At 69.4% G+C, this 55,226-nt stretch carries 54 protein-coding genes (1 of these 54 running past the window's edge); 34 read left to right on the top strand and 20 right to left on the bottom strand.

The features are described from left to right. Together AC07N1_RS14230 and AC07N1_RS14225 are read left to right on the top strand one after the other, a co-directional pair. A protein-coding gene (locus AC07N1_RS14230; RefSeq protein ID WP_494672404.1) for a glutathione S-transferase N-terminal domain-containing protein crosses the window boundary here: on the top strand, positions 1-130 show its end. Its footprint begins 596 nt before the window's first position; only the last 130 of its 726 coding nucleotides appear in the window; its start codon lies off the left edge, out of view; the stop codon is at positions 128-130. 174 nt (positions 131-304) lie between these two features. After that, positions 305-583, top strand: a complete 279-nt coding sequence (locus AC07N1_RS14225) for a sel1 repeat family protein (RefSeq protein WP_494672403.1) — start codon at positions 305-307, stop codon at positions 581-583. Between the two features lie 64 nt (positions 584-647). On the opposite strand, the gene AC07N1_RS14220 is transcribed toward AC07N1_RS14225, so the two are convergent. Beyond that, positions 648-1,388, bottom strand: a complete 741-nt coding sequence (locus tag AC07N1_RS14220; protein WP_494672402.1) for a polysaccharide biosynthesis/export family protein — start codon at positions 1,386-1,388, stop codon at positions 648-650. 86 nt (positions 1,389-1,474) lie between these two features. On the opposite strand from AC07N1_RS14220, the gene AC07N1_RS14215 reads away from it, so the two are divergent. The 3 genes from AC07N1_RS14215 (at position 1,475) to AC07N1_RS14205 (ending at position 5,173) form a co-directional block, all read left to right on the top strand. Next, on the top strand, positions 1,475-2,977 hold the full coding sequence (locus AC07N1_RS14215; protein ID WP_494672401.1) for a GumC family protein: 1,503 nt from the start codon (positions 1,475-1,477) through the stop codon (positions 2,975-2,977). A gap of 235 nt (positions 2,978-3,212) precedes the next feature. Continuing rightward, positions 3,213-3,914 carry a P-loop NTPase family protein gene (locus tag AC07N1_RS14210; RefSeq protein WP_494672400.1) on the top strand — a complete coding sequence of 234 codons (702 nt, stop codon included), beginning with the start codon at positions 3,213-3,215 and terminating at the stop codon, positions 3,912-3,914. Next, positions 3,911-5,173: an O-antigen ligase family protein gene (locus AC07N1_RS14205; RefSeq protein ID WP_494672399.1), complete on the top strand. Its 1,263-nt coding sequence runs from the start codon at positions 3,911-3,913 to the stop codon at positions 5,171-5,173. Before AC07N1_RS14210 ends, AC07N1_RS14205 begins: the two co-directional genes overlap by 4 nt. A 211-nt stretch (positions 5,174-5,384) precedes the next feature. Here AC07N1_RS14205 and AC07N1_RS14200 read toward each other — a convergent pair whose 3' ends face one another. From AC07N1_RS14200 to crtY, 3 genes are read right to left on the bottom strand one after another with little or no spacing between them, the layout of a single operon-like run. After that, positions 5,385-6,329, bottom strand: coding sequence for a phytoene/squalene synthase family protein (locus AC07N1_RS14200; protein ID WP_494672398.1), 945 nt, complete (start codon positions 6,327-6,329; stop codon positions 5,385-5,387). Then, positions 6,326-7,849 carry a phytoene desaturase gene (locus AC07N1_RS14195; protein WP_494672397.1) on the bottom strand — a complete coding sequence of 508 codons (1,524 nt, stop codon included), beginning with the start codon at positions 7,847-7,849 and terminating at the stop codon, positions 6,326-6,328. The genes AC07N1_RS14200 and AC07N1_RS14195 overlap by 4 nt, the downstream gene beginning before the upstream one ends. Next, a complete protein-coding gene (gene crtY, locus AC07N1_RS14190; protein WP_494672396.1) occupies positions 7,846-9,030 on the bottom strand; it encodes a lycopene beta-cyclase CrtY in 1,185 nt (394 codons plus the stop codon). The genes AC07N1_RS14195 and crtY overlap by 4 nt, the downstream gene beginning before the upstream one ends. 115 nt (positions 9,031-9,145) lie before the next feature. Between crtY and folD the strand changes: the two genes are divergently transcribed. Further along, positions 9,146-10,024 (top strand): bifunctional methylenetetrahydrofolate dehydrogenase/methenyltetrahydrofolate cyclohydrolase FolD, encoded by an 879-nt coding sequence (folD, locus tag AC07N1_RS14185; protein ID WP_494672395.1) that lies wholly within the window; start codon positions 9,146-9,148, stop codon positions 10,022-10,024. A gap of 242 nt (positions 10,025-10,266) precedes the next feature. Here the strand turns inward: folD and AC07N1_RS14180 are convergent, their stop codons facing one another. From AC07N1_RS14180 to AC07N1_RS14160, 5 genes are all read right to left on the bottom strand, one after another. Continuing rightward, on the bottom strand, positions 10,267-11,847 hold the full coding sequence (locus AC07N1_RS14180) for a glycosyltransferase family protein (protein ID WP_494672394.1): 1,581 nt from the start codon (positions 11,845-11,847) through the stop codon (positions 10,267-10,269). Further along, on the bottom strand, positions 11,742-12,947 hold the full coding sequence (locus AC07N1_RS14175; RefSeq protein WP_494672393.1) for a glycosyltransferase: 1,206 nt from the start codon (positions 12,945-12,947) through the stop codon (positions 11,742-11,744). The genes AC07N1_RS14180 and AC07N1_RS14175 overlap by 106 nt, the downstream gene beginning before the upstream one ends. 126 nt (positions 12,948-13,073) lie before the next feature. Further along, complete coding sequence (locus tag AC07N1_RS14170) at positions 13,074-13,550, bottom strand: Hpt domain-containing protein (RefSeq protein ID WP_110121973.1); 477 nt, start codon at positions 13,548-13,550, stop codon at positions 13,074-13,076. A 90-nt stretch (positions 13,551-13,640) separates the two neighbouring features. Further along, the gene (locus AC07N1_RS14165) at positions 13,641-14,420 is read right to left on the bottom strand and encodes an NAD kinase (protein ID WP_494672392.1); all 780 of its coding nucleotides are present in this window, start codon (positions 14,418-14,420) and stop codon (positions 13,641-13,643) included. Between the two features lie 58 nt (positions 14,421-14,478). Continuing rightward, positions 14,479-15,600: a DUF2336 domain-containing protein gene (locus tag AC07N1_RS14160; RefSeq protein WP_494672391.1), complete on the bottom strand. Its 1,122-nt coding sequence runs from the start codon at positions 15,598-15,600 to the stop codon at positions 14,479-14,481. Between the two features lie 143 nt (positions 15,601-15,743). On the opposite strand from AC07N1_RS14160, the gene glpK reads away from it, so the two are divergent. From glpK to AC07N1_RS14135, 5 genes are all read left to right on the top strand, one after another. After that, complete coding sequence (gene glpK / locus AC07N1_RS14155) at positions 15,744-17,237, top strand: glycerol kinase GlpK (RefSeq protein WP_494672390.1); 1,494 nt, start codon at positions 15,744-15,746, stop codon at positions 17,235-17,237. Between the two features lie 178 nt (positions 17,238-17,415). Further along, complete coding sequence (locus AC07N1_RS14150; RefSeq protein WP_494672389.1) at positions 17,416-18,378, top strand: SMP-30/gluconolactonase/LRE family protein; 963 nt, start codon at positions 17,416-17,418, stop codon at positions 18,376-18,378. Further along, positions 18,285-19,505, top strand: a complete 1,221-nt coding sequence (locus AC07N1_RS14145; protein ID WP_494672459.1) for a Gfo/Idh/MocA family protein — start codon at positions 18,285-18,287, stop codon at positions 19,503-19,505. Before AC07N1_RS14150 ends, AC07N1_RS14145 begins: the two co-directional genes overlap by 94 nt. Next, entirely contained in the window at positions 19,505-20,347 is an 843-nt protein-coding gene (locus AC07N1_RS14140; RefSeq protein WP_494672388.1) for an alpha/beta hydrolase, read from the top strand. The genes AC07N1_RS14145 and AC07N1_RS14140 overlap by 1 nt, the downstream gene beginning before the upstream one ends. 120 nt (positions 20,348-20,467) lie before the next feature. Then, positions 20,468-21,481, top strand: a complete 1,014-nt coding sequence (locus AC07N1_RS14135; protein ID WP_494672387.1) for a hypothetical protein — start codon at positions 20,468-20,470, stop codon at positions 21,479-21,481. Here AC07N1_RS14135 and AC07N1_RS14130 read toward each other — a convergent pair. Both AC07N1_RS14130 and AC07N1_RS14125 read right to left on the bottom strand, forming a co-directional pair. Then, positions 21,478-22,152, bottom strand: a complete 675-nt coding sequence (locus tag AC07N1_RS14130; RefSeq protein ID WP_494672386.1) for a uracil-DNA glycosylase — start codon at positions 22,150-22,152, stop codon at positions 21,478-21,480. The genes AC07N1_RS14135 and AC07N1_RS14130 overlap by 4 nt on opposite strands. Positions 22,153-22,163: 11 nt before the next feature. Beyond that, positions 22,164-22,766, bottom strand: coding sequence for a LabA-like NYN domain-containing protein (locus tag AC07N1_RS14125; RefSeq protein WP_494672385.1), 603 nt, complete (start codon positions 22,764-22,766; stop codon positions 22,164-22,166). A gap of 49 nt (positions 22,767-22,815) precedes the next feature. Here AC07N1_RS14125 and folK point away from each other — a divergent pair, with 49 nt between their 5' ends. After that, positions 22,816-23,304 carry a 2-amino-4-hydroxy-6-hydroxymethyldihydropteridine diphosphokinase gene (gene folK, locus AC07N1_RS14120; RefSeq protein WP_494672384.1) on the top strand — a complete coding sequence of 163 codons (489 nt, stop codon included), beginning with the start codon at positions 22,816-22,818 and terminating at the stop codon, positions 23,302-23,304. Between the two features lie 106 nt (positions 23,305-23,410). Here folK and AC07N1_RS14115 read toward each other — a convergent pair whose 3' ends face one another. Further along, on the bottom strand, positions 23,411-24,025 hold the full coding sequence (locus AC07N1_RS14115; protein ID WP_494672383.1) for a sulfotransferase family 2 domain-containing protein: 615 nt from the start codon (positions 24,023-24,025) through the stop codon (positions 23,411-23,413). Between the two features lie 229 nt (positions 24,026-24,254). Here AC07N1_RS14115 and rpoZ point away from each other — a divergent pair, with 229 nt between their 5' ends. Both rpoZ and AC07N1_RS14105 read left to right on the top strand, forming a co-directional pair. After that, positions 24,255-24,614, top strand: a complete 360-nt coding sequence (gene rpoZ / locus AC07N1_RS14110) for a DNA-directed RNA polymerase subunit omega (RefSeq protein WP_058350513.1) — start codon at positions 24,255-24,257, stop codon at positions 24,612-24,614. Between the two features lie 182 nt (positions 24,615-24,796). Then, entirely contained in the window at positions 24,797-26,962 is a 2,166-nt protein-coding gene (locus AC07N1_RS14105) for a RelA/SpoT family protein (RefSeq protein ID WP_494672458.1), read from the top strand. A 21-nt stretch (positions 26,963-26,983) separates the two neighbouring features. Here the strand turns inward: AC07N1_RS14105 and AC07N1_RS14100 are convergent, their stop codons facing one another. After that, positions 26,984-27,439 (bottom strand): carboxymuconolactone decarboxylase family protein, encoded by a 456-nt coding sequence (locus tag AC07N1_RS14100; protein ID WP_494672382.1) that lies wholly within the window; start codon positions 27,437-27,439, stop codon positions 26,984-26,986. Between the two features lie 78 nt (positions 27,440-27,517). Next, positions 27,518-27,928, bottom strand: coding sequence for an NUDIX domain-containing protein (locus AC07N1_RS14095; protein WP_494672457.1), 411 nt, complete (start codon positions 27,926-27,928; stop codon positions 27,518-27,520). Positions 27,929-28,000: 72 nt separating this feature from the next. Here AC07N1_RS14095 and AC07N1_RS14090 point away from each other — a divergent pair, with 72 nt between their 5' ends. From AC07N1_RS14090 to AC07N1_RS14065, 6 genes are all read left to right on the top strand, one after another. After that, complete coding sequence (locus AC07N1_RS14090) at positions 28,001-28,246, top strand: type II toxin-antitoxin system ParD family antitoxin (RefSeq protein WP_494672381.1); 246 nt, start codon at positions 28,001-28,003, stop codon at positions 28,244-28,246. Continuing rightward, on the top strand, positions 28,243-28,548 hold the full coding sequence (locus AC07N1_RS14085) for a type II toxin-antitoxin system RelE/ParE family toxin (protein ID WP_494672380.1): 306 nt from the start codon (positions 28,243-28,245) through the stop codon (positions 28,546-28,548). The genes AC07N1_RS14090 and AC07N1_RS14085 overlap by 4 nt, the downstream gene beginning before the upstream one ends. Positions 28,549-28,578: 30 nt before the next feature. Further along, positions 28,579-29,163 (top strand): orotate phosphoribosyltransferase, encoded by a 585-nt coding sequence (pyrE, locus tag AC07N1_RS14080; RefSeq protein WP_492856071.1) that lies wholly within the window; start codon positions 28,579-28,581, stop codon positions 29,161-29,163. Between the two features lie 5 nt (positions 29,164-29,168). Beyond that, positions 29,169-29,945 (top strand): pyridoxine 5'-phosphate synthase, encoded by a 777-nt coding sequence (locus tag AC07N1_RS14075; protein WP_494672379.1) that lies wholly within the window; start codon positions 29,169-29,171, stop codon positions 29,943-29,945. A 57-nt stretch (positions 29,946-30,002) separates the two neighbouring features. Next, positions 30,003-30,404 carry a holo-ACP synthase gene (gene acpS / locus AC07N1_RS14070; RefSeq protein ID WP_110121957.1) on the top strand — a complete coding sequence of 134 codons (402 nt, stop codon included), beginning with the start codon at positions 30,003-30,005 and terminating at the stop codon, positions 30,402-30,404. Between the two features lie 70 nt (positions 30,405-30,474). Continuing rightward, positions 30,475-30,618: a hypothetical protein gene (locus AC07N1_RS14065; protein WP_199228619.1), complete on the top strand. Its 144-nt coding sequence runs from the start codon at positions 30,475-30,477 to the stop codon at positions 30,616-30,618. A 140-nt stretch (positions 30,619-30,758) separates the two neighbouring features. Here AC07N1_RS14065 and AC07N1_RS14060 read toward each other — a convergent pair whose 3' ends face one another. Next, on the bottom strand, positions 30,759-32,099 hold the full coding sequence (locus AC07N1_RS14060; RefSeq protein WP_494672378.1) for a S41 family peptidase: 1,341 nt from the start codon (positions 32,097-32,099) through the stop codon (positions 30,759-30,761). 207 nt (positions 32,100-32,306) lie between these two features. Between AC07N1_RS14060 and lepB the strand changes: the two genes are divergently transcribed. The 5 genes from lepB (at position 32,307) to recO (ending at position 36,552) form a co-directional block, all read left to right on the top strand. Continuing rightward, positions 32,307-33,164 carry a signal peptidase I gene (gene lepB, locus AC07N1_RS14055; protein WP_487288205.1) on the top strand — a complete coding sequence of 286 codons (858 nt, stop codon included), beginning with the start codon at positions 32,307-32,309 and terminating at the stop codon, positions 33,162-33,164. Between the two features lie 4 nt (positions 33,165-33,168). Next, complete coding sequence (gene rnc / locus AC07N1_RS14050; RefSeq protein ID WP_494672377.1) at positions 33,169-33,876, top strand: ribonuclease III; 708 nt, start codon at positions 33,169-33,171, stop codon at positions 33,874-33,876. A gap of 146 nt (positions 33,877-34,022) precedes the next feature. After that, positions 34,023-34,973, top strand: coding sequence for a GTPase Era (era, locus tag AC07N1_RS14045; protein ID WP_494672376.1), 951 nt, complete (start codon positions 34,023-34,025; stop codon positions 34,971-34,973). After that, entirely contained in the window at positions 34,966-35,820 is an 855-nt protein-coding gene (locus AC07N1_RS14040; protein ID WP_494672375.1) for an arylamine N-acetyltransferase family protein, read from the top strand. The genes era and AC07N1_RS14040 overlap by 8 nt, the downstream gene beginning before the upstream one ends. Continuing rightward, positions 35,821-36,552: a DNA repair protein RecO gene (gene recO / locus AC07N1_RS14035; protein WP_494672374.1), complete on the top strand. Its 732-nt coding sequence runs from the start codon at positions 35,821-35,823 to the stop codon at positions 36,550-36,552. Positions 36,553-36,746: 194 nt separating this feature from the next. Here the strand turns inward: recO and AC07N1_RS14030 are convergent, their stop codons facing one another. Further along, positions 36,747-37,517: a siderophore-interacting protein gene (locus AC07N1_RS14030; protein ID WP_494672373.1), complete on the bottom strand. Its 771-nt coding sequence runs from the start codon at positions 37,515-37,517 to the stop codon at positions 36,747-36,749. A 131-nt stretch (positions 37,518-37,648) separates the two neighbouring features. Next, on the bottom strand, positions 37,649-40,402 hold the full coding sequence (locus AC07N1_RS14025; protein WP_494672372.1) for a TonB-dependent receptor plug domain-containing protein: 2,754 nt from the start codon (positions 40,400-40,402) through the stop codon (positions 37,649-37,651). 202 nt (positions 40,403-40,604) lie between these two features. Between AC07N1_RS14025 and AC07N1_RS14020 the strand changes: the two genes are divergently transcribed. The 9 genes from AC07N1_RS14020 to AC07N1_RS13980 all read left to right on the top strand — a co-directional run bounded on the left by AC07N1_RS14020 (position 40,605) and on the right by AC07N1_RS13980 (position 49,244). Further along, positions 40,605-41,276 carry a response regulator gene (locus AC07N1_RS14020; protein ID WP_110121948.1) on the top strand — a complete coding sequence of 224 codons (672 nt, stop codon included), beginning with the start codon at positions 40,605-40,607 and terminating at the stop codon, positions 41,274-41,276. Next, positions 41,273-42,751 carry an ATP-binding protein gene (locus tag AC07N1_RS14015; RefSeq protein ID WP_494672371.1) on the top strand — a complete coding sequence of 493 codons (1,479 nt, stop codon included), beginning with the start codon at positions 41,273-41,275 and terminating at the stop codon, positions 42,749-42,751. The genes AC07N1_RS14020 and AC07N1_RS14015 overlap by 4 nt, the downstream gene beginning before the upstream one ends. Before the next feature lie 83 nt (positions 42,752-42,834). Further along, positions 42,835-43,047 carry a hypothetical protein gene (locus AC07N1_RS14010; protein ID WP_494672370.1) on the top strand — a complete coding sequence of 71 codons (213 nt, stop codon included), beginning with the start codon at positions 42,835-42,837 and terminating at the stop codon, positions 43,045-43,047. Positions 43,048-43,123: 76 nt separating this feature from the next. Continuing rightward, on the top strand, positions 43,124-45,403 hold the full coding sequence (gene parC, locus AC07N1_RS14005) for a DNA topoisomerase IV subunit A (protein WP_494672369.1): 2,280 nt from the start codon (positions 43,124-43,126) through the stop codon (positions 45,401-45,403). Between the two features lie 87 nt (positions 45,404-45,490). Continuing rightward, positions 45,491-46,909, top strand: a complete 1,419-nt coding sequence (locus AC07N1_RS14000; protein WP_494672368.1) for a serine hydrolase domain-containing protein — start codon at positions 45,491-45,493, stop codon at positions 46,907-46,909. A gap of 95 nt (positions 46,910-47,004) precedes the next feature. Next, positions 47,005-47,256, top strand: a complete 252-nt coding sequence (locus tag AC07N1_RS13995) for a DUF3297 family protein (RefSeq protein WP_198577380.1) — start codon at positions 47,005-47,007, stop codon at positions 47,254-47,256. Positions 47,257-47,287: 31 nt separating this feature from the next. Next, positions 47,288-47,527: a hypothetical protein gene (locus AC07N1_RS13990; RefSeq protein WP_494672456.1), complete on the top strand. Its 240-nt coding sequence runs from the start codon at positions 47,288-47,290 to the stop codon at positions 47,525-47,527. Between the two features lie 82 nt (positions 47,528-47,609). Then, complete coding sequence (locus tag AC07N1_RS13985) at positions 47,610-48,500, top strand: hypothetical protein (protein ID WP_494672367.1); 891 nt, start codon at positions 47,610-47,612, stop codon at positions 48,498-48,500. A gap of 213 nt (positions 48,501-48,713) precedes the next feature. Further along, positions 48,714-49,244, top strand: a complete 531-nt coding sequence (locus tag AC07N1_RS13980) for a MarR family winged helix-turn-helix transcriptional regulator (protein WP_494672366.1) — start codon at positions 48,714-48,716, stop codon at positions 49,242-49,244. Here AC07N1_RS13980 and AC07N1_RS13975 read toward each other — a convergent pair. From AC07N1_RS13975 to AC07N1_RS13965, 3 genes are all read right to left on the bottom strand, one after another. Continuing rightward, the gene (locus tag AC07N1_RS13975; protein ID WP_494672365.1) at positions 49,193-50,230 is read right to left on the bottom strand and encodes a P1 family peptidase; all 1,038 of its coding nucleotides are present in this window, start codon (positions 50,228-50,230) and stop codon (positions 49,193-49,195) included. The two genes, AC07N1_RS13980 and AC07N1_RS13975, sit on opposite strands and share 52 nt — an antisense overlap. A gap of 147 nt (positions 50,231-50,377) precedes the next feature. Further along, on the bottom strand, positions 50,378-51,358 hold the full coding sequence (locus AC07N1_RS13970; RefSeq protein WP_494672364.1) for a sensor histidine kinase: 981 nt from the start codon (positions 51,356-51,358) through the stop codon (positions 50,378-50,380). A gap of 175 nt (positions 51,359-51,533) precedes the next feature. After that, entirely contained in the window at positions 51,534-54,815 is a 3,282-nt protein-coding gene (locus AC07N1_RS13965) for a TonB-dependent receptor (RefSeq protein ID WP_494672363.1), read from the bottom strand. Positions 54,816-55,226 lie beyond the last annotated feature (411 nt).

Genomic DNA, 55,226 nt, shown 5'->3' with positions numbered 1-55,226 from the left:
GGTCGGCGAGCGCGAGGCCGTGCAGCGCGGCTTCAAGCTGGGGGCGGAGCTTCGCGCCGGAGGCCTGCAAGCGTCTGGAAAAGCTGCGGAACAGGCCCGCAGTGTTCTGTTTGGCCAGCGGGCGCGTTAACCAACCATATACCGGAGTTTATCAGGCGTAACTTCAATGAACGAGGCGTGTATTCGCGCCTCGATTCATGATCTCTGCGCGCTTAACTATATGTTCAGTGAGCGAGGTTTTCTCTGTGTTCATGGCCGAGCTGAACCACTGGGGTGAGCTCGGGAGGACTGGGGAATTGAAGTCATGATGATGAGCATCGAACCGCCCGCCGCCGTTGTGGGCCTGCCGCTGCCGAGCGCCGAGTCGACCGGCGACGAACTGTTCCGCATGGGCATGCTGTATTCGACCGGCCAGGGCGGCGCTCCGCTGGACTACGTCTCGGCGCACATGCTGTTCAACCTGGCCGCCATGCGCGGTTCGGTCGAGGCCAAGGTCTATCGCAAGGAGCTGTCGCAGGAGATGGCCAGCGAAGAAGTCGCCGAAGCTCAACGCCAGGCGCGCGAATGGCTGGCTCACGGCTGAACCACGGTTCAGCCGTTCTACCTCTCGGGCCGGACGCCTCTGGATCCGGCCGTGATTTTCTAGATTAGTTGCTGAAGCCGTTGATCGCGTAGCTGAAGCTGATCGGCAGCAGGTCGCGCAGATACTGCTGCATGAAGAGACCTGCCTCGGACGCACCGCTCCGGGGCACGTAGACGATGTCGAAGCGGCGAAGCGGCACCAGGTCCACGCCGCGCGGATCGGTCAGGCCCTGCAACAGGTTGGCCGTACGCATCATGGCCCGGCCGTCGGGGCCCCGCCGGATGATGATCACCTGGCTGCGCTTGGACGAGCTCTTGAAGCCGCCGGCCTGGATGACGGCCCGCAGGGCGTCGCCGTCGCCGGCCATGTCGTAGACGCCGGGATTGCCGACCTCGCCGCCGACGAACACCTTGAGCGGCGCCGTGCTCTTGACCGAAACCTGCACCTGCGGACGCAGCAGCTGACGGCCATAGGCCTGGGTCAGCGAGGTCTCCAGTTCCTCGATCGTGCGGTCGGCGGCCATGACCGGACCGACCAGCGGCAAAGCGACGCGGCCGTCCGGCTGAATCACGGCCGACTTATTAAGCTCCGTGGCCGAAGGTACGCTCACCTCGATCTCGTCGCCCGGATAGAACCGGTAGGCGGGCTCGGCCTCGCTCCAATCGGCGTAACCGATATTGGGAAATTGGCCGGTGGGACGCGCGGCGGGCGTGATCGGCTCGCCGTCGATGTGGCCGCAAGCCGATAGGCCGCCGCTCGCGAGCGTCAGGGCCAAGGCGGTGGAGAGAGCGATGCGCCGATCCATGCGACGGTTCTTACCAAACATAGGTAACCAAACCTTAAGCCCGGAAGCCCCAGGGTTCGATTGAAGATTGGACCCATTGGATTCGCATGTCGACGAGCGCCTGGACCAGCGTGCCGCACGACCCGCCGTCGCGACGCGACTGGGCGGCCCGGGCCCGCTATGCGCCGACGGACTTCATCACGCTGCTGTGGCGTGAGCGCTGGCTGATGCTCGGCGTGTTCCTGGTGATCCTGTTCCTGGGGGCGGCCTTCGCCTTCACCCTGAAGAAGACCTACACCGCCAGCTCCAGCCTGTTCGTGCGCCTGGGCCAGGAATACGTCTACGAGCCGCGCGCCGGCGACGCCGCCCGCGGCGCGGTGCCCGACGTCGACCAGGTGATCCAGTCGGAAAGCGAGATCCTGGGCAGCGGCGAGCTGCGCGAGCGGGTGATCCGCAAGGTGGGTTTCGCCACCGTGTTCCCGGACGCCGCCGCCAAGTACGCCGCGGCCAATCCCGAGCAGAAGCGCAAGATGATCGCCCAGGGGCGCGACAGCGTCGGCCGCAGCCTGAAGATCGAGACCGCGCCCGACAACTCGATCATCCGGCTGGCCTACCAGCACCAGGATCCCGAGACGGCCGAGAAGGTGCTCAACACCCTGCTGGAAGAGTACCTGATCTATCGCCGCAGCCTGCTGATCAACGACGACGACAAGGTGCTGTCGCGCCAGCGCGACAGCTTCCAGCAACGCCTGGCCGAGACCGACACGGCCTACCAGGCCTTCCTGCAAAGCAACGACATCGGCGACTTCACCGCCCAGAAGACGGCCCTGACCCAGCTTCAGGCCCAGGTCGAGGCCCAGAAGTACTCGATCGAGGCCCAGCTCCAGGATCGCGAGGGCCGCCTGGCCTCGGTGCAGTCGGAGCTGTCGCGCACGCCTTCGGAAGCCGTGCTCTATCGCGACCAGGACATGTCGGCCTCGACCAAGCTGGCCCAGCTGAAGCTCGATCGCGAGGGCCTGCTGTCGCGCTACCTGCCGACCGCCCAGCCCGTGCGCGACATCGACGCCCAGATCGCCCAGCTGGAGCAGGGCGTGGCCAGCGGCCGCACCAACGGCGAAGGCGCGCGTCGCAGCGGCCCCAACCCGATCTGGCAGACCCTGGCCTCGACCCGCAACGACCTGACCGCCGAGGTCGCGGCCCTGAAGCAGTCGCAGGGCGCCTACGCCCTTCAGGTCCAGGAAGTGAACCAGCGCCTGCTGCGCCTGGCGCAGCTGGAGCCGGAGTTCAACCAGCTGACCCGCGACCGCGACGTGCTGTCGTCCAACGTCCGCGACTTCACGGTCAAGGAACAGCAGGACGAGGCCCAGCGGCAGATGTCGGCCGAGAGCAGCGACAACATCCGTATCGTCCAGCGCGCGGTGGCGCCGTCGGAGGGCAAGAGCCTGAAGAAGCCGGTGCTGGTGCTGGCCATCCTGTTCGCCGCCTTCACCGCCGCCTGCGCGGGCCTGGTGCGGATGCTGCTGCGCCCGGGTCTTCAGACCCCGGCCTCGGCCTCGCGCACCCTGGGCCTGCCGGTGCTGGCCACGGCCGGCGTCAAGCGAGCGGCTTGAGCGTTCGTCATTCGACTTCTGAGACGAAAACCTCGTCCTTCGACAGGCTCAGGATGAGGTTTTTTTACTGAGCGAGCCTGGGAAATGGTCCTCATCCTGAGCTCGTCGAAGGACGAGGACCACGCACTCGGCTTGAATGTTCGATCCCATGGGGCATGGGCGATTTGGTCGCCTTTCGCGCGAACATGGTTAGGCATTAGTTTCTACGGTCTTCAACGCGCGGCGATTCGGACGAATGGTGGACTTGAACGTCGAGATGGCTGAACTGTGGGGGTCGCTCGGCGCCCCTGCGGCTGGCCGTGCGCACGTCGTCCAGTTCGTCTCGGCCAGGCGGGGCGAGGGGACCTCGACGGCCGCCCGCGAGTTCGCCCGCTTCGCCGCCAAGCGCGCTGGCCGCCGCACCTGGCTGATCGACCTGGATCTGGCCACCTCGCCGCAATACCAGGCCATCGCCGCCGATCCGGAGCGCTACGGTCCGCTGGGCTCGGGCGCGGCCGCCAGCCCCGACGGCTCGATGTTCTTCACCGTGCAGCCGCCGGCGCCGAAGCCCGACGGCGGGGTGTGGCCGGACGCCAAGTACGTGGCCGCCCACAGCGTCGGCGGGCCGCGCTTCTGGGTGACCCGCTTCAAGCGCGAGGCCCTGCGCGGCCGCCAGAAGGCCCACATCCTGCCCGGCGTCGAATACTGGGCGGGCTTGCGCCGCCACGCCGAGATCATCGTCGTCGACTGCCCGTCGGCCGACCGCTCGCAGGCGGCCCTGACCATCGCCCAGCACATGGACCAGACCGTGCTCGTCGTCAGCGCCCAGGAGGCCGACGTGCGGCCGCCCGGCCTGCTGCGCGACGCCCTGGCCTCGGCGGGCGGCCGCTGCGCCGGGGTGTTCTTCAACCAGGCCTCGGTGACCCCGCCGAGCTTCCTGCGGGCCATACTGCCGTGACTTCGTCCTACGGCGGGCCGGTCAGCGTCGCGCCGCCGAGGCTCCTCTTTCCCCAGATCGCCATCTTCGTCGGCTCGGTGCTGCTGCTGCTGCTGTTCAGCGGCGGCTGGGAGCTGCCGCTGGTGGGCGAGAACGCCGACGAGGCCGGCTCGGCCATCCTGCGCGTGGCCTATCTGCCCGCCTACGCCGCCGGTTTCGCCCTGATCGCCCTGGATCCGCGCAATAGCCTGCGGGCGGCGGCGCGCCAGCCGTTCCTGTTCGCCCTGATCGGCATCGTCTGCCTGTCGGTGCTGTGGTCGATCGCCCCCGACGTCACCACCCGCCGGGCCTTCGCCGTGACCTGCACCACCCTGTGCGGCGTCGCCCTGGCCGGACGTTTCCGCTGGCGGGAGCTGGCCGAGGTGATGGCCGCGACCTTCGCGGTGCTGATCGTCGCCTCCTACGTCGTCTGCATCGCCGTGCCGCGCATCGGGGTGATGACCGAGCTCTTCCCCGGCGCCTGGCGCGGCCTGTGGCGCGAGAAGAACGGCCTGGGCGGGATGATGGCCTTCGGCTTCTGCATCCTGTCGGCGGCCGCCCTGCTGAACCCGCCGCGGGCCAAGCTCTGGTGGGGCTTCGCGGCCCTGGCCGTGGGGCTGGTGCTGATGTCGACCTCCAAGACCTCGCTGGTGTCGCTGATGCTGGGCGTGGCGGCCCTGGGCTTCGTGCTGATCGCCCGGCGCGGGCCGGCGGCGGGGGCGGCGGCGACCTGGACGGCGGTGACCGGCGTCGTCTTGCTGGCGGCCTTCCTGCTGCTGGCCTCGGACGTGTTCTTCGCCATCCTGGGCAAGGACGCCACCCTGACCGGCCGCACCAAGATCTGGAGCGCGGCCATGGTCGAGATCCAGGACCGGCCCTGGCTGGGCTACGGCTATCATGCCGTCTGGGGCGACAAGAGCGGTTGGGGGCCGTTCGCCTGGATCAGCAAGAACGCCGGCTTCCAGGCCCAGCACGCGCACAATTCCTGGCTGGAGCAGTGGCTGGGCATGGGCCTGTTCGGCCTGGCCGCCTGGGGGCTGTTCTACATCCAGACCATGGCCCTGGCGCTGCTGGCAGTGTTCCGCGACCGGGGGGCCTTGCTCGCCTTCCCGTTCCTCGTCGTCTACAGCCTGGTGGCCCTGACCGAGAGCATCGCGGTGGCCTACAACGACTTCCGCTGGGTGCTGTTCGTGGCCCTGGCGGCCAAGCTGGCGTTCCCGGATCGGGAGCTGGAGCGGTAGGGGGATCTCTTCGCGCTGCTGTGGCCTTTTCTACTCCCCTCATTCTCCCGTCATTCCCGCCCTTGTGGCGGGAAACCCTGGGTCCGTTCGCACGTGAGGCGCCTGCGGACTGCTCGGCAGTCCGCCCCTGCTGCCCTTGCGGCTGACAGAGGGTTTGCCGCCACAAGGGCGGGAATGACGGGAAGTAGGAAAAGGGGGCGTGGAGAGCTGCCTAGATCTTCGACCACATCGCCGGCCGCTGCGGCGGGGCGCCCAGCCGGTCCAGCGTGGCCGAGCGCAGCGCCACGACGCCGCCCTCCAGCGCTCGCCAGGCCTTCATCCGTCCACTGACGACCACGCGCTCGTCCCAGGCCGCGCCGCCGGCGGCGACCACGTCGAGGCCGATCTGGCGGTAGACGCCGCGCGCGGCGGCGATGGCCCAGGCCGAGCGGACGGGCAGGTCGCGCAGGCCCCAGCGGGCGGAGGCGTAGTAGGGCTCCGCTGCGTCCACCAGACGGCGGGCGAGGGCGGCGACGTCGTCCCGGCGGGCCGGGTCGGTCAGTTGCTCCACCGGCAGGCCCAGCTCGGCCAGCCAGGCGCGGGGCACATAGACCCGGTCGTTGCGGGCGTCCTCGACGATGTCGCGGGCGATGTTGGTCAGCTGGAAGCCCAGGCCCAGGTCCTGGGCGCGGCGCAGCGTCGGCAGGTCGTCGGCCGGCACGCCCATGACGATGGCCATCATCGCGCCGACCACGCCGGCCACGCCCCAGCAATAGGCCAGCAGGTCTTCCAGCGTCTCGTAGCTGCGGCCCTCGACGTCCATGGCGAAGCCGTCGATCAGGTCCAGCGCGTAGCGTTCGGGGATGCCGCGCCCCAGGGCCACGGCCTGGAAGGCGGCGAACACCGGATCGGTCGGCGTCTGGCCGGCCAAGGCGGCGCGGGTCTGGGCGTAGAGGGCCTGCAGCCGCGCCGGAGCGTCGGCCACCGGGCTCATGCCGTGGCCCAGGGTCTGGCCGTCGATGACGTCGTCGCAGTGCCGGCACCAGGCGTAGAGCATCTCGGCGTCGGCGCGGGTTTCGGCGTCGAACAGGGCCGCGGCGGCGGCGAAGCTCTTGCTGCCCTTCTGGATCGCCTCGCGGCTCTGGGCCTCGATGTCCTGGGCTTCGAGCGCGCTCATTCGGCGGCCGGGGCCAGGGTGGCGAAGTCGTCGATCATCAGGCCAGCCGTGGCCTTGGCGCTGCCGACCACGCCGGGGATGCCCGCGCCCGGATGGGTGCCGGCGCCGACGAAATAGAGGTTGGGGATCACGTCGTCGCGGTTGTGGGTGCGGAAGAAGGCGCTCTGGGTCAGGATCGGCTCCAGCGAAAAGGCCGCGCCCTTCCAGGCGTTGAGGTCCTTGACGAAATCGTCCGGCGTGATGAAGCGGCTGGTCACCAGATCCGCCGAAAGCCCCGGAATGTAGTGCTTTTCCAGATAGGCCAGGATGCGGTCGCGGTACTTGGGCCCCTCGACCGACCAGTCGATGTCGGCGGTCTGCAGGTTGGGCACGGGCGACAGGGCGTAGAAGGTCGAGCAGCCTTCCGGGGCCATGGCCGGGTCGCTGGCGGTCGGGTGGTGCAGGTAGAGCGAGAAGTCCTCGGCCAGGGCGTTCTTGCCGTAGATCTCGCCGATCAGCTCGCGATAGCGGTTGCCGAAGCAGATGGTGTGGTGGCGGATCTCGGGGTGCTGGGTCTTGAGGCCGAAATAGACCACGAACAGCGACGGGCTCCAGCGCTTGGCTTCCAGCGCTTTGCCGACCTTCTTGCCGCGCGGGTCCTCGCGCAGCAGGTGGCGGTAGGTGTGCATGACGTCGGCGTTGGAGGCGACGGTGTCGAAGGCCTCGAAGCCTTCCTTGGTGATCACGCCGGTGACGCGGCCTTCGCGCACGGCGATGCGCTCGACCGGCCGCGACAGGTGCAGCTTGCCGCCGAGGTCCTGGAACAGCTGGGCGAGAGCCCGGATCAGGGCGTGGGTGCCGCCGCGCGGGAACCAGACGCCGCCGCGACGCTCCAGCGCGTGGATCAGGGCGTAGATCGACGAGGTGGCGAAGGGGCTGCCGCCGACCAGCAGGCTGTGGAACGAAAGGGCCTGGCGGACGTGCTCGTCCTTCACGAAGCCGGCGACCTTGTCGTAGACGCTGCGCCAGGCCTGCAGCTTCATCAGCGATGGGGCGGCGGCGATCATCGAGCCGAAGTCGAGGAACGGCACGGCGCCCAGCTCGACATAGCCCTTCTGGTACAGCTCTTCCGAATAGTCGTGGAAGCGGCGATAGCCCTCGACGTCGGCCGGGTTGCGGGCGGCGATCTGGCGATCGAGGCCTTCCTGGTCGTTGACGTAGTCGAAGACGTCGCCGTCTTCCCACAGCAGGCGATAGAACGGATCGACCGGCAGCAGCTCGACATAGTCCTCGATCCGCTTGCCGGAGAGCTCGAACAGCTCCTTGAGGCAGTCGGGGTCGGTGACGACGGTGGGGCCGGCGTCGAAGGTGAAGCCTTCCTGCTCCCAGACATAGGCCCGGCCGCCGGGCTTCTCGCGGCCCTCGAACAGGGTGACGTCGAAGCCCTGCGACTGGAGGCGCACCGCCAGGGACAGGCCGCCGAAGCCGGCGCCGATCAAGGCCGCCTTCGGACGGGGCGGGAGCGAGGCGTGGGCGTTCATGCGTCTTGTCCTCCGAACACGGAACTTTCGCGGATGCACTTCATGGCGGCCGGGATCGGCACCGGCGGCTTGCCGATCAGAATCCGCGCCTGATCGCGCCAGGTCAGTCTCGCGGCATAGAAGCGCTGAATCAGCGGCGCCGATAGCCGGTAGAAGCGCTCCAGCACCCGATAGCGCTCTTCGGGCGCGCAGGCGCGGAACAGCATGCGGTTCAAGAGGCGCAGGAAGCGGCGCTTGCGCCAGGCGGTCTTGGACTGGTTTTCGACGCAGGCGCGGACGCTGGCGCTGGTGATGCGGGGCAGGGCGGCGATCTTGTCGGCCAGTCGCGCGGCGTCGGGCAGGGAATAGCCGGTGGTCGGCTGGAAGAGGGCCGCGCGCAGGCCGACCTCGGCCACCTGCGGCCGGGCTTCCGCCCAATAGGCGTCGATGTCGCCGCCCAGGGCGATGGGCAGGACGCCATGCTCCTCGCGCTCGACCGCCTCGATGCTCCAGCCCTGGGCCTTGGCGTAGTCGGCGATGGCCTCGGACAGGGCGATGCGGTCCAGCGCCGGGCCGTCGCTGTAGCGGGTGTCCTCGACCAGCAGCCGGCGGGCGTCGAGCGGCAGGACGTAGACGAAGCGGTAGCCGTCGGTCTGCGGCACCGTGGCGTCCATGATGATCGGGGCGGTCAGGCCGTGGGGCGCGGAAAGGCGCAGGTCCTGGCCGACGAACTTCTGCCAGCCCAGGGCCAGGCGCTTGCTGCGCCGCGCGCCGCGCCCGTCGATCACCGCCCCGGCGACGATGCGGCGGCCGTCGGCCAGCGTCACCTGATGCGGATTGACGTCGACCACGGCGATGCCGGTCCAGGCGTCGGGGCCGAGGGCGCGCGTGACCACCTCGTGCAGGCGCCTGGAGGTGATGGCGAGATAGGGCGTGGTCAGGCGGCGGCTATGGGCGGGAAAGCGCACCTCGTAGCCATTCCAGCGATGGGCGATCAGCGGCCGCAGCCAGCCGCCGATGGCCGCGTCGACGTCGGTCTCGAAGTGGCACCAGGTGTGCTGGCCGCCGATGGTCGCGCCGCGCTCGAGCAGCAGCACGCGCAGGCCCGGCCGCAGCGCCTTGAGGCGCAGGGCGATCAGGCTGTTGGCCAGTCCGCCGCCCACCAGGACGACGTCGGCGCGCGACGCAGGAGCGGATTCCATTGTTCTGGCTCTAGCACGAATGGATGACGTCCAGGCCAGAGCCTTCGCGCAAAGAGCCGCCGGGTTGCACGCCAGCGGTCGAGACGATAGGGAGCGCGCACAGGAGCGCCCCCAAATGACCCAAGCCGCCATCATCGACGGGAAGGCCTTCGCCGCCCGCCTGCGCGAGACCATCGCCGCCGACGTCGCGACCCTGAAGGCCGAGCACGGGCTGACCCCCGGCCTGGCCGTGGTGCTGGTGGGCGAGGACCCGGCCAGCCAGGTCTATGTGCGCAGCAAGGGCGAGCAGACCCTGGAAGCGGGCATGCATTCCGAAACCCACCGCCTGCCGGCCGAGACCTCGCAGGCCGAGCTGCTGGCCCTGGTCGAGCGGCTCAACTCCGACCCGGCCGTGCACGGCGTGCTGGTGCAGTTCCCGGTGCCCGACCACATCAGCCAGGCCGCCGTGGTCGCCGCCATCTCGCCCGACAAGGACGTCGACGGCCTGACCGTGGCCAACGCCGGGCGCCTGGCCAGCGGCCTGCCCGCCCTGACGCCCTGCACCCCGACCGGCTGCATGATGCTGCTGCGCGACCAGCTGGGCGAGCTGTCGGGCAAGCGCGCCGTGGTCGTCGGCCGTTCGAACCTGATGGGCAAGCCGATGGCCCAGCTGCTGCTGGCCGCCGACTGCACCGTCACCATCGCCCACTCGCGCACCAGGGACCTGCCGACCGTCGTCCGCGAAGCCGACATCGTCGTGGCCGCCGTCGGCCGCCCGCAGATGGTCAAGGCCGACTGGATCAAGCCCGGCGCCGTGGTCATCGACGTCGGCATCAACCGCATCCCCAAGGATGACGGCAAGACCCGCCTGGTGGGCGACGTGGCCTTTGACGAGGTCAAGGAAGTAGCCTCGGCGATCACGCCGGTGCCGGGCGGCGTCGGGCCGATGACGATCGCCTGCCTGCTGGCCAACACCGTGCTGGCGGCCAAGCGACTGAACGGGATCGCGGAGTAAGTCTTTCAGGCCCTCTCCCTGTGGGAGAGGGCGCATACTGAATTGGAAGCAGGTCTCGTCCCTAAAGATCTGCCTTCCTGGGCCTTGTGCCCAGGATCCATCGTTCAGCTTTCTTTGAGTTTGGCGTGCGGCCTCGGACTTTCGGCTCCGCCAGGACTTCGAAATCATAGCCTGCCGCCGGCATGGATCCTGGGCACAAGGCCCAGGAAGGCATCTATCAATTCGATAGCGGCCCCAGCCCTTCAGGGGGAGGGTTTGCGCCGATACACCACCAGACACGACTTGCTGAGCTTCACCGTCTTCACCGGCCGGTAGTGCAGCGCCAGCTCCGCGTCGACGATCCTCACGACGGCGAAGTTGAAGTCCTTGGCGCGGGGCGTGCGGTCGACGATCACGCCGGGCCGGGTCGCCAGGATGCGGCGCACCTCGGTTTCCTGGTCCATGCCGACGGCGCCGTGCTCGCGCAGCAGGTTCAGGTGGCCGGCGAACGGCCAGCGCGAGGGCAGCGGCGCGCCGGTCAGGTGATAGAGGATGCTGTCGCCGTTCCAGACCCACAGGCCTTGCGACAGGCCCGGCCGGATGGCGGCCAGCAGTTCGCTCATCTCGTGCGCGTCGCCGCGCTTGGCCTTGCCCTTCAAGAAGGCGACGCCGTCGGCCGTGACGCCCAGGGCGATGAAGGCCGCGGCGATCGCCAGGCCCAGGCGGCGCCGACGGGTGGCGAACAGCGGGGCCATGGCCACGGCAAGCGGCGCCAGCAGCGGCAGGGCATAGTGATCGAAATAGGTGCCGAAGATCAGGTAGCCGCCCAGCGCCGCCGCCAGCCAGCCGATCGCGAAGCCGAAGGCCGTCCGGCCGCCGGGGCGCGTGCGCCAGCCGCCGATCCAGGCGGCGAGGCCGACCGCCAGGAGCGGCGGGACCAGCAGGCGGGCGGCCTTGAGCAGGCGCGGGGCCAGTTCGGCGTCGCTGGCCTCGGCCCGGGCGCCGATCGACAGGAAGTTGGCGTAGACGAAGGCCTGGGCCTCGCCTCGCCAGGCGTAGAACGCCAGGGCCAGCAGGGTCGGGGCCAGGGCCAGGGCGATCCATAGCGCGGCGTCGGCCGCCAGGCGGGTCCATGAGCGTGAGGCCCGCCACGAGACGCCCAGCAGCAGCACGCCGAAGGCGAAGCCCTCGAACACCACGGTGTATTTCAGCTGCAGGCCAAGGCCGATCAGCAGCATGGCCAGGCAGCCGAGCTGGCGGATCCTGCGCGGGTCGGCGTTCAGCGCCCGATAGGCCGCCAGGGCCGCGCCGGCGACCAGCAGGTTGTAGAACACCGGCGCCTGGCCGCCCCAGCCGCCGGCCAGCGGCAGCATCAGCAGGTAGACCAGGCCCGCCGCCGTCGCCGCGACGATCCCGGCCGCCGGGGCGGCGAGGCGGGCGATCAGCAGGGCGGTTCCCGCCGCGAACAGGGTGGCGACCACCTGGTACTGCACGATCCCGTCGCCGCCGAGCAGGCGGATGGCGGCGTATAGAGTAAACAGGCCGACCGGCTTGCGGTCCCAGATTTCCACATAGGGCAGGGCCCCGTGCAGCATGCGGTCGCCAACCAGCAGGTAGAAGTTCTCGTCGACATGGATCAGCGGATTGCCGAACTGCCAGGCGCGGATCGCGAAGGCGGCGGCGAGCAGCAGGCCGCCGGCCAGGATCCAGGCGCGGCGGCAGGGGGCGGGCGAAGCGGTCAGGCGCGGCTCTCCCCGGCCAGGGGTGAAGCGTTCCGGGCTTCGGCCTCGGGGCTTTCGGGAACGTCGCGCCAGGTGACCCGACGCGAGGCGTGATAGTTCCACAGCGCGCCCAGCACCGCCCCGCCGGCCCCGGCCAGCGCCCAGGACGCGCCGATGGCGTTGAGGCCCGCACCGGCCAGGTCGTTGATCAGCGCCCCGCCCAGGCAGGCGGCGTAGAAGCTGAGCAGGCCGCGCCACAGGGCCGCGCCGTGCAGGCGCTTGTCGCGGAAGGTCAGGACGTTGTTGAGCCCGAAGTTCCAGGTCATGGCCACGAGTATGGCCAGGGTCTGGCCGCTCCAGAAGGCCATGTCCGCGGCCTGCGTCGCGCCCAGCACGCCCAGGTGGACGACGAGGCCGCTGGCCCCGACCGCCAGGAACTGGAAGAGCCGCGCCGACAGCACGCCGTTGGTGCGCTTCTCGGCCAGCAGGCCGATCAGGTCGAAGGCCACCCGCAGGTCGAGCTTGGACTCGCCGCCGGCGCGCGGCAGCAGGGCGGTGGGGATCTGGGCGACGGACGGACGGCGCGAGCCCGAGGCGGCCACGTCGACCAGGATCTTGAAGCCGATGCCCGACAGGCGCGGCCGCACGGCCTCGTACCAGTTGCGGCTCATCAGGAAGCAGCCGCTCATCGGGTCGGCCAGGCGCAGGCCCAGCAGCATGCCGGCCAGGTTCACCCCGCCGCGGCTCAGCGCGTGGCGGGCGCCCGACAGGCCCGAGCCCGCGCCGTCGAGATAGCGGCTGGCGACCACGAGGTCGGGCTTTTCCTGCAGCATCTTCAGCAGCATGGCGGCGATCAGGCGCGGATCGTGCTGTCCGTCGCCGTCCATCACCGCCAGGGTCTGGCCGCGGGCGGCGTCCCAGCCGGCGATGGCGGCCGAGGCCAGGCCCCCGACGCCCTCGCGCTTGAGCAGGCGGATGGCCGGGCGGCGCAGGGCCACGTCCAGCACGGCCCGGGCGGTGCGGTCGTCGGCGGAATCGTCGACGACGATGATCTCATGGAAGACGTCGACAAGGTCGGCGCTCAGCGCTTCCAGCACGCCGCCGATGGCCTCGTGTTCGTCGAGGGTGCAGATGACCACCGACACCTGCGGCCGGTTCCAGTCGGCGGCGGCGGGCGAGGGAGCGCGGCGCGCGGGACGGATGGTGGTGGTGTGCGGACCCATGGGAACGACGCTCCGTTGGAAGGAGCGACAGGTTCCCGAATAACTCGGCCGGCAGTTTGTTGTGTTGGTATCGGGCGTCAGTCGAGCTTGTTACAGCCTTGACGCAAATGAGGATTCTGGCCGGTGTTATCCGGCCAGATATTCCGCCACGCGGCCTTCCAGTTCGACCGCCAGGGCGCGGCCGACGGGGTGCTCGTCGGTCTTGATCTCGTCGCGCACGCAGGCCTTGATCGCGTCGATGTGGGCGTCGACCAGGAACATCGGCGCCTGCAGGCGGGTGGCCGGATCGTCGATCAGCTTGCACAGCGAGGCCGCCAGGCGGGTGATCAGCGGGAATTCGTAGGTGGCGCCCAGGCCCTTCAGGTCGTGTGCGCGCAGATAGAGGGTCTCGACCGTCTGGGCGGTGAGGCCGTCGGCCCGGACGCCCTGGCGGGCGGCTTCGAGCTTGGTGATCTCGTCGTTCAGCCATTGGGCGAAGTTGCCCGACAGGCTCTTCAAGGCCGCTTCGGCCTTGGCGATGGCGGCCATGTCGATGCCGCCGCGTCCGCCCACCTTGAGCTTCAGCATGTTCGGCACCTGGATAACCTCAGCGGGCTTATTCATCGGGTCGCCTCCCCGTCGGCGTTACTTCGGGAACGGTCACATGCCAGGCGTTAAGAATGAGTGAGACCGTGGTTTCACTCACACGAAAGCTTACGCAGAGAACTGTTCGGTCAGCACACGCTCCTCGAGACTGCGGCCCGCGTCGAACAGCATCGACAGGGTCGAACCTCGGTCCTCGGAGATATGCACTTCGACGACGTCGCGGACTTCATAGTTGTCGGCCACGGCGCTGACCGGCCTCTTATCGCATTCCAGGACCTCGAACGTCACCCTCGCGTTCTGCGGCAAAAGCGCGCCCCGCCACCGTCTGGGTCGAAAAGCGCTGATCGGGGTCAGGGCCAGCACCTGGGCGCCGATCGGGATGATCGGTCCGTGGGCCGACAGGTTGTAGGCGGTCGAGCCGGCGGGGGTGGCCACCAGGGCCCCGTCGCAGACCAGTTCGCCCATCCGCACCTTGCCGTCGATCGAGATGCGCAGCTTGGCGGTCTGGCGGGTCTGGCGCAGCAGCGAGACCTCGTTGATGGCCAAGGCGCGGTGCTGGCGGCGCCGGGAATCGATGGCGACCATGGCAAGCGGATGGATGACGGCGCGCTCGGCGGCGTTGATCCGCGAGAGCAGGTCGTCCTCGCTGTACTCGTTCATCAGGAAGCCGACCGAGCCGCGGTTCATGCCGTAGATCGGCTTCTGGTTCAGGATCGTCTCGTGCAGCATTTCCAGCATGAAGCCGTCGCCGCCCAGGGCCACGACGATCTGGGCGTCCTCGCCGGCGTCGCCATAGCGGGCGGCCAGGCGCTCGCGAGCCTCCTGGGCTTCGGGGCGGTCGCTGGCCTGGAAGGTCAGGCGAGTCGAGTAAGGCTGGGCTTGGAACATGCCGGCCCAAGTGGCGGGATCGCCCGGCGCTTGTCAAACAACGCCGGGAAAGACCTCGTCAGGCGGCGCTGACGGCCTGGCGGAAGGCCATGGCGGCGATGTCCGGACGGAACGGGCCGAAGGCGCCGCTCGCCTTGCGGGCCGCTTCCGCGCCGCCGCCGGGACGGCCGCCGTTCAGCTGGCGCACGTGCTCCAGGATGGTCGGAAACACGCTGCGGTCGATGCCGACGGCCGAGCAGGCGAGCGCCAGCAGTTCGGGACGGTTGCTGTCGATGGCGCGGCGAACCTGGCGCACGTCGAAGCGGCCCAGTCGCGCCATGGCGAAGACGAAGAGGGGCAGGCGGCCCTCGCGCAGCACCCGCAGAAGGTAGCCGGGGCGCAGCTGGCCGGCGGAGTCGAGCTTTTCGACCAGGGCCGCTTCCATCTCCTCACGGTCGGCCTCGTCCTCGACGGACAGGGCGCCGACGGCGGTGGGCTGCAGGCCAAGGTGGGCGGCGTGGGTGGCTTCGTCGACGGCGGCGCGCAGCTTGACCGGGTCCAGCTCGAAGCGCTCGGCCAGGGAGTCGCGCAGGGCGCGGCCGACCCACAGATAGAGCTGCTCGGCCAGCAGGGGCGACAGGCCCGGATGGCGCACCAGGGGCGAGCGCAGGGCCACCACGTCCTTGGCGTGGCCGACCAGGCGGCCGATGGCGTCCTGGCTGAGCTGGGCGGTGGTGTTGCCGGCCAGGGCGGTCAGCACCGCCGGCTCGGCCTGCGAAAGGATGGCCTCGACCACCGGGGCGCGCAGGCCGGGGCGGCGGGCGACCTCGATCTGGTGCTCCAGCGTGGCCTGGACCAGCAGGCGGATCAGGTCGTGGTCCTGCAGCACCGGGCTGCGGGCGATGATCGGGCGGGCGATCTCGATCTCGTCGAGGGCCAGGATGTTGACCAGGGCCGACGGCGCCCAGGCCGCGTCGGCCAGGCGCTCGGCCAGACGCTGGCGGATGTCGCGCTCGGCCTCGACCACCAGGGTCATGAAGATCGAATCGAGCAGGATCTGGATTTCGGGCGCGGCCGGCTTGCCCTGGGCCTCGCCGGTCTCGCAAAGATCGATCACCCCGGAGAGCAGCCGCTCGCGATCTTCCGGCTCGCGGCTGCGGGCCAGGGCTAGAAGTTCGGCGGTCTGTACGGCTTGGCTCACGACCCTCCTCGGGCGCCAAACGAGACTATGGGCACCTTGGTGTTTCCAGATGAAAACATGCTTAAACAGGTCAAGCCACGGAACCGAGAGAATAGCGGCGCTCTGTCGCAGGTGAAGCGGGCGTCTTGAAAGAGGAAACGCGTATGGGGCGAGCACTGATCCTGGCGCTGGACCAGGGCACCACGAGCACGCGGGCGATCCTGTTCGACGCCGAAGGGGCCGCCGTGGCCGAGGCCGGGCGTCCGCTGCGCCAGAGCTACCCCAAGGACGGCTGGGTCGAGCACGACGCCGACGAGATCGCCGCCGCTTGCGTGGGCGTGATCCGCGAGGCGGTCGAGAAGTCGGGCGCTGACCTCGACGAGGTCGTGGCGTTGGGAATCACCAACCAGCGCGAGACGGTGGTGGTCTGGGACAAGACCACCGGCCGGCCGATCCATCCGGCCATCGTCTGGCAGGACCGCCGCACCGCCGAGGCCTGCGAAAAGCTGCGCAAGTACGGCAAGGAGGCCGAGGTCGCGGCCGTCACCGGCCTGCTGCTCGATCCCTATTTCTCGGCCACCAAGATCGCCTGGCTGCTCGACAACGTGCGCGGCGCGCGGGCCAGGGCCGAGGCGGGCGAGTTGCTGGCCGGCACCATGGATACGTGGGTGATCTGGAAGCTGACCGGCGGCGCGCGCCACGTGACCGACGCCACCAACGCCTCGCGCACCCTGCTGTTCGACATCCAGACCCAGGACTGGTCGCAGCCGATGCTCGATCTGTTCGGCGTGCCGCGCTCGCTGCTGCCGGATGTGCTGGACTGCGCGGCCGACTTCGGCGAGGTCGGCGCCCAGGTGCTGGGCCGGCCGCTGCCGATCCGCGGCGTTGCCGGCGACCAGCAGGCGGCGCTGATGGGACAGGGCTGCATCCGACCCGGCGAGATGAAGGCCACCTACGGCACAGGCTGCTTCATGCTGATCAACACCGGGACGACGCGGCCGGTCTCGGCCTCGCGGCTGCTGACCACGGTGGCGGCGCGGGTGAACGGCCAGGCGACCTACGCCTTGGAAGGCTCGATCTTCGTGGCCGGCGCGGCGATCCAGTGGCTGGGCGAGGGGCTGGGGATCACCGGCGGTCCGCGCTCGGCCGAGGCCCTGGCCCGCTCGGCCAAGGCCGATCACGGGGTGGTCGTGGTGCCGGCCTTCACCGGCCTGGGCGCGCCCTGGTGGGACGCCAAGGCGCGCGGCGCGATCTTCGGCCTGACCCGCGACGCCGGTCTGCCCGAGATCGCTTCGGCCACCTACGACGCCTGCGCCTTGCAGAGCCGCGACCTGATCGAGGCCATGCGCGCCGACGCGCCCGACGCCTTCCTCGGCGAGGCCCAGCTGCGCATCGACGGCGGCATGTCCAAGAGCGCCTGGTTCAGCCAGCGCCTGGCCGACCTGACCGGCCTGCCGGTGGCGCGGGCCAGCTACCAGGAGACCACGGCGCTGGGCGCGGCCCTGTTCGCGGGGCTGGGGGCGGGGGTCTACGATTCGCTGGAGACGGCCGCCAAGGCCCGTCCCGCCGCCGAGGATCTGAAGCCGGCCATGGCCGTCCATGCTCGCGAGGCGGCCTATGCCCGCTGGCTGGACTGCGTGCCGCGGGTCCGCTCCTGATCCTTCAATTCTCGCGACGCGTCGTGAAAGGCGTCTCGCCAACCTGGGCGGGCATTGCTATGACATCGCTGTCAAAAGCAATAACCGCACAAGGGAGGCCTCACGCATGACCGCGACGCGCCGCACCGTCACGCTGGCTCTCGGAGCCGGCGCCGCACTCGCCGCCGGAGGCCTTTCCATGTCCGCCCAAGCCGCCGCCCCGACCGTGGGCGCCATTCGTCGCCTGTCGCCCGCGCTGGACGCGGTAATCGCGCCCGACGCCAAGATCGAGATCCTGGCCGACGGTTTCGTCTGGTCGGAGGGGCCGGTCTGGGTGAAGGACGGCCAGTATCTGGTCTTCTCCGACGTGCCGGCCAACATCATGTACCGGTGGAGCGAGAAGGACGGCAAAAACGTCTTCCTGTCGCCCTCGGGCTATGACGGCCCGCCGACCAAGATCTTCCGCGAGCCGGGCTCGAACGGCATGGCGCTGGACGCACACGGCGACCTCTTGGTTTGCAATCACGGCTATCGGGCGATCACGAAACTGGACCTGAAGACCAAGGCCAAGAGCGTCGTCGTCGATCGTTACCAGGGCAAGCGCTTCAACAGCCCCAACGACCTAGCCGTGGACAAGAGCGGCGCGATCTACTTCACCGACCCGCCCTACGGCCTGGAGGGCCTCGACGCCTCGCCGGCCAAGGAGCTGGCCTTCAACGGCGTCTACCTGCTGCGCGCCGACGGTTCGCTGGCGGTGGTCGACGACAAGCTGACCTTCCCCAACGGCGTGGCGCTGAGCCCCGACGAGAAGCGCCTCTATGTGGCGGTCTCCGATCCGGCGGGGCCGGTGATCATGGCCTACGACCTGGGCGCCGACGGCCTGCCGACCGCGCGCAAGGTGTTCTTCGACGCCGCCGCCCTGCACAAGGCCGGCGGTCCGGGCCTGCCCGACGGCATGTGCCTGGACACCGAAGGCCGCCTCTACGCCACGGGACCTGGCGGCGTGCTGGTGATCACCCCGGCCGGCGAGCTGATCGGCGTCATCGAGACCGGCGGCCCGATCGCCAACTGCGCCTTCGGCGAGGACGGGCGGACCCTGTTCCTGACCGCCGACAAGACCCTGGCGCGCGTGCGGCTGAAGACGACCGGCCTGGTCTGGTAGCGAAAGAAGGGAAGGGCGAGGTGATGAACAAGCGCACGTTCCTGCAGGCGGGCCTGGCCGTCGGCGCCATGGCCGCCACGGCGCCGGCCGCCGCCCTGGCCCAGGCCAAGGCCGAGGGCCGCAAGCTGGGCTATGCGGTGCTGGGCCTGGGCTACTACGCCACCCAGATCATCATGCCGCGTTTCGCCGAGTGCGAGCACTCCAGGCTGGTCGCCCTGGTCAGCGGCTCGCCGGAGAAGCTGGCCAAATACGGCGCCCAGTACGGCATCCCGGAAAGCGGCCGCTATTCCTACGAGACCTTCGACCGCATCGCCGACAATCCGGCGGTCGACATCGTCTATGTGATCACCCCCAACAGCCTGCACCGGCCCTTCACCGAGCGGGCGGCCAGGGCCGGCAAGCACGTGATGTGCGAAAAGCCGATGGCGACCTCGGCCGCCGACTGCGAGGCGATGATCGCCGCCTGCAAGGCCGCCGGCCGCAAGCTGATGATCGGCTATCGCAGCCGCTTCGAGCCGCACAATCTGGACGCCATCGCGCTTTCGCGCGGCGGAGCGCTGGGGCCGGTGCGGACCATCGTCGCCGACCACGGCTGGACGGCCAGCGATCCGACCATGTGGCGGGTCAAGAAGGCGCTGTCGGGCGGCGGCAGCCTGATGGACATCGGCATCTACAGCCTCAACGCCGCCCGCTACCTGACCGGCGAGGAGCCGATCGCGGTCAACGCCATGGAGTCGACCGACCGCTCCAACCCGGTGTTCGCCGAGGTCGAGGACACCATCAACTTCCAGCTCCTGTTCCCGTCGGGGGCGACGGCCAACTGCGTCTCGACCTACAGCGCCAACTGCAACCGCTATCGGGTGTCGGGGCCCAAGGGCTGGGTCGAGATCGATCCGGCCACCAGCTACGAGGGTCAGACCATGCGGGCCAATCTCGACGGCCAGGCCAGGCCCCGCACGCCGCCGGTGGTGAAGAAGAGCCAGTTCGCCGGCCAGCTGGATCACCTGTCGGAATGCATCCTCACCGGCCGCGATCCGATCGTGCCGGGCGAGGAGGGGCTGAAGGACCTGCGGATCATCGAGGCCATCTACAAGGCGGCCCGCGAAGGCCGGACGGTGAAGCTGTGATGCGCCGCCTGATCCTCGCCGCGACGATCGCTGTGGCTATGCCCGCCCTGGCCTGCGCCCAGCAGCGCGTGGCTCTGTGGCCCAACGGCGCGCCGGGCTTCGAGGCCCGCAAGGCCATCCCCGAGCAGGCGGCCGAATATTGGGCGAAATCGATCAACGACCCGTCGCTGACGGCGTATCTGCCGCCGGCCGACAGGGCCACGGGCGCGGCGGTGATCGTGCTGCCGGGCGGCGGCCACAAGATGCTGGTCATCCACCCGGAAGGGACCGACGTCGCCAAGGTGCTGAACCCCATGGGCGTGGCGGTGTTCGTGCTGAAGTACCGTCTCAGCCAGGAAGAGGGCTCGCCCTACACCATCGACCACGCCCGCCAGGACGCGGTGCGGGCCGTGCGGCTGGTGCGCTCGCGCGCCGCCGAGTTCGGGGTGGACCCCAGGAAGATCGGCCTGATGGGCTTTTCGGGCGGCGGCGAGGTCGTGGACCTGGCCGTCTACGGCGGGGCGGCCAAGGACCCGAAGGTCGATGCGATCGACGCCGTCAGCGGCCGGCCGGACTTCCAGGTGCTGATCTATCCCGGTCCGACCGGCATCCCCGACAAGATCCCGGCCGACGCGCCGCCGGCCTTCATCCTGGCGGCTGACGACGACGAGTGCTGCTCGGCCCCGCCGGTGGAGCTGCTCTCGAAGTTCCGCGCCGCCAAGGTGCCGGTCGAGTTTCACCTGTTCCAGAGCGGCGGCCACGCCTTCAACATGGGTTTCCGCACCGACAAGGCGGCCATCAAGGTCTGGCCCGAGCGCCTGCGGGACTGGCTGGCCGACAACGGCTGGACGACGAAGCGCTAGGCGCGGGGACTGTGCGGATCATCACGGCGTCTTAGGATCTTCGACGATAACTCCGGTTGCGTGATGTCGAGTCACCCGCTTGGTGCGAGGTGCGCGACAGAGGGTGAGGAGTGCGTCCCCATGGTCCTTTCGCTAGCCAACCGCGTCCTGCAGCAGCCCGGTGATCTTTCGGAGCTGGGCCGGATGGTGCTCGGCGTGATCCCGTCCGCTCCCGCGTGGCTGGCCTGGGCGATCAGCGACACCAAGACGCGCTTCGCCTTTCCGGACGAGACGGAACTGCTGGCCCAGATTCCGCTCGGCCTGCATGGTGCCGGCCTGGTCCTGTTTCCGGGCCTGCGTCTGCTGGTCAGTCCGGTCAAGCTGATGACCCTGGGCCTTGCCGACCTTCGCGTCGTCGTCGAGGCGGAGCAGGCGCCCAAGGGGGCGGCCCTAACCAGGGCGCGAAAGGTGCTGGCCAAGCACGGCCTGCTGACCCAGGTCGATCTCGCCCCGGGCTCCGAGCTGCTGGCGACGCTGGGCGTCGCCGACGCGCCGGTGTTCCAGGTCATGGACTATCCCGCCCGCGCCGCCGTGCACGCGCTGGTCGAGGTGCTGGGCGGGGTGGACGAGGGATTGACCAAGGAGGCCGCGGCTTTCGCGGTGGCGGTGTCCAGTTCTCCCGTCGAGTTCGCCGATCTGGTCGAGACCTACGTCGCCCTGGCGGCTGGACGGGAAGGCGAAACGCCAGTGGTGCGCGGCCGCCACGTCGAGGCGGTTCTGCAGGCGCTCACCCCGCAGCTGTTCGGCTGCCTCTCCGCGCCGAAGCTCGCCGGTCTCGCCGCGCCGTCTGAGGTCAGCCGTGCGATCGCCGACTGGAGCCGGGCGGGCAACACCCTGGGCTTCACCCGGCTGTCGCGCGCGGTTCGGGAAGTCGCGGTGTCGGGTGGGCTCCAGGAAGGCGCGGCCGTCGGCGAGGCGGTGCGCCGCTGCGTCGAAGCGGCCTCGGCCGTGCTGGCGTCGACCCCGGTCAATCGCGGCTACATGTTGCAGGACGGCGCCGTCCGCTTCCCGCTCGAGCAGGGCGGCTGGGCGATCGAGGTCCGCCTGGGCCTCGACGGCCTGATCACCCTCGATCGCGTGAGGCGCAAGGCCTAGTCGGCCGCGTCCACATAGGCCCTCACCCGCGCGAACAGCTCCTCGAACATCGGCGTCGTCAGGCGTCCGGTGTTCGTGTTGAGCCGCGAGCAGTGATAGCTGTTGAAGATGCGGTAGGGGCCGGCCTGGAACTCCGAGCCGTGGCCGGGAATGCCGGCCGAGGCCTTCAGGCCCAGGGTCTTCAGCACATTGCGGCGCGAGACGTCGCCCAGGGTGACGATGGCCTTGAGGTTGGGGAACATGTCCAGCCGCGCCTTCAGGAAGGGACGGCAGGTGTTCTCTTCTGAGGTCTCGGGCTTGTTGCCGGGCGGGGCGCAGCGGACGGCGTTGGTCACCGCGCTGCCGACCAGCTTCAGCGAGTCGTCGATGCGCGCTTCGAACTTGCCGGTGGCGAAGCCGTACTTGATCAGGGTCTCGTAGAGCAGCGTGCCCGCATAGTCGCCGGTGAACGGACGGCCGGTGCGATTGGCGCCCTTGCGGCCGGGGGCCAGACCCACGACCAGCAGGCGCGCGTCCTTGTCGCCGAACGACGGGGCCGGGCCGTTGAAATAGTCCGGATAGAGCGCCTCGTTCTCGCGGCGATAGGCCACCAGGCGCGGGCACAGCGGGCAGTCGCGGGGCGGCTCGGCCGGGGAGGGGACGACCTCGCCGACGATGTTGGAGTGCTGCATGGGCTTAAGTCTCAGTATTCGTCGTCGGCTTCGCGTTCGGCCGGGGTGCGGGCGTCGGCGGTGGTGTAGCGCTGTTGCGGCGCGCGTTGCGGGCGGCCGATGATGTTGCCCAGGTCGTTGAGGTCGACAAAGTTGTCGGCCTGGCGGCGCAGGTCGTCGCTGGTCATCGGCGGCTGGCTCTTCATCGTCGAGACCACGGTGACCCGGCGGCCCTTGCGCTGCACGGCCTCGACCAGGGCGCGGAAGTCGCCGTCGCCCGAGAACAGCACCAGGTGGTCGACCGTGTCGGCCATCTGCAGCATGTCGACCGCGATCTCGATGTCCATGTCGCCGCGCCAGCGCTTGCGGCCCTGGCTGTCGGTGTATTCGCGGGCCGGCTTGGTCACCAGGGTGAAGCCGTTGTAGTCGAGCCAGTCGACCAGCGGGCGGATCGGCGAATAGTCGTCGTTCTCGGCGATGGCGGTGTAGTAGTAGGCCCGCACCAGCAGGCCGCGCTTCTTGAACTCGTCGAGGAGCTTTCGGTAGTCGATGTCGAAGCCCAGCGCCTTGGCGGCGGAATAGAGATTGGCCCCGTCGATGAACAGCGCCAACCGCTCGGTCGGATAGAAGGTCACGGGTAAATCCTTGAAATATCGGCTTGATCGAAATGGTCTGGACGCGGCCGTGGTCGTCGCCCTCGGCTGCAATCTGCCTGGAGCCTATACGAGTCGCGAGGCCTTGTTGGAAGCGGCCGTTTCGGCTCTGGCCAGCGAGGGCATGGCGGTGGTCGCCCGTTCGGGCTGGTGGACCTCGGCCGCCTGGCCCGATCCGACCGGGCCGGCCTATCTGAACGGCGTCGTGCTGGTGGAGACGGCCCTGGCGCCCGCGCAGGCCCTGGCGGCGCTGCACCGCATCGAGGCCGAGTTCGGCCGCGCCCGCGCCGAGCGCAACGCCGCCCGCACGCTGGACCTTGATTTGATCGCCCATGGGCGAACGGTGATGGAGGGCGATCTGCTCCTGCCGCATCCGCGCGCCCACGAGCGATTGTTCGTCATGGGACCGTTGGCGGAGGTGGCGCCTGAGTGGCGTCATCCTGTGCTGGGGCGGACGGCGGGTGAGCTGGCGGCCGAGGCGAGCGTGGGGACTGACGCTCGGCCATCCCCCAAACCGTAAAATCCCCGCGAAAGCGGGGACCCAGGTGTTTTATCGTCGAGCGCCGCGCGTTTCAGAAAAAGCCTGGGTCCCCGCTTTCGCGGGGATTTTACGAGAAGAGAGCGGTTCACCACGCATAGCCGTGTAGCCGGATCTCGCGCGCGAAGATCTTCTCGATCCGCACCGCCTGGCGCAGGCTCAGCACCTCGCGATACGACCGCCGATCCGGACGCCAGCCGCTCTTGGCCTTGACCGGCAGGCGGCCCGACCACGGCACGCCCAGTTGCTCGAACGTCTCGCCCAGTTCGCGGTCGAGGTGCTCATAGCGCAGCACCCGGTCGACCAGCGGTTTGCCGGACAGCCGGCTGGCGTAGAGCGGCAGGTTCAGGGCGTAGTCTCCGGCGGCCAGGTAGCGGTCCAGGCACAGCTCGCGGTCGCCGCCGTGGGAGGCCGAGTTCCGCTTCATGAAGTAGTGCGACAGCGTCTTGTCCCACGGGTTTCGCTCCACGCAGAAGGTGAAGTAGTCGCGCCAGAAGTCGGGAACCCTGGCGGCGACCTGGGCGGCCGACATGTGGTTGGCGAAGCCCTGGGCGTTGCGCGGCTGATGGCCGGGTTCGGGCGGATGGACGGGGGTGACGACGTCTTCCGGGCCGCACAGGTCCGACAGATAGGCCTCGATGCTGGTGCCGGCGGTCTTGCGGGTCTTGATGAAGATGAAGCGGTGGCGGTGCGAAATGATCATGGCGACAGGGTCGGCGAACGCTGTTGCGGCCGATTTTCGGGATTCTGGACCTTGTCGCGAGCCTGTATCGAAGCGACTTCCCGATCGTGACCGTTGTTGCGACTGGACTTTGCGCCGGGGAGGGGGCATACACGCCGCCTCGCGAAAGCTGGGTTACAGCCGAAGCGGCGTTGCGTGACGCCGCACGGAGCCCTATTTTGCAAGAGCCAACGCTCAGCCCGAGGAATTCATGGCCCGCGTCACCGTCGAAGATTGCGTCGAGAAGGTTCCGAACCGCTTCGCGCTCGTCCTGCTGTCGGCGCACCGCGCCCGCGGCATCTCGGCCGGTGCGGCCCTGATGGTCGATCGCGACAACGACAAGAATCCGGTCGTCGCCCTGCGCGAGATCGCTGACGACGTGATCGATCACGAGGGGCTCAAGGAGCACCTGATCACCACGCTGCAACGTGTCGACGAGCACTCGGAAGCCGAGGAAGAGGCCGAAACCCTCGCCCTGCTGGCCGATCCGACCCACATGCAGATGAGCGAACTGGAACTCGTTCGCGCGCTGCAAAGCGACCGCGACGGCGGTCAGGAGGAGCGGTACTGAGCCCCGACGGCGCAGACCCTCTGATTCTCGAAGCGGCGCCCGCCGCCGCTCCGTCCGAACGCGCGCCCGAAGCTGTCTCGTCAGAGGCGGAGTCGGGCGCGTCTTCGTCTGAGCCCGCCGTCGAGCCGACGGTCGAGGCCCCGCCGGCGCCCAAGCCGCGCAAGTTCCTTCGCCAGTACGAGCTGATCGAGCGGGTCCACGCCTACGACCCGACGGCCGACGAGGCCCTGCTCAACCGCGCCTACGTCTTCGCCATGCGGATGCACGGCAGCCAGACGCGCGCCAGCGGCGACCCCTACTACGCCCACCCGATCGAGGTGGCGGGCATCCTCACCGAATACCGGCTCGACACCGCGACCATCGTCACGGCGTTGCTGCACGACGTGATCGAGGACACGCCGGTCACCAAGGAGGAGATCGGCAAGCTGTTCGGCGAGGAGATCGCCGAGCTGGTCGAGGGCGTTACCAAGCTTTCCAAGCTGGAACTCCAGGCCGAGCACACCCGCCAGGCCGAGAACCTGCGCAAGTTCATCCTGGCCATCTCCCGGGACGTCCGCGTCCTGCTGGTCAAGCTGGCCGACCGTCTGCACAACATGCGGACGCTGCACTTCATCAAGAACCAGGCCAAGCGCGAGCGCATCGCCCGCGAGACGCGCGACATCTACGCGCCCCTGGCCCGCAACATCGGCTGTCACCGGATCTGTACGGAACTGGAGGAGCTTTCCTTCCAGCACACCAACCCGGTCGCCCGCGACGCCATCGTCCGCCGGCTGGAAAAGCTGCGCGAAGAGCAGGGCGGGGCCGTGACCCTGGTTAGCCAGGAGATCCAGGCACGCCTGGAATCGGCCAACCTGCCGGCCCGCGTCTTCGGTCGCGAGAAGGCTCCGTACTCGATCTGGCGCAAGCTGCAGCGCAAATCGATCGGCTTCTCGCAGATGTCCGACATCTACGCCTTCCGCGTGATCGTCGACAGCGAGGAGGACTGCTACCGCGCACTCGGCGTCGTCCACCGCGCCTGGTCCAGCGTGCCCGACCGCTTCAAGGACTTCATCTCGACGCCCAAGCGCAACAACTACCGCTCGCTGCACACGACGGTGGTCGGACCGCGCGGCATGCGCATCGAGATGCAGATCCGCACCGAGTCGATGGACCGGGTGAACGAAGAGGGCGTGGCCGCCCACTTCCGCTACAAGGACGCCTCCTACGGCCTCGACCTGGAAGGCATGGAGGCCGCCGGCGGCCGCGATCCGCTGGCCAACCTGCGCCAGCTGGTCCAGGTGCTGGAGCACGGCGGCGACAGCGAGGAACTGGTCGAGCACGCCAAGCTCGAGATGTTCCTCGACCAGGTGTTCGTCTTCACCCCCAAGGGCAAGCTGGTCAGCCTGCCGCGGGGCGCGATGCCGCTGGACTTCGCCTACGCCGTCCACACCAGCGTCGGCGACACCTGCATCGGCGTGAAGATCAACGGCGAGCTGAAGCCCCTGCGCACCATCCTGACCAACGGCGACGTGGTCGAGGTGATCCGCGGCTCCAAGCCCGTGGTGCCGCCGGACTGGCGCTCGCTGACGGTGACCGGCCGGGCGCGTTCGGCCATCCGCCGCCATATCCGCCAGACCGAGAAGGAAGAGTTCCTGCGCTTGGGCCGGGCCTCGGTGGAGCAGATCTTCGAGCGCGCCGGCAAGAGCCTGAAGGACGTGTCGCTGCGGCCGATCCTCGAACGGTTCGTGCTGGAGAGCGAAGAGAGCCTGTTCGACGCCGTCGGCCGCGGCCGCGTGACGCCCAGCCAGGTGCTGGAGACGGCGTTTCCAGGCATGAAGGACGCCGAGCGCGAGGCCGCCACGGCCCGTCGCAAGATCGAGGGCGGCAAGGGCGCGAGGCTCTATGTGCGCGGCGGCGGGCTGACCCCCGGCGTCTCGCTGCACTTCGCCCACTGCTGCAGCCCGGTGCCGGGCGACCGCATCGTCGGCATCCTGCGCGAGGACGGCGCCAAGGAGCAGGATGGGGGCCTGGACGTCCACACCATCGACTGCCCGAAGCTGGCCGAGTTCGAGGACCGCGAGGACCTCTGGCGCGATCTGAACTGGACGCCTGAGGCCGAGCGCGACACCGTCTCGCTGGCCCGCCTGCACGCCACCATCGGCAATGCGCCGGGCGTTCTGGGCCAAGTCTGCACGATCATCGGCGAGGCGGGCGGCAACATCGTCAACCTGCGCATGCACCACCGGCAGAGCGACTTCTTCGACACCGACATCGACGTCGAGGTGCGCGACGCCAAGCACCTGACCAACATCTCGGCGGCGCTGCGCACCTGCCCGTCGGTCGAGACGGTGGACCGGACGCGGGGGTAAACCCGCGTCCGTCGCCGCGCGTCAGGCGGCCGCCTTCACCGGCTGCTCGATCCAGAGACCAAAGCCCACGGCCAGGCGGTTCCAGCCGTTGATGACGTTGATCATCAGGGTCAGCTTGACCTGTTCCTCATCGCTGAACTGGGCCGCGAGGTCGGCGTGGGCGGCCTCCTGCGTGTGGCCTTCCGACAGGCGGGTAAGGGCCTCGGTCCAGGCCAGGGCGGCGCGTTCGCGGGGCGTGTAGCAGGGGGCCTCGCGCCAGGCCGACAGCAGGTAGATCCGCTGTTCGGTCTCGCCCTGGGCGCGGGCTTCGAGCGTGTGCATGTTGATGCAGTTGGCGCAGGCGTTGATCTGCGAGGCGCGGATCTTGACCAGTTCGACCAGGCTGGGCTCCAGGCTGGCGGCGATGGCGGTCGAGGCGGCGAACCAAGACTTCATCACGGCGGGAGCGGCGGCGAAGGGATCGAGCTTGGCGGTCATGGCGGGTCTCCTTTGAGAGGGTTGCGCCGTCATGACGAGGCGAGGTCCACGCGTGTGACGCGGCCCCGCGAAATAATTTCAGTGCGAGCCCCGCAGCGCAGCCACCGCGTCCCGCGTCGCCTGGGTCAGGGGCGAGGGCAGGGCGTCGAGGTCGAACCAGCCCCAGTCGGCGATGGCCTCGGGCTCCTGGATCGCCGGCTCGCCCACGCAGCCGTCGGCGCGGTAGGTGACGGCCAGCCAGTGGCTGTCGGCGGTGATCATGTCGGTGACGGCCAACACCGGCCCGGCGACGACCTCGATGCCCAGTTCCTCGCGGATCTCGCGCTCGGCGCAGGCGCGGCCCGGCTCGCCCCAGTCGAGCTTGCCGCCCGGCTGGCCCCAATGGCCGGCCTCGGGCTCGCGGCGGCGCTGGACCAGCAGGATGCGGCCCTGGGCGTCGAGGATGGCCGCGCCGCAGCCGACGCGGGGGCGGAGAGGGGAGTCGTTCATGGCGGCTGTGTACTTGATGCCCGGCGGTTCCGGGCGCACTTTCGGGTGATCCTTTGGCACAAGGCGCTACCGATGGCGACCAGCGTCCAGCTTACCGACGACCTCGAACGGTTCGCCCGCGATTGCGTCGAGGCTGGGCGCTATGACACGGTCGATGAGGTGGTGCGATCGGCCCTTCGCCTGATGCGTGACGCAGAGCGACAACGCGCCGAATTCAACGCCATGCTGGCGGAGGCCACTGCGCAGGCGGATCGGGAAGGGACCTTCACCGCCGAAGAGATCTTCGCCGAGATCGACGCAGGGCGCGCCGGCGCTTGAGCCAAGCGGCCTTTTCGCCGCTGGCGCGTCGGGACCTCATAGAGGCCGAGGCCTGGATTCGCGCGGATAGGCCGTCCGTCGCGGCGGGGTTTCGTCGCGCCGTGCTGAAGGCCGCCAGACTTGTCTTCGAGCAACCGAACTGTGGTGTCGAGCGGCTGGAGATCGCCGCCGCCCCGCACCGTTTGCTCGTGGTTCACGGCTTTCCCTATCTCCTGATCTACAACGCCGACCGACGGCCGCCGCTGGTCGTGCGGGTGCTGCATGGCGCGCGCGACCTGCCGAGCCTGCTGAGCGGTTTGTAGACTCGCCGCGCTGGTCTATATCCACGCCTCATGACCAACGACGACGTCCTCGAAGAATTCCGCGCCGCCGGCGCCCTGCGCGAAGGCCACTTCGTGCTGTCCAGCGGCCTGCACAGCCCCGTCTTCCTGCAGAAGAACCTGGTGTTCATGCGGCCCGAGCGCTGCGAGCGCCTCTGCAAGGCCCTGGCCGACAAGATCGTCGCCACGGTGGGCCATGTGGACGTCGCCGTGTCGCCGGCCGTCGGCGGCATCATCCCCGGCTACGAGACCGCCCGCCACCTGAACGTGCCGTCGATCTATGTCGAGCGCGAGGGCGGCGGCTTCAAGTTCCGCCGTGGCTTCCACCTGGAGCCGGGCCAGAAGGTCGTGATGGTCGAGGACATCGTCACCACCGGCCTGTCGTCGCGCGAATGCATCCAGGCGATCAAGGACGCCGGCGGCGACGTGGTGGCCGCAGCCTGCATCGTCGACCGCTCGGGCGGCAAGGTCGATGTCGGCGTGCCGCTGATCGCCCTGGCCAGCCTGGACGTCCCGGCCTATCCGGCCGACGCCCTGCCGCCCGAACTGGCCGCGATCCCGATCGAGGATCCGGGCAGCCGCCGGCTGAAGGGCTGAGCCCCATGCTGCGGCTCGGCGTCAACATCGACCACGTGGCCACGATCCGCAATGCGCGCGGGTCGAGCTATCCGGAACCGGTGCGGGCCGCCGAGCTGGCGCTCGCGGCGGGCGCCGACGGCATCACCGCGCATCTGCGCGAGGACCGCCGCCACATCAGCGACGCCGACATCGCCGTCCTCACCGACCTCTGCCTCAAGCGCGGCAAGCCGCTGAACTTCGAGATGGCGGTCACCGACGAGATGGTCGCCATCGCCATCGGGGCCAGGCCGCACGCGGCCTGCCTGGTGCCCGAGCGGCGCGAGGAAGTGACGACCGAAGGCGGCCTCGATGTCGTCAAGGGCGCCAACCGCATCGCCGACGCCACCGGCCGCCTGCGCACCGTCGGCGCGCGGGTGTCGCTGTTCATCGAGGCCGATCCCGCCCAGATCCAGGCCTCGGCCGACGCCGGCGCCCAGGTCGTGGAACTGCACACCGGCGCCTATTGCGACGCCGCCCGGGCCGGCGAGACCGATCGCGCCGCCGCTATCCTGGAACGCCTGAAGTCGGGCGCGGCCCTGGCCGCCTCGCTGGGGCTGGAGGTCCACGCCGGCCACGGCATCGACTACGCCACGGTCAAGCCGATCGCCGCCATCCCGCAGATCGTCGAGCTGAACATCGGCCACTTCCTGATCGGCGAGGCGATCTTCGTCGGCCTGCCCCAGGCCATCCTGCGCATGCGGACCTTGATGGACGCCGCCAGGCTCGAGCATCCCGCAAAAGTGGAGGCCGGTTTTGCGTGAGGATGCTCGACAACTGAAAAGCGCCGAGCGCGTCTCGCGCTCGGTGGAGGCGGCGGCGTGATCATCGGGATCGGTTCGGACCTCAGCGACATCCGCCGGATCGAGAAATCCCTCGAACGCTTCGGCGAGCGCTTCACCAACAAGGTGTTCACCGAGATCGAGCGCAAGCGGTCCGAGCGCAAGCCCGACCGCGCCTCCAGCTACGCCAAGCGTTTCGCCGCCAAGGAAGCCTGCTCCAAGGCGCTGGGCACGGGCCTGAAGCAGGGCGTGCATCTGGCCGACATGGGCGTGGTCAACCTGCCGTCGGGCAAGCCGACCATGGCCCTGACCGGCGGAGCGGCGGCCAAGCTGGCGCAGCTGATCCCCGAGGGCATGGTCCCGGTGATCCACCTGTCGCTGACCGACGACCATCCCTACGCCCAGGCCTTCGTGATCATCGAGGCCCTGCCGGCGTCCTGACGGCGCGCGGCTTGCAGTCTTTCCCTCTCCGAGGCGGCCCTTGCTCCGTTTCGGAACGGGGGACTGCGACATGACCATCTGGACCGGCGAAGACGTCGAACCCAAGCGCTCCAATCTGGCGCCCTGGCAGCAGAGGCCGTTCGCCTGGCTGGCCATCGGCTGGGGTTTTCTGGCGTTGGTGCTGGTGGCGATTCTGGCGACCTTGGCGGTCTGAAGTCGCCGAGAGATCTCCCTCTTCCGTAAAATCCCCGCGAAAGCGGGGACCCAGGCGTTTTATCGTCGAGCGCCGCGCATTTCAGAAAAAGCCTGGGCCCCCGCTTTCGCGGGGGTTTGACGGGTAGGAGCAGCTCGTTCTCACCCCGCCGGAGCCGCCTCGCGGCGATACCGCGCGCTGGCGCCGTCTGAGGTGATCGCCTCGAAGGCCGTGACAGCGCCCTTGGCGTCGCGTTCGAACATCACCCGGCGGCTGGGTTCGTCCCGTACGGTGAAGCTGTCGCCGCCCAGCGGCAGCAGCACGGTGACCGGACGCCTGCCGCGCTTCATGCCGATGCGGCCGTCGAGTTGAATGATCTCGATCCCGCCGTAGCCGCCGACATAGTCGGCTAGCGGCTTGGCCGTCGGCGGCGATGCCTCCGCACGGATCGCTTCCAGCGCCCAGCGGGCGTCCTGGGCGTCGGGGTCGGCGGCGGTCTTCAGCACCGTCTCCAGCGCCAGGGCGCGTGCGGTCTCCAGCGCCTTGGCCGACGGAACGGCCACGTCGGGCTGCACGCCGTCGCCTTCCCAGTTGGTCTTGGTGATCGGGCTGACCGGCGAGCCGTTGGACACGAAGACCGTAAAGCCGCCCGCCACGGGCACGGGGCCGCCCGGATTGGCCGCGCCGGCGCTGGCCTCGCCGACGATCACGGCCCGCCTGGCGTTCTTCAGGGTGTAGGCGAAGGCCTCGGCCGCCGAACCGGTGCGCGGGCTGACGAGCAGATAGAGCGGCACGTCCAGGCGCGGGGCGGCGTACCAGTCGGTCGGGGCTTCGCTGGCCGTGCCTTCGCGGTACTTGAAGGTGTTGTAGATGTCGGCGCCCTTGGGCGTGAAGGCGCTGGAGAGATAACCGACCATGGCCGGCGAGCCGCCGCCGTTGTCGCGCAGGTCGATGATCACCGCGTCGGCGTTGGCCACCGTCTGCAGCGCGGCCTCAATGGTCTTGCGGGCCGGGGCCTCGGGCTGGCCGAACTCGAAGTCGGCGAACATCCGCAGGTCGATATAGCCGAGATTGCCGCCCAGGATCTCGACCCGGCGCACGCCGTAATTGGCGCGGCGGAAGGGATCGGGCCGCGCCAAGTCCGAGCCGGCCGGAGCGGGCGCGAGGCGGGGCGCGGGACCCGCGCCAACGTTTCGAGGCGGCGGGCCGTCGGCCGAGGTCGGCGACCAGGAGACGCTGAAGTGGTGGTCCAGCGGCCGCAGGCGCTCGCTGAGCGCGGTGGCCAGGTCGCGCGGGTCGGTCAGGCGGTCGTAGTTTCCCTTGGCGGCCTCGGCGCGCAACTGTTGGGCCACGGTCGCGCCCTTGGCGGCGTCGTAGTAGTTGTCGGCGATGGCCTTGGCGACGCCGTCGACCACGGGGCGGGGCGCGACCTGCGCGGCCTGGACGACCGAGACGACGCTCAGGCCGGCGGCGAGGGCGAGAAGCGGGATGGGCGGGCGCATGGCGGATCCCCTGACGAACCGCGCCGGAGAACATCATTCGCCGAAGCCGGCGGCCAATGAATAATCTTTAAGGCGACCATGGTTCTGTTCGCCCAATCGTCGCCATGAAGCGCCACTATCGCGCCGATGCTTGCTCGCGGCGCCAACCGCGTCTAGCAAGACCTGTCGGGCTCGCCCGACCCCCATTCGCAAAGAGCCCCGCCGCGCATGACCGAAGCCGTCGAGACCACGCCCCCCGAAGAAGAAAAGGGCGGCGCCGTCAACGAATTCATCGAGATCATCAAGACCGTGGCCTACGCCCTGGGCATCGCCCTGGTGCTGCGGGTTCTGCTGTTCCAGCCGTTCACGATCCCGTCGGCCTCGATGGAGCCCAACCTCTATCAGGGCGACTACATCATCGTCTCGAAGTTCTCGTACGGCTATTCGAAGCACTCGATCCCGTTCAGCCCGCCGCTGTTCAAGGGCCGCATCCTGGGCTCGACGCCCAAGCGGGGCGACATCGTCGTCTTCAAGCTGCCGCGCGACGGCCACGTCGACTACATCAAGCGCCTGGTGGGCCTGCCCGGCGACCGCATCCAGGTTCGCGGCGGCGCGCTCTTCATCAATGACAAGCCGGTCAAGCGCCAGGAACTGGCCGACGTGCTGGTCGACAGCGGCTATGGCTTCACCCAGCCGATGAAGCGCATCCAGGAAACGACGCCCGAGGGCCGCACCTACCTGACCCAGGCCGACGCCGGTCCGGACACCCAGGGCGACAACACCGGGGTCTATGTCGTTCCCGAGAACTGCTACTTCTTCATGGGCGACAACCGCGACAACTCGGCCGACAGCCGCTTCAACCCGGGCATCTCGCCGTTCAAGACGGACGCCGGGACCTGCAAGTGGAACTACGAGAACGACCAGTATACCGGCGACTCGATCGGCGTGGGCTTTGTCCCGGCCGAGAACCTGGTCGGCAAGGCCCAGATCATCCTGCTGTCGTGGAACGCCGACGCGCACCTCTTCAAGCCCTGGACCTGGTTCCTGGACGCCCGTCCGAGCCGCTTCTTCCGCGTGCTGAAGTAACATCATGGCCGTGAAGGACAGACGGGTCGCCGCCGTCGGCGACCTGGAGCGCCGGATCGGTCATCGGTTCGAAGACCGCGAACTGCTCGAGCGGGCCCTGACCCACGCCAGCGTCGGCGACGGCGCCAAGGCCAAGGTCCGCGACAACGAGGTGCTGGAGTTCATCGGCGACCGGGTGCTCGGGCTCCTGGCAGCCGAGGCCCTGGCCGAGCGCTTCCCCAAGGCCAAGGAGGGCGAGCTCGCCCCGCGCCTCAACGCCCTGGTCAGCCGTGAGACCTGCGCCCGCGTGGCCAAGGCCGCCGACCTTGGTCCGGCCCTGCGCCTGTCGGCCTCGTCCAGCAAGATCGGCGGCCGAGAGACGGAGTCGATCCTGGCCGGCGCCTGCGAGGCCTTGATGGCCGCCCTCTACCAGGACGGCGGGCTGGAGTTGGCCCGCAAGGTGTTCCTCGACCTGTGGTCGGAAGAGTTCGACCGGGCCGGGCAGGGGCGTCCGCGCGATCCCAAGACCGCCCTGCAGGAATGGGCCCAGGGCAAGGGCAAGCCGCTGCCGACCTACCGCGTGCTCGACCGCACTGGCCCGGACCACGCGCCGGTGTTCACCGTCGAGGTCTCGGTCAAGGACGTCGATCCCGCCATCGCCAAGGGCAAGTCGCGTCAGGAGGGCGAGAAGGCCGCCGCCAAGGCGCTGCTGGAGCAGGTGGGGGCGGGTTAACCCCCCTCAGTCGCTCCGCGACAGCTCCCCCAGATGGGGAGCATCTGGCGCGGCGAAGATCCTCCCCCTCTGGGGGAGGTGGCCCGGAGGGCCGGAGGGGGTTTCGGGGGAGGATTCTGGGCGTTGCTGTGCTACACGCACGCCCAATGACTGACTCCACCACCAACACCCGCGCCGGGTTCGCCGCCATCATCGGCGCGCCGAACGCCGGCAAGTCCACCCTGGTCAACCGCATGGTCGGGGCCAAGGTCTCGATCGTCACCCAGAAGGTGCAGACGACGCGCTTCCCCGTGCGCGGCGTCGCCCTGTCCGGCAACGCCCAGATCATCCTCGTCGACACCCCCGGGATCTTCAGCCCGCGCCGCCGTCTCGACCGCGCCATGGTGCGCTCGGCCTGGGCCGGCTCGGAAGAATCCGAGGTCACCGTCCACCTCGTCGACGTGCAGGCCGAACTGGCCGACCGCGCCCGCAACGCCACCCCGGCCGAGCACCGCGCCGTGCAGGACGTCCAGACCATCATCGAGGCCCTCAAGGAGAGCGGCCGCAAGGTGATCCTGGCGCTCAACAAGATCGACGGCATCAAGCGCGACACCCTGCTGGCCGTGGCCAAGGACTTCTTCGACACCGGCGTCTACACCGACGTCTTCATGATCAGCGCCGAGACCGGCGCGGGCGTCGACGACCTGATGGCCAAGCTGGTCGAGGCCATGCCGGAAGGGCCGTGGCTCTATCCGGAAGACCAGACCGCCGACCTGCCGGCCCGCCTGCTGGCCGCCGAGATCACCCGCGAGAAGATCTATCTGCGGGTCCACGAGGAGCTGCCCTACGCGGCCACCGTCGAGACCACCTCGTTCGAGGAACGCGCCGACGGCAGCGCCCGCATCGAGCAGACCATCTATGTCGAGCGCGACGGCCAGCGGGCCATCGTGCTCGGCAAGGGCGGCCAGGTGCTGAAGTGGATCGGCCAGGCCTCGCGCGAAGAGCTGCAGGACATCTTGGACCGCAAGGTGCACCTCTTCCTGCATGTGAAGGTCAAGGAGAACTGGGCCGAGGAACGCGGCCTGTTCAGCGACATGGGCCTCGATTTCGATGTTTGACGGACAGGTCGCCCCCAGCGTGAACCTCGACGCCTATTTCGCGCGGATCGGTTATGCCGGCCCGCGCGAGCCGACGCTCGAGACCCTGCGGGCGATCTGCCAGAAGCATCCGGACGCCATTCCGTTCGAGAACCTCGACGTGCTGCTGGGCCGGGGGATCAGCATCGCTCCGGCCGATATCGACGCCAAGCTGCTGACCGCCGGTCGCGGGGGCTACTGCTATGAGCAGAACAGCCTGCTGAAGCGGGTGCTGGTCGCCCTGGGTTTCGAGGTCGAGGGCCTGATGGCCCGCGTGTTGTGGATGGCGCCGGAAGGCGCGCCGCCGCGTCCGCGCTCGCATCAGGTGCTGGGCGTGACGCTCGACGGCGAGACTTGGCTGGCCGACGCCGGCTTCGGCGGCTGCGTGCTGACCGCGCCGCTGCGCCTGTTCGAGGGGGGTGACCAGGCCAGCCCCAACGGCGCCTTCCGCATCGTCGACGCCGAGTGCGACGGCGTGGTCGAGCGTCAGGTGCAGGCCGATCTCTCGGGCCGCTGGGCGCCGCTCTACCAGGTGGCCCAGGGCGCCTGGGCCGCGGTCGACTACGAGCAGGCCAACTTCTTCACCTACACCCACCCCAGCTCGCACTTCACCTGGAGCATGACGGTGGGCCGCACGACGCCGACAGCCCGCTACGCCCTGAAGAACAACCGCCTGACCCATCGCGACGCCACGGGCGCGCTGGTCGAGCAGCGCGACCTGTCGGTCGACGAGCTGGAGACGGTGCTGCGCGACGTCATCGGCCTGCCGGTCGAGCCGGAATGGCGCGCGGTGCTGGAGAAGGTCGTGGGCTGGGGCACGCCCGCTTAGATGGAGTGGGAGGACGACGCCTTCGTGCTGTCGGCCCGCGCCCACGGCGAGACCGGGGCGATCGTCGAGCTGTTGACCCAGGACCGGGGCAAGTTCGTCGCCCACGTAGCCGGGGCGGCCTCGCGGCGGATGAAGCCGTTCCTACAGGCCGGCGCGAGGGTGATCGTCCGCTATCGCGCTCGCGGGGCCGACCAGATGGGCTCGGCCCAGCTGGAGCCGATGGGCGAGGGACCCTCGTCGCTGTTCGACAACCGTCTGGCCCTGGCCGGGCTGCAGTCGGCCGCTTCAGTCGCCGCCGGGGCTCTGCCCGAGCGCGAGCCGCATCCCGGCGCGTTCCTGGCGCTTGAGACCCTGATCCGGGTGCTGGAGATTCCCGACATCTGGCCGGCGGTCTATGTGCGCTACGAGGCGGGCCTGTTGCAGGATCTCGGTTTCGGCCTGGACCTGTCGAAATGCGCCGCCACCGGCGACCTCGACGACCTGGTTTATGTCAGCCCGCGCACGGGGCGGGCGGTCAGCCGCAAGGCCGGCGCGCCCTATCAGGACAAGCTGCTGCCGCTGCCGCCGTTCCTGCTGTCGTCGCAGGGGGGCTTGAGCGACGGCGACGTCAAGGCGGGCCTCGACATCACCGGCCACTTCCTCGAGCAGTTCGTGTTCGGACCGCTGAACAGGCCGCTGCCGCCGGCGAGGTTGTGGCTGCTGGACCGGCTGGGCGAGGCGGGGCGGCTTTAGGCCTGCACGCCCGCATTCCTTTAAGCCACTTCAACCTCCCGTCATTCCCGCCCTTGTGGCGGGAACCCCTGGTTCCGCCCGCGGGTGAAGTGCAAGCGGCGTGCCCAGCACGCCGCTCCATCCGCACTTGCGGCTGACAGAGGGGTTCCCGCCACAAGGGCGGGAATGACGGGAGAAGGGGAGAGGGTGTTTCGCTACTCGATCCGCTCGTGGACGCCCTCGGCGCCGCGCACCCAGTAGCCCGCGGCCTTGATCTGCTTGGGCGAAAAGCCCCGCACCTCGACCAGGTGCGCCCGCAGCGCCTTGGCCACGCGGGCTTCGGCGGCGAGCCAGATGAAGCCTTCCTTGTCGGCGGGCAGCACAGCGTCCAGCGCGGCGGTCAGGGCCTGGGTGTCGTCGCCGCCGTCGCGGACCAGCCAGTGAGGGGTCCAGGCGGCCTTGGTCTCGACGGCCAGGGCGTCGTCGTCGGCGTCGAGGATGGCCAGGGTGGCGATCGTCTCGTCGGCGCCGGCTTCTTCCAGTCGGCGGCAGATGGCGGGCAGGGCTGTCTCGTCGCCGATCAGCACCAGCCAGGGCAGGGCGTCGGGGATCAGCACCGAGCCGCGCGGGCCGCCGATGTTCAGCGTGTCGCCGACCTTGGCCGAGAGGGCCCAAGCCGTGGCGGGGCCTGCCTCGTGCACGGCGAAGTCGATGACGAGGGTGGCGGCGGCGTTGTCGAAGCTGCGGGGCGTGTAGTCGCGCATCACCGGCTCGCCGCCCTCGACGGGGAAGAACAGCTTGATGTGGTCGTCGAAGCCGGCGCTGACGAAGTCGGCCAGGTCGGGCGAGGCGAAGACCAGGCGCAGCATGCCCGGCGACAGCTGCTCGACGGTGCTGACGGTCAGCACGCGGCGGCGCACCTCGTGGCGCACGCGGCGCAGGGCCCAGCGGTCGGTCGCTTCGGCGGTTTCGGCGGGGGTGGTCATCGGCGGGATATCCTTTTCGGAGGATGGGAGTCGGCCCGGACGGTCGAACCCTAGACCCCCGCATCCGCCCGGGGATGTCCGGCGGAGAAATAAAAACGGCGGGATCCCAAGGAGCCCGCCGTTTCCAGATCCTAGAAGAACACCTTGCGGACGCTCAGCTTCACGCTGCGGCCGATGGGGTCGAGATAGTCTTCCTGGTAGCTGGTCGGGATCTCGCCGGTCGCGTCGCGCACCGTCTGCTTCTCGTCGAACAGGTTGGTGATTCCGAAGGTCACCCGCGTGCCGCGCAGCACCGGATACTTGGCGACCAGCTCGCGGCGGGCGCCGAGATTGGCGAACAGGCGCAGGTTCACCGTCGTCAGGTCGGAGAACTTCAGCGTGCCGGTCGAGCTGCCGGTCGTGCCGCCGTCGACCTCGGTGGCCTCCCGCCAGTTGGCGGTCAGGCGCGCGCCCATGCCCTGCTTGGTGAAGCCGACCTGGGCCTCGACCTCGTTGCGGGGCGTGCCGCCGCTGCTGCCGATGGCGTCGCCGTCCAGCAGGTCGAGCGGGGTTCCGCCGTCATAGATGTAGACCCGCTCGCGCAGGCGCACGGTGTGGAACAGGGCCAGCTGCAGGCGCGCCGCGCCCAGGCCGCCGCCGGGGCCGCCCGGTCCGCCGAAGCCGCCACCTGGACCACCTGGGCCGCCGAAGCCGCCCGGACCGCGATCGCCGCCGCCGGGACCGCGGTCGCCGCCGCTGGAGGGCTGGTCGCCGGCCGGGCGCGCCTGGTCTGGCGAGGGCTGGGCGTTGTTGTTGTCGCCGCTACGCTGCTCGCCGCCCTGGCGTTGGAGGCCTTGCAGCAGATCCATGCCGGGAGGCTGGGCTCCGTCCGCCGTCTGGGTCTGGCCCTGCTGACCCTGAGCGCCCTGGCCTTGGCCCTGGCGGCGTTGGCCCTGGCCGTCCTGGCCCTGGCGTTCGCGCCAGCGCTGCATCTCTTCCGGCGTCGGGGTGGGACGCGGCGGGGTCTTGCCGATCTGGTGCGAGTAGTTGAAGCCCCAGCGGATCTGCTCGCTCTCGCGCTTGGCGTAGTTCACCGGGCGGGCGTCGATGCGGATCAGCGTGCCGCCGTCGCGGAAGAAGCGGTCGGGGAAGGCCGCCTCGGTCGCCGCCGTGGCGCTGGGGAACGACGAGATCGGATTGTCGATGCGGGTGCGGGTGTAGTTGGCGTTGACCGACAGGCCGTCGATCTGCGGCGGCTTCACCGTGACGCCGAACTTCAGGACGTTGCGCTCTTCGGACTTCAGGTCGGGATTGCCGCCGCTGACGCGGGTGATCTCGACGCTCTCGCCGTTGACGTAGTCGAACACCTGCACGCCCGAGGTCGTGACCTGGGCGCCGCCCAACTGCGACATGCTGGGGGCGTTTTCCTGGCGGGTCCCCGAGACGATGAAGCTGATCGGCTTGATCGGCGACCAGTTCAGGCCGCCGCCGACGGTGCTCAGGGTGCCGAAGTCCGACAGCTGGTTGACCGCCAGGTTCAGGTTGGCCGACAGGTCGCCGACCTTGGCCATGAAGTTGTTCTTCCGGCTGGTGATCGGCACGTCGAAGCTGACCTGGGCGTTGGCGGTGCCGCGCGACAGGTCGGCGTCGGTCTCGACCCCGAGGCGGCGCGACCAGGAATCCACCCAGGCGCCCTCGGCCCCCAGCTTGACCGTCGAGGAGATGTCGCCGCCCGGCAGGCGATACAGCGCGCCGTTCATCACCAGCTGGGTGTTGACGGTGTCGTTGATCGAGTGGGCGGTGTTGCGCTGGAAGCTGCCGGTCGGCAGGCCGGCATAGGGATCGAAGGTCGGATCCAGGGCGGCCAGCCGCTGATTCAGGTCGATGACGCTGGCGTCGCGATCGGCCGAGGTGCGGCTTTCGTCGTGGTCGTAGTTGCCGGTCAGGTTCCAGCGCCACGACTTCATCGACCCGTCCAGGGTGAAGCCGCCGTGGGCGTTCCACGAGCGGTTCCACTGCTCCATGGCGCCGAGGTCGGCCACATAGCGATAGAGGGTGGTGTCGCCGGCGTAGAACGGGCTGGTCGTGGGGATGTTCAGCCGTGCCTTCGACAGGCCCTGCAGAGACTGGCTCTGGTCGTAGGACAGGCTGCCGTTGACCGTGGCCGAGACGCCGTTGTCGAGCACGCGGTTGTAGACGGTGTTGTACGACAGGCTGTCGGTGCGGGGCTTCAGCGTGCGGTAGGGCGCGACGTCGCCGTCATAGCGCTGGTCGGTCTCGGTGGGGTCGAGGTCGCGGTCGCTTTCCAGCAGCTTGTCGCTGTGGCTGTACTTGAAGGCGCTGTTCAGGCGGCCCTGGCGGTTGAGGCGCAGGGTGCTGGAGTCGAACTGCTCGGTGGTCTGGCCGCCGTCGGTGGGGCCGGCCAGGCTGACCTCGCCGGTGCGGGCGCGGAAGCGCTGGCGCAGCACGACGTTGACCACCTTCTGGTCGGCCGAATAGCCGTACTTCAGGGCCACTTCCTCGGGCAGGATCTCGACGCGCTGGATGGCTTCGGTGGGGATGTCGCGGATCTCGCCCATGCCGGAGATGCGGCGGCCGTTCAGCAGCACGACGGGCGAGCCGCCGCTTGCGCTGGTGGTCTGGGCCGACAGTTCCGACAGCAGTTCGGTCACAGAGCTGACGCCGAGGGAGCGGACGTCGGCGGCGGTGAAGGTCTCTTCGGGCTGGATGTCGCCCAGCACCGCGCCGTACTGGCGCTGGCCGGTGACGACGATGCCCTCGACCTCGACGTCCTCGGCCTCCTGGGCGACCTGGCGCGTCTGGGCGGGCTTGGCGGCTTCCTGCGCGTACAGCATCGACGGCGTGATGCAGCCCAGAAGGCCCAGCAGGGCCATCTTCCTCGTCATTGCCTATATCCCCACGGCTCTAGAGCGTGGCAGCCGAAAGTGTGTGCGGTTTCGGCGACTGCCACGCTCTAATGTCAAACTGCGAGCCCCAGCGGGGCGCGCGCGAATCCCTCGATTGAAGCTTCTCTAACGCATCGAACCCCGACACAGCCTGAACGAACTGGTTCAGGTTCGGTTTGGGTTCATCGGCTAAGGATGGGGGATGCGCATCCTGTTGGTCGAAGACGACGCGCCGCTGGCCGAAAGCATCGCCCAGGCCCTGCGCGAAGAGCAGTTCGCCGTCGATATCGCCGCCGACGGCGAGACCGGCGCGCACCTGGGCTCGACCGAAACCTACGCCGCCGCCGTGCTCGATCTGGGCCTGCCCAAGCAGGACGGCCTGTCGGTGCTGCGGTCCTGGCGCGAGCAGAACCGGCCGCTGCCGGTGCTGATCCTCACCGCCCGCTACGGCTGGACCGAGAAGGTCGAGGGCTTCAAGGCCGGGGCCGACGACTACCTGACCAAGCCCTTCCGGGTGGAGGAACTGGTCATGCGGCTGCGCGCCCTGGTGCGCCGCGCCGCCGGCCATCACGGCCCCAAGATCGCCTGCGGACGGCTGACCTACGACGCCCAGCTGGGCGGGTTCGAGTTCGACGGCATGCCGCTGAAGCTGACCAGCTTCGAGTGGCGGGTGCTGTCGTGCCTGATCCTGCGCAAGGAGGTGGTGGTCGAGCGGATGGACATCCTGGAGCAGGCCTACGAGGGCGACGCGGGCGGCGACTCCAACTCGCTGGAGGTCATCGTCGGCCGGCTGCGGCGCAAGATCGGCCACGAGATGATCGAGACCGTGCGCGGCCGCGGCTATCGCCTGACCGCCGGGGGCGAGCCGTCGTGATCGCCTCCCTGACCTCGATCCGCGCCCGGCTGCTGATCAGCGGCGTGCTGTTCACCATCCTGGCGGTGGTGCTGGCGGCCCTGACCATCCAGCCGACCCTCGACCAGTTCGTCCGCCGCAGCGTCGACGCCAGCCTGGAATCGCAGATCTCGGTGCTGGCCCGGGCGGTTAAGCCCGACGGCTCGCTCGATCAGGACCGCATCCAGTCGGTCGGTCCGTTCGTGCGGCGCGGGGCGGGCTGGGCCTGGGTGGTCAAGGGGCCGGCCGGGACGCTGCGCTCGCAGACCGTGGCGATGATGGACCCGCGCCAGAGCGGCGGCCCGTCGCCCTGGCCCAAGGCCGAAGGGCCTCGCCCCGATCGTGATCGCCCGCAGGGCGGGCCGGGACCCCAGGGCGACCGCCCCCAGGGAGAGCGTTCGGCGCGCGACGGCCATCTCGAAAAGCCGCCGACCGGTCCGCTGAAGGAGTCGCGCCGCTGGCGCTCGCGCAGCGGCTGGAACGAGAGCTTCTATTTCCGCACCCTGACGGTGAACTCCAGCCGCGGCCCGGTGGTGATCACCGCCGGCGCGCCGCGCTACATCCGCGACCGCATGCGCGACGAGGGGCTGCGGCCGCTGCTGCTGTCGCTGTCGGTGCTGGGCGTGGGCCTGCTGGCGGCGATGATCGGCCAGCTGGAGCTGGGCCTGCGTCCGCTGCGCAAGCTGGGCGCCTCGCTGGCGGCGGTGCGAGGCGGCGAGCAGCAGCGCATCGAAGGCCGCCAGCCCAAGGAGCTTGAGCCGGTGGTCGCCGAGCTGAACGCCTTGCTCGACCACAATGAGGCGGCCCTGGCCAAGGCGCGCAGCCACGTCTCCAACCTGGCCCATGGCCTGAAGACCCCGCTGGCGACCCTGGCCGTGCGGCTGGCCGAGCCGGGACGCGATCCCGACGGCAGCCTGGCCAGCCTGATCGCCCAGATCGACGGCGCGATCGGCCATCACCTGGGCCGCGCCCGCGCCGCCTCGCCGGGCGCGCCGGGGCGTCCGGCCCTGCACGTCAAGCCGCGCCTGGAAGACCTGGTCGCGGCGCTGTCGCGCATCCATGCGGCCGCCGGCGTGCGGGCCGAGCTGGACATTCCCGACGATCTCTTCGTGGCCTGCGATCCGCAGGACTTCGACGAGATGACCGGCAACCTGCTCGACAACGCCTGGAAGTTCGCCGAACGGACCGTGCGCGTGAGCGCCGGCCGTGACGGGGGCAGGGCGGTGCTCGTCATCGACGACGACGGCCCGGGCCTGACCAACGAAGCCGCCGCCGCCGCCCTGGTGCCGGGCAGCCGCCTCGACGAGCGGGGGCAGGGGCACGGCTTTGGCCTGTCGATCGCCCTGGAGCTGGCCGAGCTGCACGACGGGGCGTTGACCCTTGGCCGCGCCCCGATCGGCGGACTGCGCGCGACCCTGGCCCTGCCGGCTCGGGGCGGCGAAACCGTCGAGACCTGACGCGGCGATCCCAATCCCGTGATCGGTCGGCTGCACGACTAACAAGCCCATTCGATCTGCTACGCTTGCGGCGAGGGCTGTTGATGAAAACCTTTACGTTCGTTTGTCTGGCCGCGAACCAGGTCGCCACGGCCGTCGATATCCAGGACCTGGACGAGGGCGCCTATCGCAGGCACGCCCTGTCGCTGCTGCGCGACCACGCCAGCGCCGAGACCATCGAGGTGTGGCGCGACGAGGCGGTGATCGACCTCATCGAGCGGGCGGGAGCCGTTATCGGGGCGTCGGCGGTCGGCTAGGCGGTAAAAAGCCTCACGCGCCTCGAATCGAGGGGGCGACATCTGCTAGGCTGGCGGGCCGAAACGAATCTGATTGATGAACAAGCCCGTCCTTCCTCCCCCCGGCGGTCCCGGCGACGGCGACCGCATTCTCGAAGAGCCGCTGACCGAGGCGCTGTCCAAGCGCTACTTGGCCTATGCGCTGTCGACCATCGGCTCGCGGGCGCTGCCCGACGTGCGCGACGGCATGAAGCCGGTGCACCGGCGCGTGCTCTACGCCATGAGCAACATGCGCCTGAACCCGGAGTCCGCCGCGCGCAAGTGCGCCAAGGTGGTCGGCGAGGTGATGGGTAACTTCCACCCGCACGGCGACCAGTCGATCTACGACGCCCTTGTGCGCCTGGCCCAGGACTTCTCCCAGCGCATCCCGCTGGTCGAGGGGCAGGGCAACTTCGGCAATATCGACGGCGATAACGCCGCGGCCATGCGTTACACCGAATGCAAGATGACGGCGGCGGCGACGCTGCTGCTCGACGGCATCGACGAGGACGCGGTCGACTTCCGGCCCACCTATGACGGCCAGGACGAGGAGCCGGTGGTTCTGCCGTCGGGCTTCCCGAACCTGCTGGCCAACGGTTCTGCCGGCATCGCCGTCGGCATGGCCACCTCGATCCCACCGCACAACCCGGCCGAGCTGATCGACGCCTGCCTGCTGCTGCTCTCCAATCCCGAAGCCACGACCGCCGACATCCTCGAGCGCGTGCCTGGTCCGGACTTCCCGACCGGCGGCGTCATCGTCGAGCCGGCCGCGTCCTTGCTGGAAACCTACGAGACCGGTCGCGGCGGCGTCCGCACCCGCGCCAAGTGGGAGAAGGAAGAGACCGGCCGCGGGACCTACCAGATCGTCGTCACCGAGATCCCCTATCAGGTGAAGAAGTCGGATCTGGTCGAGCAGCTGGCCGACCTGATCGAGAGCAAGAAGGCCGCCCTGCTGGGCGACGTCCGCGACGAGAGCGCCGAGGACATTCGTCTCGTGCTTGAGCCGAAGTCCAAGAACGTCGAACCCGAAGTGCTGATGGAGAGCCTGTTCAAGCTCTCGGCGCTGGAGAGCCGGTTCTCGGTCAACATCAACGTGCTGGACGCGCGCGGCACGCCGGGCGTCATGGGCATCAAGCAGGCGCTGATGGCCTTCCTGGCCCACCGCCGCGAGGTGCTGACCCGCCGGGCCCGCCACCGCCTGGCCAAGATCGAAGCCCGCCTGCATATCCTCGATGGCCTGCTGATCGCCTACCTCAATCTCGACGAGGTGATCCGCATCGTCCGCTACGAGGAAAAGCCGAAGGAAAAGCTGATCGAGACCTTCGGGCTCTCGGATATCCAGGCCGACGCCATCCTCAACACCCGCCTGCGCCAACTGGCCAAGCTGGAGGAGATGGAGATCCGCCGCGAGCACGCCGAACTGGTGGAAGAGCGCGACGGCATCCTGGCCATGCTGGCCAGCGACAAGAAGCAGTGGGACCTAGTCGGCACGGGCCTGCGCCAGGTGCGCGCCACCCTGCTGAAGATCAAGCACCCGCTGGACAAGCCGCGCCCGACCGGCGTGACCGGCCGCTCGGTGTTCGACGTGGCCCCGGTGGTCGACGCCGACGCCGCCATCGAGGCGATGATCGTGCGCGAGCCGATCACCATCATCCTGTCCGAGCGCGGCTGGATCCGCGCCGCCAAGGGCAAGATCGAGGATCCGTCGGAGCTGAAGTTCAAGGAAGGCGACAAGCTCGGCTTCCTGGTGCCGGCCGAGACCACCGACAAGCTCCTGCTGTTCACCTCGGACGGCCGGTTCTTCACGCTGGGCTGCGCCAACCTGCCGTCGGCGCGGGGGCACGGCGAGCCGGTGCGGATGATGATCGAGCTGGACGACAAGGTGAAGATCATCGACGTCTTCCCGTTCAAGGCCGGCCGCAAGCGCATCCTGGCCTCCAAGCAGGGCTACGGCTTCCTGCTGCCCGAGGAGGAGGCCCTGGCTAACCGCAAGGCGGGCAAGCAGGTGCTGACGGTCGACGCCGCCGGCGCGGCCTTCTGCCTGGAAGCGGTGGGCGACCAGTTCGCCGTCGTGGGCGACAACGGCAAGATCCTGATCTTCCCGCTGGAGGAGCTGCCGGAGATGCCGCGCGGCAAGGGCGTCAAGCTGCAGGCCTACCGCGAGGGCGGACTGCGCGACGGCCTGTCGTTCAACGCCGAGACCGGCGGCTACTGGATCGACTCGGCCCTGCGCCGCCGCGACTGGGCCGACTGGCAGACCTTCGTCGGCCGCCGGGCCGGCGCCGGCAAGCTGGCGCCCAAGGGCTTCCCGACGTCCAAGCGGTTCAAGCCCAAATAGGCTCGAGTGATGTGATATGGGCGAGGGCGTAGCGCGCGTAGGTCGGCGCCATGCTCTCGCCAACCACCTGTGAGATAAGTCGAAACCATGAGCTTGTGGCGCAAGTCCGTCGGAGCCCTGGCCGGGTTCCTGGGTCTGGCCGCCGCCCATCCCGGGGTGGCGGGCGGCCTGTCGCGCGCCAAGCCCGAGGCCGCGGGCTTCTCGTCGGAGAAGCTCAAGCGCGTCGACGAGACCATGCAGCGCCTGGTCGACCAGGGCCAGATCGCCGGCGGCGTGACCCTGCTGGCCCGCCACGGCAAGATCGTCAGCGAGCAGGCCTTCGGCAAACGCGCGCTGGAAGACGTCCAGCCGATGCCGGCCGACGCCATCTTCCGCATCCGCTCGGAGACCAAGCCGGTCACCGGCGTGGCCATGCTGATCCTCTACGACGAGGGCCGCTGGAAGCTGGACGACCCGGTCACCAAGTTCATTCCCGAGTTCGAGAACCTGCGCGTCGCCAACGGCGTCGACGCCAGCGGCCGGCCGATCCTGTCGCCGCTCAGCCGCCCGCCGACCATGCGCGAGCTGATGACCCATACGGCCGGCTTTGCCTACGGCATCGCCGACGATCCGGGCAGCCTGGCCGACCAGGCCTACTACCGGGCCGGCGTGCTGCAGTCGGACTCGCTGTTCTCGATGGTGCAGAAGATCTCCGGCCTGCCGATGTATTCAGAGCCCGGCAAGCTGTGGCGCTACAGCGTCGCGGCCGACATCCAGGGCCTGATCATCGAGCGCCTGTCGGGCCAGGCCCTGCCGGAGTTCATGCGCCAGCGGATCTTCAGGCCGCTGAAGATGAAGGACACCGCCTTCTGGACGCCGCCCGACAAGCTGGCGCGGCTGGCGGCGATCTATGACGCGGACCCCGTCACCGGCAAGCTCATGCCCGCCGTCGAGGGCGGCTGGCGCGACGTCACCCGGCCGCCTCTGGCGCCGTCGGGGGGAGGGGGCCTGCTGTCCACCGCCCAGGACTTCGCTCGGTTCGCCCAGATGATCCTCAACGGCGGCGACCTGGAAGGCGTGCGCGTTCTCGAGCCGGCGACGGTGGCTATGATGCGGCTGAACCACCTGCCGCCCAGCTTCCAGGTCACCACCGACGGCACCTCGAACGTGCTGAAGCCTGGCCAGCAGCAGAAGGCGTTCCCCTTCGCGCTGGGCATGGGCTACGGCATCGACGTGGCGGTGGCGGTCGACCCGGCCGCCTCGGGCGCGCCGGTCGGGCCCGGCACGATCAGCTGGGGCGGCAGCGCCGGCACCTGGTTCTGGATCGACCCGGCCAACGACCTCTTCTTCATCGGCATGATCCAGCGCCTGGGCGGGGTGGGTCCCGGCCTCGACGCCGAGACCCGCAAGTGGGTCTATCACGCGCTGGAGAGGCCGCTGGTGCGCCAGGCCGCCAACACGCCTTCCAAGACGCCGGCCGGCCCCTCGAAGGGCGCGCCGACCGGCCGGGCGCCGGCCTCGCGCTGAGGCCTTCACCCCAACCGCTTGGTTTTCCCGATTTTCCTCGTTATCACGCCCGCTTCGGCGAGCCCGCTCGCCTCCAGACTTCGAAAGCCCATCCGATGAGCGATACGCCTCCCGACCGCCTGTCCGCCAATCCCGACAGCCCCTTCTACGACGCCGCCGCCATGGAGCGGGGCGTGGGCGTGCGCTTCAAGGGCGTCGAGAAGAACAATGTCGACGAATACTGCGTCAGCGAAGGCTGGGTGCGGGTGACCGCCGGCAAGACCGTCGACCGCAAGGGCAACGCCATGACCATCAAGCTGCAAGGCGAGGTCGTGCCGTACTTCCGCGACGAAGCCCCGTCCGAGTAGGACGCTGGTGAGCGATCCCGATCTCCAGGCCATGGCCGACGACGAGCTGTCGCGGGCCATGACCCTGTCGTGGCGCGAACTCTCGAAGGTGATTCCCTGGGGAGACACCTTCGAGGGCCTTTCGCCGGCCGGCCGCAACGTCGAGGTCGAGCGCAACTACCTCTGGGCCGCCCAGGAAGGCGGCGACATCCTGTGCGAGGTCGCCGTCTACGGCGGCGCGAGCCGCTACGACCAGGGCGCCCGCGCCCGAGGCGTGATTTCCCGCCGCTGAAGCCAACCTTCGCCGTGCAAGCGTCGCGCGCATGCGTTAACCATAACGCTGCTCGTCGAATGGCGCTTGCGGGAGGGGTGGGGTGTATCAATCCGAGTTTCCGGTCGAGACGCCGGTCCCGATCTTCGATCCGACCCTGCTGGCCGGCATCGTCCTGATCGCGCTCGCGGTCGCCGCCCTGGCCTATTGCGCGGGACGCTTCACGGGCCGCAAGGGCCGGGACGAGCGCTGGCGCGACGTGCCCAAGACCATCCACAAGGCGATCCTGGCCCGCTGCGTGGCCGCCACCAGCGCGCCGACGGGCGAGCTGCTGCGCCGCGCCGAGGAACTGGTCGCCGAGGTCGACGCCCGGGTCGGGGCGCTGATCGAGTTCGGGGCCGGCGGCAAGGCCCTCAAGGCGCTGAGCAAGGCCTGCGTCGGCGAGTTTCCCAAGCCCGAGGCCAAGGCCGAGCACAAGCCGAAACCCAAGCCCAAGGTCTGCACCTGCGGCGGCCAGGCTGGTCACGACGAGGCCAAGGCCGGTCATGATCCCCACGCCAAGCCGCATGAGCCGACCGCGTGCAGGGCGCCCGCGCCGTGCCAGTGCGTGATCTGCTGCGCGCCGGTCACCATCGGCGGCCTGGCCTTGGCGACGCCGCAGGTGAAGATCAGCAGCAAGCAGACAGTGATCATCAACGCCGCCGCCAGCCCGGCGCAGGCCGTCGCGCCGCACCGCTGCACCTGCGGGGCCGACGCCCATGGCAAGGATCACGACGACCACGAGCACGACGAGGACAAGCCCGAGCCGCCGCTGGAGTGGACCGAGCATATGCGCCGCCTGCGCCTGGTGGTGGTCGAGTTCGCCGACGTCTGGAACAGCCCCGACAACCTGCGCCTGCTCGAACGCTGCCAGAAGCAGCTGACCCAGACCGAGCCGGCCCCGAAGTCCGCCCACGGACACGACGACGGCCACGGAAGCGGTCACGGCCACTAACGGCGCCGCTTGGTTGGGCGCGATTAGGTGCGTATGCTCACGGCAAGGGCGAAATACCCGGTTTCCGCCACGGTCGAGGGCGGACGATTGAGAGCGTTTCCATCGCGGCGCCAGATCGACCGGCGCTCGCGGTGGGTTGCCACAGCGTGATTCGGCGTAGAGACGGCTCCGTCTTCGCGGGCCGCGGGCCGAAGCAGGAGGAAAGGAAAAGGCATGGCCGCGACGGTCTCATCCCTGACGCCGGGTTCGCCGGACGCCGCCAGTGAGCAGCTGTCGCTCTCGGACTATGTGCCGTATCGCCTGGCGACGGCCTCTAGCGCCGTCAGCCGCCTGATCGCCCGCGCCTACGAGGACCGCTTCGGCCTGTCGATCCCGCAGTGGCGACTGATGTCCACCCTGATCGAAGGGCCGCTGACCCAGCACCAGGCCGTGGCGCGCACCGCCATGGACAAGGTTCGCGTCAGCCGCGCCGCCCAGGACCTGGTCGAGCGCCGCCTGGTGGCCCGCATCACCAACCGCACCGACCGCCGCTCGCACACGCTGGAACTGACCGCCGCCGGCCGTCGGCTGTTCGCCGAGATCCGTCCGCTGGCCCTGGCCTACGAGGCGGCCCTGCTGGCCGGTCTGGCCCCCGGCGAGGTGGCGACGCTGAAGCGCCTGATGGGCCGGCTGGAAGCCGCCGCCGTACAGCTCTACGGCGCCGACGCGCCGCCTGACGCCGCCCCGCCGCCCGCCGAAGACTGAGCCTCGAAGACGCCGCGGGCGATGGCCCGCGCCAGGGTGTCGGCCGCCGCCGAGCCCAGACGGGCCAGCGCCACGGCGCGTCCGGGACCGTCGCCCAGCGCCTGAGCGCCCGAGGCCAGGGCGAAGACCACGTCGCCGTCGAAGGGCGTGTGGACGGGCCTTATGGCCCGCGCCAAGCCGTCCTGCGCCATCATCGCCAGCCGCGTGCACTCGGCGGTCGTCAGGTCGGCGGTGACCGCGACCACGGCCAGGGTGGTGTTGGCGCCTTGCGTCAGCCGTCCCAGGGCCGCCAGCTTGGAATTATCGGGAATGGGCTCGACCTCGGTTGGAGCGTCGGGCGCGGGGCGGGCGCCGCCGAATTCGCCGTCGATCTCCCAGGGCCAGGCCCAGAAGGTCTCGCCGTCGGCCATCCGCACCGAGCCGACCGGATTGACCGCCGCCAGGGCGCCGACCACCAGGCCCTCGCCCAGATCCAGCGAGGCGCTGCCGATGCCGCCCTTGGCCAGGCCCGCCATGGCGCCGACGCCGGCGCCGGCCGAGCCCTGGGCGAAGTCCTCGCCCGCCGCCGCGGCGGCCTCGATGCCCAGCCAGCGGTAGGGCGGGTCCAGGCCCCAGTCCTTGTCGCCGCCATTGCCCAGGTCGTGCAGCACGGCCGCCGGCACGATGGGGATGGCCGGCGAGGTCGGGGCCAGGCGGATGCCGTGTCCGGCCCCCGACAGGGCCGCGACCACGCCGTCGGCCGCGCCCAGGCCGAACACCGAGCCGCCCGACAGGCAGATGGCGTGGGCCTTGCTGAAATTGTTCTCCGGCTTCAGCACGTCGATCTCGCGCGTGCCGGGTCCGCCGCCGCGCACGTCGACGCCCGCCGTCCAGGCCTCGGGGCAGAGCAGGGCGGTGACGCCGGAGGCCACGGCCTCGTCCTGGGCGTGGCCCACCGTCAGGCCCGCCACATCGGTGATCAGGTTGCGCGGACCGGGACGGGGCATGGTGGGCCTGATGCTGTGAGGATGGGCCCGACCTTTTGAGACGAAAACCTCGTCCTTCGACAAGCTCAGGATGAGGTTTTTCCTGCGCGACGGTCGCCTACGGTCCTCTTCCTGAGCCTGTCGAAGGACGAGGACCGCTCGCCGGCGCTAGGCCGCCGTCGGCGTATAGGTCAGGCGACAGACGGTCCAGCCGTCGACGCGGGCCATGGTGAAGGCCCCGCCCAACTGCCGGGCCATGGCGTGGACGATGCGCAGGCCCAGACTCTGCGACCTGGCGGGCTCGAAGCCGTCCGGCGGCCCGGCGCCGTTGTCGCGGATGGTCAGCACGTGGTCGGCGCCGTCCTGTTCCAGGGCCACGACGATGCGGCCGTCCGAGCCGGGCGTGAAGGCGTGCTCCAGGGCGTTGTTGAAGCATTCCAGCATGACCAGGGTGACGGGGGTGGCCTGTTCGGGATGCAGGGGCGTCTCGCCGCCCTCGACCCGCAGCGCGTGGCGGGCGCCGGCCGCCTGGCTCGCGTCGTCAAGCAGGGCTTCGGCGAAGGACCGGAAGGGCGTCGGCTCGCCGGTCTGGTCGTGCAGCTGGCGCTGGATCTTGGCGATGGTCTCGATTCGGCCGCCGGCCTCGGTGAGGGCGTGGCGGGCGTCCTCGTCCTTCACGCCCGACGATTGCAGGCGCAGCAGGGCGCCGACCACCTGGATGTTGTTGCTCACCCGGTGGTGCATCTCGCGATAGAGCAGGTCGCGGCTGCGGGCCAGATCGGCCAGGCTTTCGCGCTCGACCGCCAGCTTGCTCATCGCCTGGCGCATCCCGTCGATGAAGAAGATGTCGACCGCCGTGACGAAGACGTAGAACGAGATCGCCACCATCGTCGCGAAGTCGAACCGGAAGCCGTTGTACGGCGGGATGAAGAAGTACCAGGCCGCCAGGCCCGACAGGGTCGCGCACAGGATCGCGGGGCCGCGGCCGGCGAAATAGGCGGTCAGGACGATGGCCGGGAAGAAGGTCAGGTACGGAAAGCCGGGCGGGAACCAGCTGTTCAGCGCCAGGCGCACGAAGAAGGCGGCCGCGGCGGCGGCGACCGCCAAGGCATAGCGCAGAGCGATCGAGGGCGAGCCTACGCGCGACATGATTTTCGAAAAGGCCCCGACTCGGACGGCGTCGAACGCTCACGTCGCCGTTGGCGGAACTATTTCCCAAAACAAGTTTCGGGTCACGCAAATCCCGATCGTCGCGCTCCGAATACGGAAAGGCCCGCTCGTCTTGCGACGGGCGGGCCCTGCGTGATCACCCTTGGGTGGAGGATCAGAACTTCTTGCTGGCGTTCAGGTACCAGTAGCGGCCGGTCGAATTGGCCAGCGAGCCGTAGTAGCCGAAGTTCGACGAGTTCAGCGGCGGATCCTTGTCGGCGATGTTGCGCACGCCGAGGCGGAAGGTCGTGCCGTCCATGCGGCCGCCGTTCTTGAAGGCGTACTGGCCGTAGAGGCTGACCGTGGTCCAGTCGTCGACCTCGTAGTAGCGGCCGCTCACCTGGGTCACGCCGGTGTCGTAGACCGAGCCGACGTAGTTGACGAAGGCGCCGGCGCCCCAGCCGTTCTTGCGCCAGGTCATGCTGACGCTGCCGCGGAACTCGGGATTGCCGTCCAGGCGGATCTGGCTGCCGGCGCTGGAGATCGTCAGGCCCGACAGCGTGCCGTCGGCGACGGCCTTCATCAGGATCTGCTCGATCGGGCTGGCGGCCTGGTCGTACTTGGTCAGCTTGGCCACGTTGACGGTGACGCCGAAGTCGCCCCAGGGGGTATCGTCCAGGTCGTAGTCGACGCTGAAGTCGACGCCCTGCAGGACCCGCGGCTGCAGGTTCATGTAGGTGTCGTTGATGTAGGAGATCGTGCCGACGGTGTTGGTGCCGGTCGCGGCTTCACGCACCACGTTGGGGTTCGAGCCGCCCTGCAGGCGCAGCAGGTAGTCGTAGGCGATCTGGTTGTAGCCGCCCAGGATGCCGATGACGTTCTTTTCGCGGATCGACCAGAAGTCGGTGGTCAGGGTGATCTTGCCGAACTCGATCGGGATGAAGCGCGGCTGGTAGACGAAGCCGATCGAGGCGTTGTCGGCTTCTTCCGGCTTCAGGTCCTTGTTGCCGATGCGCACTTCCAGCGTGCTGGCGCTGGAGCAGGTGACGGCGTTGATCCGGCAGGCGGCGTAGTCGGTGCGGCTGTTCGAGACGGTCGCGCCTTCGCTGTAGAACTGCGGCAGGTTCGGCGCGCGGAAGCTCTGCGACACCGAGGTGCGGAACGACAGGCCCTGGCCGACCTTCCACAGCAGGGCGCCCTTGGGCTTCAGCACGTTGCCGAAGTCGGAATAGTACTCGTCGCGGGCGGCGAGCTGCAGGGTCACTTCCTCGACGAACGGGATGTTCATGTCCGACGAGATGATCGGCACGGCCAGTTCGCCGAAGATCGACGAGATCTGGCGGTGGGCCGAGACGTCCGGCGCCGCCGAGGCGCCCATGACGTCGCTGCCGTAGGTCACGCCCGTCACCGAGTTGGTGTAGGTGATCGTGCCGTCCATGCGGTCGTCGCGGTCGTCGCTGAAGGTCTCGCGACGCCATTCGGCGCCCAGGGCCACGCCGACGTCGCCGCCGGGCAGGCTGAACAGGTCGGCCTTGTTGACCTTGAAGTCGGCCAGGGCCAGCGAGGTCTTGCTGATCCGGTAGACGTCGATCAGGAACGAGTTGATCGTCGCCTTGCTGTTGGGCGTGCCGTCCTCACCCGAATAGTTGGTCAGCGAGCCGCCGTTGAACGGGTTGTAGGCGGTCGAGCCCGTGCGGTTCACGGCCGCCTGGAAGAGGGTGTTGCTGATGGCGTTGTGGGTGGCGTCCTTGGTGTTGGCCTCGGAATACAGCACCGCCGATTCCCACTTCCAGCCGTTCCACTTGCCCTTCACGCCGCCCAGCAGGCGGAAGTTGTTGTCGGTGACGGTGTAGGTGCGCGGACCCGCATCGACCGGACGATAGGTGGTGATGTTCATCGCCAGGCCGGTGGTCGGCACGCCCGTCAGGCCCGAGAGCCGGTTGGGGTTGGCCGAGCCGTCGCTGAGCGTGGTCGGGCCGAAGGGGTTCCAGTAGGCGTTGGCGGCGATGCTGATCGGGGCCGACGACAGCGGGGCCGACTGCTCGCGCTGGCCGGTGAACAGGGCGTGGTAGAAGCCGGCTTCGCCGAACAGGGTCAGGCCGTTGTCCAGGTCCTTCTCGGCGGTCGAGAACAGGTTGGTGCGCTCCAGCCCGCCCTTGAGGGTGCGCTGGGGGTTCTCGTCGTAGCGCAGCACGCGGTCGGTCGTGCCGGTGATGGTGCCCGACTTGATGCAGAGGTCGCCGCTGAGCGTGGCGCTGCTGCAGCCGGCGGCGGTGTTGGACACGGGCTCGATGTGGAACACGCCCGACGAGGTCAGGGCCGTGCCGTTCTGGCGGACCACCGTCGACGACGGGATCACCGTGAACGAACCCCAGGGGCTGGAGGTCGAGCGGTTGTCGAAGCTGGTCGAGCCGGCGAACAGCGCGTCGTCGATCTGGCTGCGGTGATCCTCGCTGGCGGCGTAGTCGCGCTCGGTGGCCATCATCCGGCTGTGCGCGGTGTAGTTGCCGAAGAAGGTCAGGCGCGTGCCGTCTTCCAGACGCGTGCCGGCCTTGATGTTGACCGAGCCTTCGCGATAGCCGGTGCCTTCCGAGCCGCCGACCTGGCTTTCGATCTTCAGGCCCTGGAACTTGGTGTCGAGGACGGTGTTGACCACGCCGGCCACGGCGTCGGTGCCGTAGATGGCCGCCGCGCCGTCGCGCAGCACTTCGACTCGCTTGACGCCCGAGACGGGCAGGGCGTTGGTGTTGGCCGTCTGCACCGGAACGAAGTTCTCGGTCTGGGTGCCGGGGTGCAGCACCAGGCGGCGGCCGTTCAGCAGCATCAGCGTGTTGCCGGTGCCCAGGTTGCGCAGGTTGATCGACGAGACGTCGCCGCGGGCGTCGTTGAGGTTGCCGGTGGTGCGGGCTTCCTGGAACTGGACGTCGCCGGCCTGCGGGATCGAGCGGAACAGCTCGTCGCCCGACACCGCGCCGGTGGCGACGATCTCGGCCTCGCCGACCACGGTCACCGGCAGGGCTTCGGTGGTCCGGGCGCCTTCGATCTGGCTGCCGACGACGATGATGGCTTCGACTTCGGCGACTTCTTCGGGAGCCGCTTCAGTCGCGGCGGCTTCCGACTGGGGGCGGGCGGCCGGGGCGGCGCGCAGGGTGATGGTCTTGCCGTCGTCCGAGGCGACGACCAGGCCGGCGGCTTGCGCCAGGCGCATCAGCGCCTCGGCGTCCGGCAGGTCGCCGGTCACGGCCGGGGTCTTGCGGCCGGCGGCGGCCTCGTACGGGAACAGGACCTGCTTGCCGGTCTGCTTGGCGTAGGTCTGCAGTGCCGAGACGGCGTCCTGCTGCGGGATGTTGAAGGTATGGCGCGAGCCCTGGGCGGCGGCCTGACCGGCGATGGTCAGGACGGCGGCCGAGGCCAGCAGCAGGCCGCGGACGGTCCGGCGGCGTTGATCGGTACGCATGGACAAGCTCTGGAGTCCCCTTTGTCCGCCGCGCCCCCTCGACGCGACGTTCTTACCGGCTTCGACGGGGGGCGTTACGGAAACCTCCAGTCGGCGAGCAAAATTTGTGGCGGCGGTGTGACGGGTGTGGCGCGGGGGCAACGGATGGGCGAGACCCTCCCCTCTGGGGGAGGCGGCCGAAGGCCGGTGGGGGACGGTTTCAGCTTTCGAGGTGGCGGTCGGCTTCCCACTCACTCCCCCCTCCGATCGCTGCGCGATCGCCTCCCCCACAGGGGGAGGTTCCTTGGATGCGGACACGGCTTCTCAGGCTCCCGCGCGAAGGCGCGTTAGGTCGGGGAGGCGCGGAGCGGCCGGGCGGAGCCCGGAGACCGTGATGTGTTTTAGCGTTTCGGCTTCGTCAGACCGCTCCGC

The organism is Caulobacter sp. GW821-FHT09B11 (assembly GCF_059418205.1).
The sequence above is the reverse complement of the archived record's forward strand: the minus strand, read 5'-3'. Positions and strand labels throughout refer to the sequence as shown.

Coding starts and splice junctions, on each gene's coding strand:
- AC07N1_RS14135 (WP_494672387.1), top strand. CDS start 20,468: ATGGTCCTTTCGCTAGCCAACCGCGTCCTGCAGCAGCCCGGTGATCTT.
- glpK (WP_494672390.1), top strand. CDS start 15,744: ATGGGGCGAGCACTGATCCTGGCGCTGGACCAGGGCACCACGAGCACG.
- AC07N1_RS14040 (WP_494672375.1), top strand. CDS start 34,966: ATGTTTGACGGACAGGTCGCCCCCAGCGTGAACCTCGACGCCTATTTC.
- pyrE (WP_492856071.1), top strand. CDS start 28,579: ATGACCAACGACGACGTCCTCGAAGAATTCCGCGCCGCCGGCGCCCTG.
- AC07N1_RS14010 (WP_494672370.1), top strand. CDS start 42,835: ATGAAAACCTTTACGTTCGTTTGTCTGGCCGCGAACCAGGTCGCCACG.
- AC07N1_RS13970 (WP_494672364.1), bottom strand. CDS start 51,358: ATGTCGCGCGTAGGCTCGCCCTCGATCGCTCTGCGCTATGCCTTGGCG.
- AC07N1_RS14090 (WP_494672381.1), top strand. CDS start 28,001: ATGGCGACCAGCGTCCAGCTTACCGACGACCTCGAACGGTTCGCCCGC.
- AC07N1_RS14095 (WP_494672457.1), bottom strand. CDS start 27,928: ATGAACGACTCCCCTCTCCGCCCCCGCGTCGGCTGCGGCGCGGCCATC.
- AC07N1_RS14025 (WP_494672372.1), bottom strand. CDS start 40,402: ATGACGAGGAAGATGGCCCTGCTGGGCCTTCTGGGCTGCATCACGCCG.
- AC07N1_RS14175 (WP_494672393.1), bottom strand. CDS start 12,947: ATGGGTCCGCACACCACCACCATCCGTCCCGCGCGCCGCGCTCCCTCG.
- AC07N1_RS14020 (WP_110121948.1), top strand. CDS start 40,605: ATGCGCATCCTGTTGGTCGAAGACGACGCGCCGCTGGCCGAAAGCATC.
- folD (WP_494672395.1), top strand. CDS start 9,146: ATGACCCAAGCCGCCATCATCGACGGGAAGGCCTTCGCCGCCCGCCTG.
- AC07N1_RS13990 (WP_494672456.1), top strand. CDS start 47,288: ATGGCCGACGACGAGCTGTCGCGGGCCATGACCCTGTCGTGGCGCGAA.
- era (WP_494672376.1), top strand. CDS start 34,023: ATGACTGACTCCACCACCAACACCCGCGCCGGGTTCGCCGCCATCATC.
- AC07N1_RS14065 (WP_199228619.1), top strand. CDS start 30,475: ATGACCATCTGGACCGGCGAAGACGTCGAACCCAAGCGCTCCAATCTG.
- AC07N1_RS13975 (WP_494672365.1), bottom strand. CDS start 50,230: ATGCCCCGTCCCGGTCCGCGCAACCTGATCACCGATGTGGCGGGCCTG.
- lepB (WP_487288205.1), top strand. CDS start 32,307: ATGACCGAAGCCGTCGAGACCACGCCCCCCGAAGAAGAAAAGGGCGGC.
- crtY (WP_494672396.1), bottom strand. CDS start 9,030: ATGGAATCCGCTCCTGCGTCGCGCGCCGACGTCGTCCTGGTGGGCGGC.
- AC07N1_RS13965 (WP_494672363.1), bottom strand. CDS start 54,815: ATGCGTACCGATCAACGCCGCCGGACCGTCCGCGGCCTGCTGCTGGCC.
- rnc (WP_494672377.1), top strand. CDS start 33,169: ATGGCCGTGAAGGACAGACGGGTCGCCGCCGTCGGCGACCTGGAGCGC.
- AC07N1_RS14195 (WP_494672397.1), bottom strand. CDS start 7,849: ATGAACGCCCACGCCTCGCTCCCGCCCCGTCCGAAGGCGGCCTTGATC.
- AC07N1_RS14150 (WP_494672389.1), top strand. CDS start 17,416: ATGTCCGCCCAAGCCGCCGCCCCGACCGTGGGCGCCATTCGTCGCCTG.
- AC07N1_RS14140 (WP_494672388.1), top strand. CDS start 19,505: ATGCGCCGCCTGATCCTCGCCGCGACGATCGCTGTGGCTATGCCCGCC.
- AC07N1_RS13980 (WP_494672366.1), top strand. CDS start 48,714: ATGGCCGCGACGGTCTCATCCCTGACGCCGGGTTCGCCGGACGCCGCC.
- AC07N1_RS14100 (WP_494672382.1), bottom strand. CDS start 27,439: ATGACCGCCAAGCTCGATCCCTTCGCCGCCGCTCCCGCCGTGATGAAG.
- AC07N1_RS14075 (WP_494672379.1), top strand. CDS start 29,169: ATGCTGCGGCTCGGCGTCAACATCGACCACGTGGCCACGATCCGCAAT.
- AC07N1_RS14220 (WP_494672402.1), bottom strand. CDS start 1,388: ATGGATCGGCGCATCGCTCTCTCCACCGCCTTGGCCCTGACGCTCGCG.
- AC07N1_RS14130 (WP_494672386.1), bottom strand. CDS start 22,152: ATGCAGCACTCCAACATCGTCGGCGAGGTCGTCCCCTCCCCGGCCGAG.
- AC07N1_RS14030 (WP_494672373.1), bottom strand. CDS start 37,517: ATGACCACCCCCGCCGAAACCGCCGAAGCGACCGACCGCTGGGCCCTG.
- AC07N1_RS14115 (WP_494672383.1), bottom strand. CDS start 24,025: ATGATCATTTCGCACCGCCACCGCTTCATCTTCATCAAGACCCGCAAG.
- AC07N1_RS14170 (WP_110121973.1), bottom strand. CDS start 13,550: ATGAATAAGCCCGCTGAGGTTATCCAGGTGCCGAACATGCTGAAGCTC.
- rpoZ (WP_058350513.1), top strand. CDS start 24,255: ATGGCCCGCGTCACCGTCGAAGATTGCGTCGAGAAGGTTCCGAACCGC.
- AC07N1_RS13995 (WP_198577380.1), top strand. CDS start 47,005: ATGAGCGATACGCCTCCCGACCGCCTGTCCGCCAATCCCGACAGCCCC.
- AC07N1_RS14060 (WP_494672378.1), bottom strand. CDS start 32,099: ATGCGCCCGCCCATCCCGCTTCTCGCCCTCGCCGCCGGCCTGAGCGTC.
- AC07N1_RS14000 (WP_494672368.1), top strand. CDS start 45,491: ATGAGCTTGTGGCGCAAGTCCGTCGGAGCCCTGGCCGGGTTCCTGGGT.
- recO (WP_494672374.1), top strand. CDS start 35,821: ATGGAGTGGGAGGACGACGCCTTCGTGCTGTCGGCCCGCGCCCACGGC.
- AC07N1_RS14210 (WP_494672400.1), top strand. CDS start 3,213: ATGGTGGACTTGAACGTCGAGATGGCTGAACTGTGGGGGTCGCTCGGC.
- AC07N1_RS14225 (WP_494672403.1), top strand. CDS start 305: ATGATGATGAGCATCGAACCGCCCGCCGCCGTTGTGGGCCTGCCGCTG.
- parC (WP_494672369.1), top strand. CDS start 43,124: ATGAACAAGCCCGTCCTTCCTCCCCCCGGCGGTCCCGGCGACGGCGAC.
- AC07N1_RS14215 (WP_494672401.1), top strand. CDS start 1,475: ATGTCGACGAGCGCCTGGACCAGCGTGCCGCACGACCCGCCGTCGCGA.
- AC07N1_RS14165 (WP_494672392.1), bottom strand. CDS start 14,420: ATGTTCCAAGCCCAGCCTTACTCGACTCGCCTGACCTTCCAGGCCAGC.
- AC07N1_RS14200 (WP_494672398.1), bottom strand. CDS start 6,329: ATGAGCGCGCTCGAAGCCCAGGACATCGAGGCCCAGAGCCGCGAGGCG.